The sequence below is a fragment of the Streptomyces sp. NPDC048196 genome (genome assembly GCF_040652715.1).
In the GTDB taxonomy this organism is placed as follows: Bacteria; Actinomycetota; Actinomycetes; order Streptomycetales; family Streptomycetaceae; genus Streptomyces; species Streptomyces siderophoricus.
This window is the reverse complement of record NZ_JBEZMM010000014.1, coordinates 1-56,662: the sequence shown is the minus strand read 5'-3', so window position 1 is coordinate 56,662 and position 56,662 is coordinate 1. Positions and strand designations below refer to the sequence as shown.

Here is a 56,662-nt window from a genome sequence, read left to right as displayed (position 1 = left end):
TGAGCGAGGCACCCAATCACGGGTCGCCACCATGAAGACAGGGCCATGAAGACAGGGCCATGAAGACGGGGCCCGGAAAGCCTGTGGTGGCGGTTCGGGGCCCCGGTGGGGTGGCGGGGGTCAGGCGGCGGCCGGGACGACGGGGTGGTCGGGGGACGGGGTCTCGGCCGGGGTGGTGGGGGTGGGCCTGCGGAGGGTCTTGAGGAGGAGGACCAGGGCGGTGCTGACGCACGTACCTGCGGCGATGGCGAGCAGGTAGAGCAGCGGCTGACCGATCAGCGGGACGACGAAGACGCCGCCGTGCGGGGCCCGCAGGGTGCAGCCGAAGGCCATCGACAGGGCGCCGGTGACCGCGCCGCCCACCATCGCGGAGGGGATGACGCGCAGCGGATCGGCGGCCGCGAAGGGGATCGCGCCTTCGGTGATGAAGGACGCCCCGAGCACCCAGGCCGCCTTGCCGTTCTCCCGCTCGGTCTTGGTGAAGAGCCGCCCGCGGACGGTCGTCGCCAGGGCCATCGCCAGCGGCGGGACCATACCGGCGGCCATCACCGCGGCCATCACCTTCAGGCTGCCCTCGTTGGGGTTGGCCAGGCCGCCGACCGCGAAGGCGTAGGCGACCTTGTTCAGCGGCCCGCCGAGGTCGAAGCACATCATGAGGCCGAGCAGCGCGCCGAGGATGATCGCGTTGGCCCCGGACAGTCCGGACAGCCAGTCGGTCAGCCCCTTCTGCAGTGCGGCGATCGGCTTGCCGACCACCAGGAACATCAGGAAACCGACGAGTGCGGAGGACACCAGCGGGATCACGACGACCGGCATGATGCCGCGCAGCGGCGTCGGGACGTTCAGGCGCTGGATCGTCATCACCACCCCGCCGGCGAGGAGACCGGCGATCAGACCGCCGAGGAAGCCCGCGTTGATGGTGAGCGCGATGGCCCCGCCGACGAACCCGGGGACGAGCCCGGGCCGGTCGGCCATGCCGTACGCGATGAAGCCGGCCAACACGGGGACGAGGAAGCCGAAGGCGACGCTGCCTATCTGGAACAGCAGGGCCGCCCAGCTGGCGGACTCGGTCCAGAGGAAGTGGTCGGCGACGGACGGCGCCTTGTTGATCGTGTAGCCGCCGATCGCGAAGGCGAGCGCGATGAGCAGACCACCGGCGGCGACGAACGGAACCATGTAACTGACGCCGGTCATCAGCCACTTGCGCAGGCGGGTGGCGTAGCCGTCGGCGGCGTCGGCACCCCGGTCCATAGGCACGGCGGGCCGCCCGGCGGTGCCGGTCCCGCCGATCTCACCGGTCTCGCCGCGGGCGGCCTTCTCCCGTACCTCCGCGATGAGTTCGGCGGGGCGGTTGATGCCCGCCTTCACCCCGACGTCGACGATCGGCTTGCCGGCGAACCGCTCCCTGTCCCGCACCTCGACGTCATGGGCGAAGATCACGCCGTCCGCGTCGGCCACGACCTGCGGATCGAGCCGCTTGAACCCGGCCGAGCCCTGCGTCTCGACGAACACCTCGACACCGGCGGCCCGCCCGGCCTTCTCCAGCGACTCGGCGGCCATATAGGTGTGCGCGATGCCGGTGGGGCAGGAGGTGATGGCGATGAGGCGGAAGGGGGCGGGGGCGGGAGTGCGGGTGGGGGTGGGGACGGGGGCGGGAGTGCGGGTGGGGGTGGGGACGGGGGTGGTTTCGGGGGCCGAGGGGGTCTCCGGTTCCGGTTCCCGCTCTGGCTCCGGCTCCGGCTCCGGCTCCGGGGCGGCCTCCGCTTCCGGGGTGGCCACCGGCTCCGGAGCGGCCGTCGGCTCCTCCGCCGCAGGGGCCTCACTCGGCTCCTCCGCCGCAGTGGCCTCCCCCGCCTCCTCCGGCTGCCCCGCCTCCTCCGGCGTCTCGCCCCGTATCAGCGCCGCCGTGCGGCCTGCCTCGGTGGCGGAGCGGAGGGCGCCGGTGAAGGACTCGTCCATCAGGTGGCGGGCGAGGGTGGAGAGGATCGACAGGTGGTCCGCGTCGCCGCCCGACGGGGCCGCGATCAGGAAGATCAGGTCGGCCGGGCCGTCCGGCGCCCCGAAGTCGATCCCGGCCGCACTCCGCCCGAAAGCCAGCGTCGGCTCGGTGACGTGCGCGCTGCGGCAGTGCGGGATCCCGATGCCGCCGTCCAGCCCGGTCGGCATCTGGGCCTCGCGTGCGGCCACGTCCGCGAGGAAACCCTCCAGGTCGGTGACGCGACCGGATGCGACCATCCGCTCGGCCAGCGACCGCGCGGCGGCGTCCTTGGTGTCTGCGGACAGGTCGAGATCGACCAGGTCCGCGGTGATCAGCTCGCTCATCGCGGGCTCCCTTCCATACCGGTCCGAGCGCCTGCCGGGCGACCGACCCTCGCGAACAACTCGTCGGCGGACGGCAGCACGCACACCCGCTCCGCAGCTGCCACCGCCCTGCCCCCGCTCCCCCGGCTCCTATTGACACCCGCCCGTCCGTTCATGACACCGGCTCCCTCAGCGGACGGTCGTACGGCACGTCATCGGTGGTCATGACCGCCGCGGGAACGAGATCCCGCGGGGTCGGCATCTTGCTGCCGGGCAGTTGGACGGCGGCCGCGCCGTGCGCCACCGCGGCGGCCAGCGCGGCCTTCCCCGTACCGCCGGCCGCGAGGAATCCGGCCAGCGACGCATCGCCCGCCCCCACATTGCTGCGGACGGCGGCGACCGGCGCGCTGCCGAAGTGGGTGCCGTCCTCGTCGACCAGCAGCTGGCCGTCCGCGCCCAGGGAGGCGAGCACCGCCCGCGCACCGCGCGCCCGCAGCTCCTCGGCGGCCTTGACCGCCTCGCCCACGGTCGCGAGCGGGCGGCCGACGGCCTGTGCCAGCTCCTCGGCGTTCGGCTTGACCACGTCCGGCCGTTCGCGCAGGGCGGCGGTCAGCGACGGGCCGGACGTGTCCAGGGCGATCCGGGCCCCGGCGCCGTGCGCCCGGGCGACCAGCTCCGCGTACCACTCGGGCGCCAGGCCGCGCGGCAGGCTGCCGCAGCAGGCGATCCAGCCGGCGCCCGCCGACCGCTCGCCGACCGTCGCGAGCAACGCCTCCGACTCGTCGGCGGACAGCTCGGGGCCGGTGGCGTTGATCTTGGTGAGGGTGCCGTCGGGCTCGGCGACGGAGATGTTGGAACGCGTCTGGCCGGCCACCGGTACGCCCACCACCTCGATCCCCTCCCCCCTCAGCAGCGCGGCCAGCGCCGCGCCCGCGGGTCCGCCCAGGGGCAGTACGGCGAGGGTGCGGTGACCGGCGGCGGCGAGCGCCCGGGAGACGTTGACGCCCTTGCCGCCGGGGTCGACCCGGTCCGCGGTGGCCCGGAGCACGGCCCCGCGGTCCAGCGCCGGGATCTCGTACGTACGGTCCAGGCTGGGGTTGGGCGTGACGGTGAGGATCAGGGGGGTGGCCGCGCCGGCGGGGGCCACGGGCCCGGCCGGGTGGGTCACGGGCCTGCCGGAGGGGCCCATGGGCGTCCCGGACGGGGTCGTGGGCGTCTCGGAGCGGGTCGTGGGCGTCTCGGAGGGGGTCATGCGCGTACTACTTCCGTGCCCGCGCGCTCGATGGCGAGGGCGTCGTCGGGGCTCAGCCCGGTGTCGGTGATGAGCAGGTCCACGTCCGAGAGGTCGCCGAAGCGGGCGAAGTGCCGCTGCTCGAACTTGCCGGAGTCCGCGAGCAGGACGACCCGGCGGGCGGCGCGGATCAGCGCCCGCTTGACCGCGGCCTCCGCCAGGTCGGGCGTGGTCAGCCCGCCGTCGAGGGAGAAGCCGTTGGTCGCCAGGAACAGCACGTCGGCGTTGATCTCGCGGTAGGCGCGCAGCGCCCAGTCGTCGACCGCTGCCCGGGTACGGTGCCGGATCCGGCCGCCTACGAGGTGCAGGGTCAGTCCGGGGTGGTCGGCCAGCCGCGCGGCCACCGGGAGGCCGTGGGTGACGACGGTCAGCTCGGCCTCCAGCGGGATCTCGGCGGCGAGCCGGGCGGCCGTGGTGCCGGCGTCCAGGATCACGCTGCCGAAACCGCGGCCGCGGGGGGACCCGCCGCCGTGCTCGCCGTTCTCGCTGCCCGGGAGTTCGGCGAGGGCGGCGCGGGCGATGCGCACCTTCTCGTCGGCGGCGACGGCGTCCCGCTCGGCGACGTCCGGCTCGAAGTCCAGCCGGCCGGCCGGGATGGCACCGCCGTGCACCCTGCGCACCAGACCGGCCCGGTCCAGCGCCTTGAGGTCGCGCCGAACGGTCTCGGCGGTGACCTGGAACTCCTCGGCGAGCGAGAGCACATCGACCCGCCCACTCTCACGGGCCAGTCGCAGGATCTCCTGCTGTCGCTCCGGTGCGTACATGGTTTGTGTCCGTTTCCCTGCCCGAACCTGTGGTTTCTCTGTGATGCTACGCCCACAGGGTGGCGAAGTAAACAGACTCGGGCGTCACTCGGACTCAAACAGACATATGCGGGGGCAGGGGGAGGGGAAGAGGGCGGGAGGGGAGGGGGCCGGGCAGGGAAAGGAGCAGGGAAAAGCGAGCCCCGGCGCCGCGAAGGGCGCCGGGGCTCGTCCTGCTTGCCGGGGGGTTACCGGGTCACCGGGGTTACGCGGCCGCGTCGAACCCCGTGTCGTGCGCCATCCGCTTCAGCTCCAGCAGCGCGTGCTTCTCGATCTGCCGGATCCGCTCGCGGGTGAGGCCGTGCTGCTTGCCGACCTCGGTCAGCGTGCGCTCGCGGCCGTCCTCGATGCCGTAGCGCGCCTTGATGATCGACGCGGTGCGGTGGTCGAGGCGGTCGATGAGGTCCTCCAGCTCCTCGCTGCGCAGCAGCGTGAGGACCGACTGCTCGGGCGAGGCCGCGGAGGTGTCCTCCAGCAGGTCGCCGAACTGGGTGTCGCCGTCGTCGTCCACCGACATGTTGAGGCTGACCGGGTCGCGGGCCCAGTCCAGTACGTCGGTGACACGGGCGGGCGTGGTGCCCAGCTCGCCGGCGACCTCCTCGGGCTCCGGGTCGCGGCCGTTCTCGCGGTTGAACTCGCGCTGCACCCGGCGGATCCGGCCCAGCTCCTCGACGAGGTGCACGGGCAGCCGGATGGTGCGCGACTGGTCGGCGATGGAGCGGGTGATCGCCTGACGGATCCACCACGTGGCATACGTCGAGAACTTGAAGCCCTTGGCGTAGTCGAACTTCTCCACGGCCCGCACCAGGCCGGCGTTGCCCTCCTGGATCAGGTCGAGCAGGGGGAGGCCGGCGCGCGGGTAGCGGCGCGCCACCGCGACGACCAGCCGCAGGTTGGAGCGGATGAAGACGTCCTTGGCCTTGGCGGCCTCCGCGGCCAGCGCTTCCAGCTCCTCACGGCCGGCACCCGCGGCATTGCCGTCGGTCACCTCACCGTCCAGGATCTGCTGGGCGTAGACACCCGCCTCGATGGTCTGGGACAGCTCGACTTCCTTAGCGGCGTCGAGCAGGGGCGTACGCGCGATCTCGTCGAGGTACATGCCGACCAGGTCGCGGTCGGCGATCTCCCCGCCTACGGCGCGAACGCTGTGGGCCCCGTCAGAAGCGCTGGTGCTTTCCTGACGACGGGCGACGGCACGGGTTGCCATGCGTGTGCTCCCTTTGCGATGAGTCGGTCGCGGGACGGTGGGGCGGGCCGGTTGGTGCACCGACGCACTGCGACGCGTGCGGTGCGGCACGTGTGCCGTGCGACATGGCGCGTCGCACCGGCTGACGTGCGCCGATACCGGTAGGGCATCGACTGCGATGCTTGCCGAGTGGCCCGTCCGAAGGAAACAACGGCTGGAATCCGGACAGAATTCCCACACGGCGCGGCTATTTTTCTGATCATGCAGTACCCTGCGCCCGCAGCGAGGGAGGTCGTATGCCGATAGGGCAAGGGGAAGTGCAGGTCAGGGCGGGCGTCGAGGCGGACCTGCCGGCCCTTACGGATCTTTACAACCACTACATCCGTGAGACTCCGATCACCTTCGACCTGGAGCCCTTCACCCCGGAGGAGCGCCGCCCCTGGCTGCTCTCCCACCCTCAAGACGGCCCCCACCGCCTTCTGGTTGCGCAGGTACCCGCAGACCGGGCAAAAAACACCCACACCGGGCCGGGCGCGCCCCCGGCGGCTCCGCTCCTCGGCTACGCGACCAGCAGCGCCTTCCGCCCCAAGGCGGCCTACGCCCCGTCCGTCGAGGTCACCATCTACTGCGCGCCGGAGGCCGCGGGCCGCGGTGTCGGCACGCTCCTCTACGAGGCCCTCTTCGAGGCGCTGGCCAAGGAGGACGTGCACCGCGCCTACGCGGGCATCACCCAGCCGAACGAGGCGTCCAACCGCCTGCACACCCGCTTCGGCTTCCGGCACATCGGTACGTACACGGAGGTGGGCCGCAAATTCGGCCACTACTGGGACGTGGCCTGGTACCAGAAGGACCTCGGCTGACAGATCGCGGCTGAGGACCTCGTGAGGACACCAGGACACCTCCTGAGGACTCCTCGCGAGGCACCTCGTGAGGACTCCCCGTAGGGACCACCTCCTGAGCACTCCTCGTGAGGGCACCTCGTGAGGGCACCTCGTGAGGACACCTCCTGAGCACTCCTCGCGAGGGCACCTCGTGAGGCCGTTTCGGCGCCGGTAGCGGCGGCGCTGCCGCTCCGGCCGTAAGGCCCCTCGCCGCTCCCTCGCTGCTCCGGTTGACGCGGCGGCCGCCCGGGTGTCGCCTGGACAGAAGGCGTGCCCGGCCGGCAGGAAGACGCCTGGGCACGCAGGCATACGGGAGTGGGTCCGGGGAACGCGGGCCCAGGACCAGCGGGGCGATCGAGAGGAGCCCGCCATGGACCAGCACGCACGCCGGCACGGCGCGAGGGCCGCCCGCTCACACGGCACGGTCGAGGGCGAACACGGAGCCACCGCCGGCCCTCGCCCCGGCTCCGCGGGACGGGCCTCCGACCGCTCGGGGACCTCACGCCTGGCGGCCATGGCCGAGCGCGTCCCGGCCACCGTCACCTGGCCGCTCGTCGCGGCGCTCGCCTTCGGCCTGTTCACGATCTTCCGCACCCACACCGCCGGCATCAAGGGCGGACCGGCCCTGCTGTACGGAGTGGCCGCGGCCGTGGTCAGCGGCGTCCTCGGGCTGCTGGTGGCGCGCTACCAGTCGTCCATGCTCACCGAAACCCGGGCGCTCGCCTACGGCGCACTCTTCGGGCTGTCGATGGGCTGGGTGTACAGCCTGGGTGGCGAGTCGATGCTGAAGTCGTGCATCTTCGGGTTCGTCATGGGCGGGATCATGTTCATCTCCGCTCTCTACCTCTTCCGCGCCCACAGCGCCCGCGAACCACACGGCCGGCACCGCCCGCGCCAGGCGCAGGACACCCACCGCCGCCGCCTGCCCGCCGCCACGCACTGACCCCGCCACCTGCACCCGCGCGCGGCCGCACCCCCACGCCCGCACGCCCGCGCGCCCACACACTCAACGTCAGCTGAATATCAGCGTCGCGTCCTGCGATGTCCGCCGTATCGCGCGCAGCGGCCGCCCGGGCGCCCAGGTCTCCATCACCACATACGGGCTCTCGATATACGTACGCACCACCTCGGTCACCTCCGCCCGGAACAGCTGGAACGGCTCGGGCGGACGCACCTCCGCGGCATAGCGTGCGATCAGCTCGGGGTCGGTCACCTCGACCGCCCGCCCGGACACCCGTACGTCCCCCAGCTCCGGCACCTCGGCGTGCCGCCCCGGATTGGCCTGGAGCGAGAAACGGGGGTCGCGCCGCAGGTCCAGGACCTTGCGCGAGCCGTTCATCATCCCCAGCCAGAGCTCGCCGTCCCGGAAGTCCGCCTCCAGGCCGCTGAGTCGCGGAGCGCCGTCCCGCCGAAGCGTGGCCAGCACATGGTGCCGGTACTCCGCGAAGCGGACCCGCACCCGGCCGGCCAACTCGGGCGCCGCCTCCTCGACCACCGACCAGGCGACCCCGGCGGCCCCCGCATGACTCCCACTCGTCATGCCGCTGCCCATGCCGCCGCTCATGCCGTCACCGCTGCCGTCACTGATGCCGTCGCTCATGGCGTCACCCTCCCCCCGATACCCGACACCTCCTGTCGGGATTTCCGTGCCGGATGGACCGGCCCCGGACCGGCCCCTCCCGACGGCCGATCCGCCACTGACATCAGCGTGCCACCCGCCACTGACAATCGCCCCCGACCGCGGTCGCCCACCCCCGCGCCCGTCCACCATCCCCCCGCCCCCACAGCCTTACGACCAGCGCCGTAAGCCGAAAGCCCGTTACGTTCCCGCCCGCGGCCGACCTAGCCTCGCTCCATGGAAACGACGAGCGGGACACTCGACGAGGCGTTACAGCGCCTGCACGCATCCGGCCCCGAATTCAAGGGGTTTCTGAGCAACCACGGCCCGATGGCCATCGAAGCGATGGTCCGCAACGGCCAGGCCGGCACCGTCCACCGCTGGCTCGACACCTACGAGCACAAGCTGGAGGACGTACCGGTCGCCAAGGCGCCCGTCACCGATGCCAACTGGCAGCAGGCACTCGGCGAGACCGACCGGGTCACCGACTGGACCGCGTACTTCACCGAACGGGTCGCGGAACGGCCTTGGCGGGACGTCCTCGCCGAGTGGTGGCCGCGGCTGCTCCCCGGTATCGCGGGCGCCGCCACCCACCCGGTCATCCGCCTGGGCCACGCCGTCCGCAGCCTCCTGACGGAGGGTGAGAACGCCCCGCGGCTGGCGGAGTTCGCGCACGCCCTCGGCTACTGGGCCGCCCGGCACCTGCCGCTCCCCACCGCCGTACGACCCACGGGCCGCGCCACCCCGGCCGAGGCGCTCGCGGCCGTTCCCCGTATTGCCGACCAGCGTGTGGTGCCGGTCCAGGGATACGCTCAACTCCCCGAGACCAAGGGGTGGTTGACGACGACCGAGTCGCTGCACGTCCCCGAGGACCCGGAGGCCGTACGACAGGGCCTGACCGCACTCGTCCGGGCCGCCACCCTCAACTACGGCGACTACGGCCACGGGAACGGCATCATGCTGGTCCACGCGGCCACCGCGCCGAACGCGGTCCTGCGCATCCTGCCCGCGCTCCCCCAGAACCTGTGGGCGCCCTCCTTCACGGTGGCCTGGGCGGCCACCTCGGCGATCACCGCCATCTACGCCGCGGACACTCCGCGCCGGGCCCCGGACGCCGGCTCCCTCACCCCGGAGGAGGTCTTCGCGCGGGCGATCGCCAACGGGAACGAGCATGCGATCAAGTTCGCCGACACCGCGCTGGACGTGGCCGCGGCCTCCGAGGACGGCGACACCCGCGCCCTGTCGGCGGCCCTGAACGCCGTGGCGCTGATCGACGTGGACGACTGACCGGACGCGCCCCGAGCCGGGCCGCCCGGTCGTCAGCCGTACTGCAGCGACCGCTTCGCCAGCCCCATCCAGAACCCGTCGATCACACTCCGCCCGCTGTCCAGCTGCCCCTGGGCGTCCGCGGCCCCCAGGGTCACGAACAGCGGCGCGAAGTGCTCGGTGCGCGGATGCGCCAGCCGCCCGGCCGGTGCCTTGTGGACGAAGTCGAAGAGGGCATCGAGGTCCTGGGCCTCCAGGGCCTGCCGCCCCCAGTCGTCGAACTCCACCGACCAGGCGGGCGGGCCGTCGTGGGACTGCCGCAGCGCCGCCAGGTTGTGGGTGAAGAACCCGCTGCCGACGATCAGTACGCCCTCGTCGCGCAGGGGGGCGAGCCGGCGGCCGGTCTCGTACAGGAGGCGCGGATCGAGCGTGGGCATCGAGACCTGGAGGACCGGAACATCGCCGTCCGGGTACATCTCGACGAGCGGGACGTACGCGCCGTGGTCGAGCCCCCGGTCGGGGATGTCCACCACCGGGGTGCCTGCGGTCCGCAGCGTCTTCCGTATGCGCTCGGCCAGCTCCGGCGCACCGGGCGCGGGGTACCGGACCTCGTAGTAGTGGCGCGGGAATCCCCAGAAGTCGTAGACGAGCGGCACGGTCCCGGTGGCACCGAGGGCGATCGGGGCCGCCTCCCAGTGCGCGGAGATGATCAGCACCGCCTTCGGGCGCGGCAGCTGCGCGGACCAGACGGCCAGTTGGCCGGGCCACAACGGGTCGTCGGCGAGCGGGGGCGCGCCATGGCTGAGGTAGAGAGCCGGCATTACGGACATCACATCTCCACGGCGTCACACTGGCGGTAGTCGGTGATGCAGAGACATCCGGCCACCGCAGGCCAATTACTTGAATCTTCAAGCGTCGGCTTCCAGTCTAACCCCGACGTTGTTAAATCTTAAATAACTCTCCGAGCGGTGAGAGAGTGGATGGTATGAGCAACGAACCCGCAGTCGAGCCGCGTTGGCTCAGTGACGAGGAGCAATTCGCCTGGCAGTGCTACCTCCACGCCACCACGCTCCTGGAGGACCACCTCGACCGTCAGCTGCAGCGGGACGCCGGGATGCCGCATGTCTACTACGGGCTGCTCGTCCAGCTCTCCCGGGCACCGCGGCGCCGGATGCGGATGACCGAGCTGGCCCAGAACGCCAAGATCACCCGCTCCCGGCTCTCACACGCGATCGCCCGCCTGGAGAAGAACGGCTGGGTGCGGCGCGAGAACTGCCCGTCCGACAAGCGCGGCCAGAACGCGCACCTCACGGACGAGGGCATGCGGATGCTGGAGAAGGCCGCCCCCGGACACGTCGCCGCCGTCCGCGCCGCGATCTTCGACCGCCTGTCGCCGGAGCAGGTCGGCCACCTGGCCGAAATCTGCCAGGTGATGACCGAAGGACTGCAACCCCAAGGCGCCGACCTCCCCTGGCTCCGCTGACCGTTCAGCGAAGCCGGGGAAGGCCGGCGCCCTCGGAACCGTCCGCAGGCCGGGCCCGCCCTCATACGGGAGAGCGCGGCCCCCGTACGGGAGAACCGAGCCTCCGTACGGGAGAGCCGAGGCGCCCGTAGGGGTGGGTGAGGCCCCGTAGGGGTGGGTCACCCGTCCGAGCGAGGTAAGCGGCGCGTAGGAGTCCGGTAAGAGTCGAGCGCGGCCGCGACGGTGGAAGCCGACGCGGAGCGCCTCAGTGGGCCAGCACCGGGACCGGGACCTCGTCCGCGTCCTCGGCCGCGTGCTTGCCGTCGGCCGAGGAGGCCGCCGGCGAACCGGCGCCCGGACGCCCCGTGTTGATGAGCGTGAAGGCGATCGCGCCGGCCAGCAGCAGGATGCCGACCGCCCACCAGATGGCGGAGGTGTAGCCGTGCACCATCGCCTGGACCTTGAGCAGATCGCGGGAGCGCGCACCGGCCGCGTGCGAGGTGGCGTACGCCGTGGTGGCGCTCGCCGCGATCGTGTTCAGCAGGGCCGTTCCGATCGCGCCGCCCACCTGCTGCGAGGTGTTGACCATCGCGGAGGCGACACCGGCGTCGCGCGGCTGGACCCCGTAGGTGGCCAGCGACATCGCAGGCATGAACGCCGTACCCATGCCGAGGCCCATCAGCAGGAAGCCGGGCAGGATCAGCGCCGGGTAGGACGTGTCCAGGTCGATCTGGGTCAGCACCAGCATGCCGGTCGCGGCCACCGTGAAGCCGGGGGCCATCAGCAGCCGCGGCCGGATCCGGGTCATCAGCCGGGCGCCGATCTGCGTCGAGCCGGTGATCATGCCCGCGACCATCGGCAGGAAGGCCAGACCGGTCTCGACCGGCGTGTAACCCTTCACGATCTGCAGGTAGTAGGTCAGGAAGAGGAAGAGGCCGAACATCCCGATCACGGCCAGGCCGAGCGACGCGTAGACGCCGGCACGGTTCCGCTCGGCGACCACCCGCAGCGGCAGCAGCGGGGCCTTGACCTTGGACTCGACGACGACGAACGCCAGCAGCAGCACGGCGGCCGCGGCGAACAGTCCGAGCGTCGGGCCGGCCAGCCAGCCGTCGGACTCGGCGCGGGTGAAGCCGTAGACCAGCGAGACCAGACCGAGCGTGGCCAGGAGGACGCCCGGGATGTCCAGCCGGGAGGGGTTGCGGCTGTCCGCGGGCTCCCGGATGACCAGATAGGCACCGGTCGCGGCAACCACGGCGAACGGGATGTTCACGAAGAAGGTCCAGCGCCAGTTCATGTACTGGGTGAGCACACCACCGAGGATCAGACCCACGGCGCCGCCGCCACCGGCAATCGCACCGAAGATGCCGAACGCCTTGGCGCGCTCCCTGGCCTCGGTGAAGGTCACGGCGAGGAGGGAGAGGGCGGAGGGCGCCAGCAGCGCGCCGAAGACGCCCTGCAGTGCCCGCGCGCCGAGCAGCACGCCCTCGTTGGCCGCGGCCCCGCCGAGCGCGGAGGCGAGCGCGAAACCGGCCAGCCCGGTGATGAAGGTCCGCTTCCGGCCCCACAGGTCGGCGATCCGCCCACCGAACAGCAGCAGCCCACCGAAGGCCAGCGCGTAGGCGGTGATCACCCACTGCTTGTTGACGTCGGTGATGCCGAGGTCCTTCTGGGCGGAGGGCAGCGCGATGTTCACGATGGTCGCGTCGAGGACGACCATCAGCTGGGCGAGGGCGATGAATATCAGCGCTTTCCAGCGCCGGGGATCGACGGACGGCACGGTTTCAGGCATGGCGGGATCCACCTAGTGGGGCGTGAGCGAACAGGAGCGAAGAGCGGGACGGGTGAAACGGGAGAGGTGAGAAGAGAAGGGGGAGAGAGGTAATAGGCGGTGCGAGGGCGGGCAGTGCGAGGAGGTGTGGCGCGTCAGGACTTCCGGCGCCTGAGGTCCTCCAACGTGGCGGCACAGCCGGGGAGTTCGGAGCGGGCGGGCGCCTGCAGGCCGTCCAGGAACAGCTGCAGGTGCCGGTGGACGAACTTGTCGAAATCGACGCAGCTGCTGCCCGGCAGCGGCCGGGTGAGCTGGGTGATCGCGACCATCAGATCACCGACGGCGATGTCGGTGCGCAGCTGACCACTGTCACGCGCCGCGCCCATGAGGGCCTCGACGGCCGCCTCCAGGCGGTCGCGCGCGGCGAGCAGATCGGGGTGGTCACGGTCGACGCCGTCGGAGAGCAGGGGGCACAGGGCCCCGATCTTCTCCTCCACCGCGGCGTGGACGAAGCGCCTCAGCGCTTGGAAGGCATCGGACTCCTCGGCAAGGACGGATTCCGCCTGGTCCGCAGTACGGGACATGACGGAGAGCGTGACGTGGTGGATCAACTCCAGGCGATCCGCAAAGTGACGATAAAGCGTCGCATTGCCGACCCCCGCGCGTCGAGCGATTTCATCGAAGGGGACATCGGCCCCGAACTCGACCATCGTCTCGCGGGCGGCCGCGATGATCCGCTCCCGGTTGCGCAGCGCGTCGGCCCGCAGTCGGGGTGCCGACGCACCGCACTTCGCCTTCGTGACGCTCGTGGCGTCGACGCCCACGGCCATCCGACTCACCCCTTCCGACTTCTGACTTAGCACTTCCAGTGGCCCCGGCCAACCGGGGAAAGCCTCCCCGTTTCAGCCGGACGACTGGTTAAACGGGGAACCGCTCCCCGGATATTTCGCGCCAGCATGTGAGCTGAGGCACACCGCTGCCCCGGCTGCTCCTGGGCGCCCCCGGGTGGCCCGGTGCCTCCGATTGATGTAACTCCGCGCGCGAGCGATCACCCGGCGCCCCAAGGTGATCGTTATGAAGCTCAAGGTATCCGCGGTGCTGGCCGCCGGTGCGGCCACCGCGGCGGCGGCCATAGCGCTGGGTTCACCGCCCAACGCCGTGGCCATACCTCCCGGGCCCGGCGCCCCGCCCAGCGGCCCCTGCGCGCTGCACGGCATCGACAACGACGTCGCCGAATCGGCCGACACCCCCGCCGGTTTCGCCCGCTCGTCCGGCGTCGTACGGGCCCTGACGCTCTTCATCGACTTCCCGGACGCCCGCGCCACGATGCCGGCCAGCGCCCGCTTCGCCGAGTTCTTCCCGGCCACCACGGACTTCTTCCGCACCAGCTCGTACGGCAGGCTGACCTACCTGCCGAGGCCGCTGTTCCGGTGGATCCGGATGTCCCGCCCGCTGGCGGCGTACGGCATCCAGCGCGGCACCAACTTCGACCCGGCCTCGGACGGCGGTTACCACGCGCTGGCGCAGGAGGTCGTGCGCACCGTCGACCCGATCGTCAACTTCCGCGACTACGACGTCATCAACATCATCGCGGCGCCCAACGCGGGGCCTCCCGCCACCCGTACGGTCCTGTCCGTCACCTTCAGCGGGGGCGACATGGGGCTGAAGACGGCCGACGGGGTGCCGTTCCGGAACGCGTCCTTCATCTGGAGCCGGCAGTCCGGCCTGAGCGCCTTCCGGGTCCTCAACCACGAGAACGCGCACAGCTTCGGCCTGCCCGACCTGTACTACACGGACGAACGCCAGGAGCCGCCACCGGTGGGCCACTGGGACCCGATGGACGAGGACTGGGGGCCGAACAACGATTTCGTCGGCTGGCACAAGTGGAAGCTCGGCTGGCTGGCCCCCCAACAGGTGCACTGCGCGCCGCCCCATGGGACGCCCGGCGAGCACACCCTCACCCCGGTCTCCACACCGGGCGGCACCAAGATCGTCGTCATCCCGACCTCGCCGCGCAGCGCCCTGGTGGCCGAGGCCCGCAGCCGCGGCCTGCTCGAACCCGCGGTCTGCCGGCCGGGCATCCTGATCTACCGCGTCGCCACCGACGTGCCCTCGGGCCGCGGCCCGCTCCGGATCGTCGACGCCACCCCGCACAGCGGCGGCTGCTACCGGGAGAGCCCCTACGTCGACCCGGAACTGACCGATGCGACGTTCCTCCCCGGCGAGACCTACACCGACCACACCACCGGGGCCGCGGTCACCGTCCTCACGGAAAACCAGGACGGCACCTACCGCATCCGCGTCACCCCCGCCCGCGCCTGACCACGGGGCGCTCTCACGAGAGGTCCCCCTCCTCCTGCCAGTGCTGCCGCCCGATGCTGATCAGCCGTAGCTGGCGGCGCGCCGTACGCACCACCTCGTCGGCGGCCCCGGGCGCCCCGTCCTCGTCGGCGTCGAGCAGCGCGGCGGCCGTCGTGACCAGCCGGTCCACGTACAGCTCGGCCAGCATCCGGACGTCGTCATCGCGCCATCCCTCCGACACCGGCTGGGACTTGAGCGCCGCGGCGACCTCCTCGGCGAACCGGTCGAGTTCGTCCGCGATGGCCTGACGTACGGCCCGTACGCCGCCGTGCCGCTCGCGGGCGATGAACCGGATGTGCAGCGGGTACGCCCGTACGTGCCGCTCGACGACCGCGACCGTCCGGTCTATCCGCTCCTCGGCGCCGTCCTGTTCGGCGAGGATCGCCCGCACCATCACATGCAGGCTGCCGAGCGCCTCCTCGACCAGTGCGACGCCGAGTTCCCCCAGGTCCTTGAAGTGCCGGTAGAACGCGGCCGGGGCGATCCCCACCACCCGCGTCACCTCCCGCAGGCCCAGGCTGCTCAGGCTCTGCTCCGCCAACAGACCGAGCGCCGCGTCGAGCAGCGCTTGGCGGGTCTTCTGCTTCTGGGCCTGGCGGACCCCAAGAGTGTGACTCATGTCATCCAGTAAACAACCGTTCTCTTAACTTCTCCACCCATGAACCGCCGTATGCTGGACTGAGTGAACAAGTGTCCTCCGAGTGGAAAAGGCAGATCATGCTCTTCCTCGTCGCAGCCCTCCTCCTGATGGGGATCATGCTGGGCACCGCGGCACACCTCCCCGTCCCCGTCACCCTCATCGCGGCCGCCGTCATCAGCGGCTGGCTGCTCGTCTTCTTCCTCCGCGAACGCCGCCACAAGACCGAGGTGACCTCCCGATGACCGTGCTCAGCGAAGCCCCGCGGACGACCTCCCCCGCACCGGCCGCCGCCCGCCGCGCCGCCCGCTCGCACGCCGACGGCATGGCCGTGGCCTCCTTCATCCTCGGCCTGCTCGGCACCCTGGTCCTCAACCTCGTCCTCGGCCCCTGTGCCCTGATCCTCGGCGGCCTCGCCCTGGCCCGCGGCACCACCCGCCGCGGCCGCGCCCTCCTGGGCCTCGCCCTCGGCGCCACGGACCTCCTCCTGCTCGCCCTCCTCGTCACCACGGACGGCACGGTGAGCTGGCACATCGCCGGCTGACCCCCAGGCCGGAGGCACCCCCCACACGCCCCGCCGGACCCCTGCCCCACCCCACCCCGGCCCGCGCCGGCCTGCCCGAACATTCGGGAACAACTGGGCCGCCCTCGCAGGTCAGCCCGGCTCGGCGAACCGCCCACAGGCGTAGCGAAGGGCCAACAAGGTGAACCTGGCCAATCCGAAGGCAGGAAAGGCCCCGGACCTCGCAGAGGGGAGGTTCTGATGGTGCGCGATCCCATCTGACGGAGGGTTCGGCGCAGATCTGCCCTGATGCTGCCGCAAGGCCGTCCCGCCTCCGCACCGGCAGAACATCCGAGGAGCAGATCGACGATGGCGCCCGATCCGACAATCGCCCAGGTGACCATGACCCTGGCTGCCTTTGCAGCCACCGGGGCCACCCCGCGTCCGTCCGGGGAAACCCTGGAGCAGCAGACCAAACGCATCATCACCGGCATCGACGCGCAGCTGGGCGACCGCAGCCTTGCGACGCAGGGCAAGTGGGAGCTGGTGTGGCTCGCCCTGAGCGAGGCCAACGCCAATATGGCCTACCTCGCACGGAGCACCAACGACTCGAACGAGTTCGCCGTGGTCGCTCGCGGAACGGACGCCGATCTGACCGACATCCTCGAAGACCTCGACGTCGGCACGGTCGTCCCGTTCCCCGAAAGCGGATCGCCGAAGCCCATCACCGTTTCCAAGGGGGCGATGGATGCGTTCCAACGGGTTGTCAAAGCCCGCTCGATCGCCTCCCCCTCCCCGAATGTCACACTTGAGCAGGCTCTCGCCATCGCACTCAAGGCGGCGCCCTCCTCGCCACAGCCGACCGTCTATCTGACCGGTCACAGCCTGGGCGGTTGCATCGCCACCATGCTCGCGCCGTACCTGCAGGCGCAGACCTTGCCGAAACAGCCGAAGTTCGCGGTGATCACCTATGCCGCTCCCACCGCCGGCACGCAGAGCTTCGTCGACTACTTCAACTCCGTGCCGTGGATCATCGACGAGCGCCAGAACAACGCCTACGACCTGGTACCGCACGCGTGGGCCGATCTCGACACCACCGCCGGCTGGTACCCGAGCCCGGGACCGCAGGCGACCGAAGAAGTGAAGCTGCTCATCGGGACGATCGCCAGGCGCACCAAGGGCAACGTCTATGTCCAGCCCGGCACGCTCTCCCCGATGAACACCGGTTACACGAGCCTCGCCAAGAACCTGGTCAACAAGACCACCCAGGACTTCCTCGGCCAGGTCGCCTTCCAGCACGCCAACTCCACCTACCTGGACCTGGTGGGGGCGCCTGCCGTCCCTTCGCCGCCGGTGGTGACCGCCGTGAGCCCCACCTTCGGCGCCGCAGGCGACACGGTGACCCTCAGCGGCAGGGATTTCAGTCAGGACAGCAAGGTCGACTTCGGCCGCTTCGCCTGCGCCGACCACGACACCGTCATCGACCCCTCCGGCCTCAAGATCACCACCAAGGTCCCCAACGGAACGGGCGTCGTCCACGTCCGCGTCACCAACACCCTCGGCACCTCCCCGGCCGTCGCCATGGGGCAGTTCGCCTATGGCGGGCCCGCACCTGTGGTGGTCAGCTCGGTCAGCCCGACCAGCGGAAAGGTCGGCACCCCGGTCACCATCAACGGCTCGGGCTTCGCCAATGGCGCCACCGTGCACTTCAAGGACAAGGCATCCGACTCGGTCAAGTTCGTCTCCACCGGCCAGCTCACCGCAACCGCGCCCGGCCAGCTCGACGTCCAGCAGACGGTGAACATCACCGTGACGGTGGGCAGGGCCACCTCTCCCACCAGCCCGGACGACGAGTTCACCTACACCGGACGCTAGCGTCCGCACGCCCCGTTCCCGGGGGTGGCCCTTCGAGCAGCCCGGGCCCTGGCCGCCGACCGGCCGAACCGTGCCCGGGCAAGTGATCGCCGCAGGGCCGTTCACCCTGCGACGAGCAGGCCACGGAACTGTGCGGCGGGGCCGCCCCGGGGAGCGGCGGCCTGCTCCAACGCCTCGCGCTCAGGGACCCGAGGCGCCAACCGCGCACCGGCCCCCATCCGCTACCCTGTGTGGGACCGCCGCTCGCGGCGATCACGCAGGGCCCCGCCTCCGTAGCTCAGGGGATAGAGCACCGCTCTCCTAAAGCGGGTGTCGCAGGTTCGAATCCTGCCGGGGGCACCAGGCATCACCGCTCCGACCGGGGGTTCCTCCCCAGGGAGGGGTTCTCCTCGGCCTCGGACTCCTCGTCCGGGGCCGTTTGCGTGGGCGGTGCATGAGCGAACGGGGAGTTGCCCTCCCGGATACCGCCCGGCGGATCATGCCGGGCTCTTCATCCAAGAGACGAGCCGGGCCCACCAGCCCCCCGTCGACCGGCCCCGCGAACCGTCCGGGCTTCGAGGAACGGGCGCCGGCGTCGGCCCCGTTCGGGTCGTCGGCTCGCCCGCGCGTGCAGGCGCGGGCTGTGCAGGCTCACAGGTGCACCGCTGAGGTGTGGGCACGTCGGCGAGCACCTGCTCCACGTGTCTTCCGCAGCCCTCATAGGTGATCTTCCGGCACAACCGGCAGACAGCACGCTGGCACATGATTTCCCTCCCATAACGTCCCCGCTTACGACCAGCGACATCAACAGTTTCGTCACAGTCGAATTCACAATTTCGCCATAACCAACATCGATATGTGCACGGTCTTCACGAACAACTGACTCCCGCCACCAAGAGTGTGAGCCATGAGGCCGCAGCACACTCCAAGCAGTCTCCTTTCCGACCGCAAATATCCGAATATGGGGGTCATAGAGCATAAACACGGCGTGACAATTCTTACTCAGCGATGTCGCGTGGTCACGGTCGGAATCCCCCTCAAGGTTGCTCGGGACAGCGAAACAGTGGTTCCATCACGCCCGGTCGAAGGAGTGGAGGGCACAGTTCCGCATTGTGACAGGCCGTCATCGCGTCGCTTTGAGATCGACCCTGGCGCGGCGAAGGCCCGAGATCGAGAACGGCAACCACCCTCACCGAATGGGTGATACGCGCCGCTCAGAAGGGAGCAACGTGGGTTGCTCGCACGCCGCAGGATGCCCCCTTTTCCCGCTGCTCAGGGCGAGCTTGCAAGGCTGGCGCGACTACTACTGCGACAGCGAAAATCAGTGGCTCGACTGTGCCCGCTACCAGATGTCACTCACCGGTGAGCGCGTGCCGATCAGCCTGCTGCCCAACGGAGCCAGCGCGCGACACCTCGAAGCCGCTGCCCCCGCCGCAGACCGCTCCAGCGTGCCCGACCCGGAGCAGAGACCCCGGCAAGCCCACCCACCACAGCACTATCAGCGGTCACCGGAGAGCGCGTCCTGGTCGCAGCCGGCACCGGCTGCCCGGCCGTCAGAGCCGCCAGAGCTGTCAGAGCTGTCAGAACGCGTGACCGCGGCACCGGAGACCACGGCTCGGTTCGGCGCGGCATCTCCGCCGATACCGGTCATGCATGACCAGCCGTCATCAACTCCAGAGAGTCCCCGGACTCCGGACCGCTCGTCTCGACGCTCTCGGCAGGCGCCCAGCTCGAAGCGCGGCTGGTGGGCCCGATTCACCGAATGGATGGGAGGCCCCGCATGAGTAACTACTGGCCCTGGTGGGCCGGCGCTGCCGGGCTCGCTCTGATCACCATCAACTACGCCCTCACCACGGACCGGTCCTTCGGGGTGTCGTCCGCGTGGGATCGCGTGTTGCACTGGCGCAGGGAACGCCGCCTGGAACGGATGGACGAGGAGTTCACCGACGAGCGCGCTCTCGCTGACGCTCTCGCCGCAGCGACGGCGGAGCACTTCGGCACCGGCCCCGCCGCGCCCGCCGGCCCCGCCGCGCCCGCCGATCCTGCCGCGCCACCCGCTCCGTACGGGACGTCGCACCTGCTCGAAGCGGACGACGAACCGACGGCGAGTGAGGACACCTCGGTCGTGGCCCCGAGCCCGGCCCCGCTGGTCACCCAGGCCGCCCTGCTGGTATCGATCTTCGTCGGCGGACTGATCGCCGCGCTCACCTCCGGGCGGTTCCACGTCCGCTTCGACATGGGCCCGGGATTCCGGAACGTGGTCACCGCACATCCGATCACCATGATCGTCCTGCTGTTCGTCGGAGGCGTGCTGGTCGGCTTCGGCACCCGACTGGCCGGTGGGTGCAGCTCCGGCCACGGACTCAACGGCTGCGGCCGTCTGCGGCCGGTCAGCCTCGTCGCGACCGCCGTGTTCTTCGGCACCGCCGTCGCGGTGTCGTTCCTGCTGTGGAAGGTGATCTGATGCGTACTCGGGGCGCGATCCTGCTGGCCAACATCATTACCGGCCTCACCCTCGGCTACACCGTCGCCAACATCGGCTTCGGCGACTACACCGAGCTGAACCGCATGTTCACCTTCCAGGACCTGCGCATGCTCCTCTCCTTCGCCGGCGCCGTCGTGATCATCGTGTGCGCATTCGCTCTGCTGCGGGTCCGCCGCACCCCAGGGCGCATCCACGCCGGCGTGATCCCCGGAGCGGTGATGTTCGGTACGGGCTGGGCGATCTCAGGCGGGTGCCCGGCGATCCCGATCGTCCAGGTCGCCAGCGGATACCTGCCCGCCCTGGTCACCCTCGTCGGCGTCACCGTCGGCATCCGGCTGTGCCGCTGGGCCAACGCCCGGTACTTCCACCTCGACCGCGGCTCCTGCGGGCTGTAACCAAGGACACCCACCGGCACCCGCCGACGGGGAAGCGGTCCTCCTTCGATGAGCGCAAACCGCCGACTCCCCGAAGCCGGAGCCGGCCGGGGCAGAACGGGTCTCGCAGGTGCGAATCCTGCCGGGGGCACCCCGAGAAGGGCCGGTCACGAGGGTTGATCCTCGTGACCGGCCCTTTTGCGTGTGCGGGGACGGGCGCCGTACCGCACCGGCCAGGGGGGTGCCGGGGAGGCCGGGCCCGGAGTTATCCACAGGGGCCGCGGGAAGGGGCGCGGAGCTCGTAGGCTTTCGGGGTGGCTCTGGCGGACGTGGGAATGGTCGAGGACATGGATGCAACAGACGCTCCGGAGGCGGGCGAGGCGGTGCAGGTGCTGCGCCGCGTCTTCGGATACGACGCGTTCCGGGGCAGCCAACAGGAGATCATCGAGCACGTCATAGGGGGCGGCGACGCCGTCGTCCTGATGCCGACCGGTGGCGGCAAGTCGCTCTGCTATCAGATTCCGTCGCTGGTCAGGCCGGGTGTCGGGGTCGTGATCTCGCCCTTGATCGCGCTGATGCAGGACCAGGTCGACGCCCTGCGGGCGCTCGGGGTGCGGGCCGGGTTCCTCAATTCGACGCAGGACCTGGAGGAGCGGCGGCTCGTCGAGGCGGAGTTCCTGGCCGGTGAGCTGGACCTGCTGTATCTGGCGCCGGAGCGGCTGCGGGTGGAGCAGACGCTGAGCCTGCTGGACCGGGGCAAGATCTCCCTCTTCGCGATCGACGAGGCGCACTGCGTCGCCCAGTGGGGGCACGACTTCCGGCCGGACTATCTGGCGCTGTCGATGCTGCACGAGCGCTGGCCCGACGTACCGCGGATCGCGCTGACCGCCACGGCGACCGACGCCACGCACGCCGAGATCACCTCCCGGCTGAAGATGGCGGAGGCCCGGCACTTCGTGGCGAGCTTCGACCGGCCGAACATCCAGTACCGGATCGTGGCCAAGAGCGAGCCCAAGCGGCAGCTGCTGGAGCTGCTGCGCAGCGAGCACGCCGGGGACGCCGGGATCGTCTACTGCCTCTCGCGGGCCTCCGTGGAGAAGACCGCCCAGTTCCTGGTGGACAACGGCATCGCCGCGGTGCCGTACCACGCCGGACTCGACGCCCGGACCCGCGCGGAGCACCAGGCCCGGTTCCTGCGGGAGGACGGGCTGGTGGTGGTCGCCACCATCGCGTTCGGGATGGGGATCGACAAGCCGGACGTGCGGTTCGTGGCGCATCTGGACCTGCCGAAGTCGGTGGAGGGCTACTACCAGGAGACCGGGCGCGCCGGGCGGGACGGCCAGCCGTCGACGGCCTGGCTGGCGTACGGGCTGCAGGACGTGGTCCAGCAGCGGAAGATGATCGACGGTTCGGAGGGCGACGAGGCGCACCGGCGGCGGCTGTCCGCCCATCTCGACGCGATGCTGGCGCTGTGCGAGACGGTGCAGTGCCGGCGGGCCCGGCTGCTGGCCTACTTCGGGCAGGAGAGCACCGGCACCACCTGCGGCAACTGCGACACGTGCCTGACCCCGCCGCAGACCTGGGACGGCACGGTCGCCGCGCAGAAGCTGCTGTCGACGGTCGTACGGCTGCAGCGCGAGCGCGGGCAGAAGTTCGGCGCGGGCCAGATCATCGACATCCTGCTGGGGAAGAAGACCGCGAAGGTCATCCAGTTCGACCATGATGCGCTGAGTGTCTTCGGGGTGGGCGCGGACCTCCGCGAGGCCGAATGGCGCGGTGTCGTACGGCAGTTGCTGGCGCAGGGCCTGCTCGCCGTGGAGGGTGACTACGGCACGCTGGTGCTCACGGAGACGAGCGGCGAGGTGCTGGGCGGCCGGCGCGAGGTGGCGATGCGGCGGGAGCCGGAGAAGGCCGCGCGGGCCGCGAAGACGAAGACCGCGAAGGGCAAGCGGGCGCCGGTGGATCTGCCCGAGGAGGCGCTGCCGGTCTTCGAGGCGCTGCGCAGCTGGCGGGCCCGTACGGCCAAGGAGCAGGGCGTGCCCGCGTATGTGATTTTCCATGACGCGACGCTGCGGGAGATCGCCCTCCTGGGTCCGGCGACAACGGCCGAACTCGGCACGGTCAACGGTGTCGGCGAGAACAAGCTCGTGAAGTACGGCCAGCCGATCCTGGACGTGCTGGCGGGACGGGAGAGCGACGGGGAGGACGCGGGCGGCGGGCGCGCGGTGGCGGTCGCCGAGCCCAAGCCCGGGCCCGAGCCCGAGCTCGGGGCGGGGCCGGGGCCCACGGACGAGGAGGCGCTGCCGGAGCCACCGGACGACATCGACTGGTGAGCGGACGCCGTCGGCGGTGATCAGGCGGCATTGACCGGTGGGCCCATCAGAGCCGACGGGCCACTCGGGGCCGGCGGGCCTGTCAGAGCCGGTGAGCCGCCTCAGGGCCCGTAAGCCGATCAGGGCCGATGGGCCGCTCAGGGCCGGTGGGCCGATCACGACCGGTAGGGTCGATCAGAGCCGGTGAGCCGCTCAGGGCCGTGGGCCCGCTCAGGGCCGGTCGGCCCATCAGGGCCGGTGGCCGCTCAGAGCCGGTGAGCCGATCAAGGCCGATGGGTCGCCTCAGGGCCGGTGGGCCGCTCAGGGCCGGTAGGCCGATCAGAGCCCGTGAGCCGCCTCAGAGCCGGTGGGCCGATCAGGGCCGATGGGTCGCCTCAGAGCCGGTGAGCCGCTCAGGGCTGACGATCCGCTCAGAGCCGGTAGGCCGCTCAGAGCCCGTGAGCCGTTCAGGGCCCGTGAGCCGTTCAGGGAGGCGCTGGGGCGTCTTCCTGGGGGAGGCGGAGGACGGCGCGGGCGCCGCCGTCGGGGGCGTTGGTGAAGCGGAGGTCGATGCCCAGGACGGCGGCCTGGCCGACGGCGATGGTCAGGCCGAGGCCGTGGCCCCTGCCCCGTCCCGGCGCGTCGGTGCGGAAGCGCTGCGGCCCGTGCTGCAGCAGGTCGACGGGGTAGCCCGGGCCGTGGTCGCGGACCTCGATGGTCGGTGGGCCGCCGGGCGGGGTGTCGACGGTGACCACGACCGGCGGCCGGCCGTGCCGGTGCGCGTTGAGGACGAGGTTGGCGAGGATGCGGTCGAGGCGGCGCCGGTCGGTCTCGACGACGGTGTCCGCGGCGATCCGTACGTCGGTGTCGAGGCCGGTGGCGCGCACGGAGCGGGTGACCAGGGTGCCCAGTTCGTACGCGGCGAGATCGGCGTGTTCGGCGCCGGCGTCCAGCCGGGAGATCTCCAGCAGGTCCTCGGTGAGGCGGTGCAGCGCCCGCAGCCGGTCGTTGATCATCTCCTTGGGCCGGCCCTCGGGAAGCAGTTCGGCCGAGGCGAGGATGCCGGTGAGCGGCGTACGGAGTTCATGGGCCACATCGGCGGTGAACCGCTGTTCGGTCCGCAGCCGGCTCTGCAGGGAGCCGGCCACCGAGTCGAGGGCGGCGGCCACCGCCGCCACCTCGTCCCGCGCCGCCGGACCGCCGCCAGGCTTCCGGCCGCCGCCCCACTTCCGGCCGCCGCCCGCACCGCCACCGCCACCGCCAGTGCCAGTGCCAGTGCCACTGCCTTCACCACCGCCACCGCCAGTGCCACTACCTTCGCCATCGCCATGGCCACCGTCATCGCCACCGCCACCACCGCCGCCGACCCGGGCGTCCAGATCGCCGGCGGTGATGCGGCGGGCGACCGCTGCCGTGGTGGCCAGCCGGCGGCTGATGCGGTGGGCGAGGAACAGCCCGGCGAGCGCGACGACCGCGGCGGCGAGTACGGCCGAGCCGAGGATCGCGGTGTCGAAGTTCTCCAGCGAGCGGCGGGTGTTGCCGTACGGCGACCAGACGGCCATGACCTGGCCGTCGGCGGGCGCCGCGGCCCACATGACCGGGTGGCCGCGATACGTCCCGACCATGCTGCCGCGCTGCCCCGAACGCGCCAACTCCCGCAGTGCTGCGGGCAGTTCGGCCGGGTCGAGGAGGGAGTTGATGCCCTCGCGCGAGGTGCCGTACTCGAAGAGGTCCAGCGCGGTGTCGAGGTTCGCGCGGGTCTCCTTCCGTACCTGGCCCACGGTCTGACGGGCCACCGCGTTGTGGACGAGCACGCCGAGGACGGCGGCGACCGCGCAGCTCACCGCCATCACGGTCAGCGCGATCTTCCAGCGGAGGGAGACCGCCGGGCGCCTCACGGACCGCTCCCGCCGCTCCCGGCACTCCCGTTGCTCCCGCCGCCCCCGGCACTCCCGTTGCTCCCCCCGGCCCCCGCGGTACCCCCGGTCGCCCCGGTCGCCCCGGCCCCCGCGGTCACCCCGGTCCGCCCGCTCCCCCGGCTCGCCCCGCTCCCCCCGCTCCCCCTGCTCGCGCTGCCGCCGCCGGCCTGGCGGGTCTGGTGTCTGCGGACCTCGTCCAGGGTGAGGTCCCACAGAGCCATCGCCCTGCCGTCCCAGACCAGGTCGGTGACGCTCACGAAGCGCGGATCCTTGGTGGGCTCACGCACCGCCAGGTGACCGGCCGCCAACTCGACCCCGGCCAGCACGCCGCGCAGCACCAGCACCCGGGTCACCACCGTCTTCCGCACGCTGTAGACGCGGAGTTCGCTGGTGCGCGGATCGAGGTCGATGACGGTGATCAGGTCGGGCTTGCCGTCGTCGGTGAGGTCGTGCAGCGCGGGGCGGCGAACGGCGTGGGGGGCGGGCGGATGCTGTCCCTCCGCGGAGATGTCCGCGTCGAGGACGGCGAGCGGGTCGGCGTCCGCCATGCTGCCGCTCGGGACGTGCGGCACACCGGCCACGGGCCTGAGGGCGGCCGGGTTGTCCTCCCGGCCGAGCGGGGCGGGGGTGTAGTCCGGCCAGAGCGCGAGCGGCGCCTTGACGTCGCGGGCCGGTCCATCACTCTCCAGGCCCTCCAGACCGGCGCATCCGGCGAGGAGCGGGAGCGTGCAGAGGGCGGTGGCGTGGCAGATGCACCGCCAGGAACCTTTGCCCCGCTGCGAGCTGACTCGCTCCCAGAGGCGAAGGCGTCTTCGCGCGCCGCCGTCCCCGCCGTCCTCGCCGCCTCGCATCCCGTCGTCACCGCCTCCCGTCGGGCCCGTTCCTCAAGCTATCCAACGCGGCGGGCGGGGGAATCTTCAGCGCGGCCATCCGACGGGGGCCCGGCGACTCCGCCGTCGCCCGTCCGAAGCCCCGCCGACGACCCGAGCGCCTTGCCGGGGTTGCGGCCTTTGGCCCGGACTGGCGTGCGCATTGTCACGGGACCGATCCCAGAGATCTTGCTGACTGTTACACAACGTACGGATTGCCGTTAAGGACGCTCCGTAAGGTGCCTCCCGTACCGTGACCCCGGGCGGCCCGAGCCGCCCCCGACGAGGAGTACCCATGCGGGCCCAGCGCCGCTCCATGATCCGTACCGCCACCGTCGCCACCGGTGCGCTCGCCGTCCTGCTGCTGCCCACGGGCGCCGCCTTCGCCGCGGATTCCACCGTGCCCACGGAAAGCCGTACGTCGATCATGCTCCCCGACAACGGGCTGGCCGGCCTGGCCGAGAAGGCCGGGCACCTGCCCAAGGCGGGCCTGATCGGTGGCGCCGGCGCACTGGGTGTGGCGGGCGCGGCCGTAGCCGTCCACCGCCGCCGCCAGGCGGGCCGGGGCCGACAGGTCTGAGCGCCGAGAGCAGGGGGACCTACTCCCCCTGCTCCTCCCCCACCATCCGCTGGACGTCCTCGTACATGAGCGCCGCACCGCCCGGCTCCGGCAGCGGCTGCCCCGTGCGGATCGCGTCCGCCGTCCCGAGGGTGGCCTGCAGGGCCGTACGGAAGAGCAGCGAACCGGTGCTGATCCGGCGCACGCCGAGATCCGCCAGCCGGGCGAGGGTGTGCCGGCCCGGCGTGAAGAGGATGTTCAGCGGGGCCTGGACCTCGCGCACCAGCACCGTGATGTCCTCGTCGGCGACGATCCCCGGGACGAACACCCCGTCCGCGCCCGCCGTCAGATAGCTCTCGGCGCGGGCCAGCGTCTCCGACAGCGGGGGCGGGGTCGTCACCCGCCAATGGGTGTCGATCCGGGCGTTCAGGAACAGCCCGGGCGCCCGCTGCTTCACCGCGGCGAGCACCTCGGCCTGCCGCGCCGTTGCCTGCAGCCCTCCGCCACCGGGCAGCCCGTCCTCCAGATTGAGCCCCGCCGCGCCGGCCTCCGCCAGCGCCCCCGCGAGATCCGCCACCTGCTGTGGCCCGCCACCGAACCCGCCCTCGATGTCGACGGTGTACGGGCAGGTCAGCCGGCCGTTGAGGCGCAGTGCCAGCGCGAGGGTGGCGTCCTTGACCTCGGCGAGCCCGCGGCCGTCCGGATAGCCGTGGGCCGCCGCGACCCCCAGGCTCGTCGTGCCGACCGCCGCGAATCCGGCCGCGGCGAGGGCGACCGCCGACGCGACATCCCAGGCGTTGGGGAGCAGCAGCGGCTGGTCGGCGTGGTGCAACGCGTGGAAGTGGAAGGTGGCGTACTCCGGGGAGGTGCTCATACGGGCACCGTAGGCACGAGTCCCTTCGGTACGCACCGAAGACTCGCGGCGGACAATCGAGTCATGACCACTCCGGCGTACAGCACCGCGACGAACCGGACCGCGGCGCACCAGGCGGTGACGCACCGGACCGCGACGCACCGCACCCCGGCGGACGGCACTCCGCCGTACAGCACCGAGCTCGCCCGGCTGGCCGGGCTGCTCGCGGACCGCACCCGGGCCGCCTTCTGCCTGGCGCTGCTCGACGGGCGGGCCTGGACGGCCGGCGAACTGGCCGCGTACGCGCAGGTCGCGCCCTCGACGGCGAGCGAGCACCTGACCCGGCTGACCGAGGGCGGACTGCTCGTCGAACGGCGCCAGGGCCGCCACCGCTACCTCCAGCTCGCCGGGCCGCACGTCGCCGAGCTGCTGGAATCCCTGACCGCGCACCTCGATCCGCCGCAGGGCGCGCCGCGCGGGCTGCGCGCGGTGTCCGCCTCCGCGGCGCTGGCCCGGGGCCGCACCTGTTACGACCACCTCGCGGGCCGGCTCGGCGTCGCGATCACCGACGCGATGACCGCCCGCGGCCTGGTCGACCAGGACGGCGGCTTCGCGCTCACCGACGCCGGCCGGGACTGGTTCACCGACGCGCTGGGCGTCGAACCGGCCGACCTGTGCACCGGCCGCCGCCCGCAGGCCCGCGGCTGCCTCGACTGGACCGAGCGCCGCAACCACCTCGCGGGCACGGCCGGCGCCCGGCTCTGCGACCGGCTGCTCGACCGCCGCTGGGTCCGCCGGATCGGCAGCGGCAGGGCGGTACGCCTCACCGACGACGGCGCGGCGGCCCTCCAGGAACTGCTGGGGCTCGACGGGGCGGCGGCGGGGCTGCGGTGAGGGGCCCGGGACCTGGGTCGGGCTCGGCCCGCCGTCCGGTGCCCTACCGGGCGGCTCCCGTCCCGCACGCCCCGGACCGCCCGTACACCGTGATGCGGGCGCCGCGGACCTCCGTGGTGCGGCAGACCTCGAAGGCGTCGCGCAGGGTGGCCCGTTTGGCGATCTCCTGGTCGTTGTCGTCGGCGGGCTGGCCGTCCGGGTCACCGGCGACCACGATCCGGCGGCGGGCCAGCATTCGGGCGCGGATGGCGTCGCCGGATCGCTCGGTGCCGTAGAGGGTGTGGGAGGCCAACGGGCTTTTGTCCAGGGCGAGATCGGTCAGGCCGCGGAAGTCGTGCGGCCGGGTCGCCGTCCAGATCCGCCGCCGGGCCGGCATGAAGAGCAGGCCGTCGCCCGGCTCGGCGACCGCGCGGACGGCCCGGGCGATCGCGGTGACGTCGTCGACCCGGCTGTCCGGGCTGCGCAGATGGACGTCGATGGGCAGCAGGGCGGCCAGCACCAGCGCGACGGCCGCGGTCCGGCGCAGCCGGCGGGCCCGGGGCTGCCCCGCTTCGCCGGCCGGGCGCAGCAGCCGGGCCAGCGCGGCGCCGGCGAGCAGGGCGAAGCCGACGACGTAGTAGAGGACGTAGCGGTCGACGTAGGCCGGTTCGACGTGCGAGAGCAGCAGCAGGAGGAGGGTGGGCAGGAGCAGCAGCGGGATGCCCAGGGCGCGCAGGCCGATCGGGCCGCGGGAGCGGATCCGCACGCGGGCGCAGCCCAGGCCGAGGACCGCGAGCACGGCGAAGGTCAGCAGCTGCAGCGGGTCCGGCCACATCAGCCAGCTGATCTGCGCCGACTGCCGGGTGCTGAAGACCGCGAGCGGGGCCAGCCCGGCGAGGACGGTGGCAGTGGACAGTGCCCAGGCGCGCAGTACGCGGCGGGGCAGCCGGGCGAGGATCAGCGCGGCGGCGTGGACGGGCAGCACCAGGCACGCGAACTCGTGCAGCAGGCAGGCGGTCAGCATGAGCGCCGTGTAGCCGAGCCACAGCCGGGGGCGCGGACGCGGTTGCGGAGGCGCGTGCGGGGGGACCGCCGTGGCCGCGGTCAGGACCAGCAGGTACGTGGCCCAGACGACCAGTGCGCAGACGGTCGCGTACGAGCGTCCCTCCTGCGCGTACTGCTGGACGACGGGGATGCACGCGAACGTGAAGCCGGCCAGCAGGCCCGCCCGCCGGCCGACCAGGCGGTGCCCGAGCAGGGCGACGCCGGCGGTCGCGGCGGTCATCGCGGCCACCGACGGCAGCCGGAGCCCCACCACCTCGCCGAACGTCCCGTCGAGGGTGACGTCGTAGACCCGGAACCAGACGTGCATCAGCGCGTAGTACAGGCCGTGGACGACATCGACGTGCAGCAGCGTGTGCCACAGGTCGGGCAGGCTGCGGTGGGCCATGTCGTAGGTGACCGCCTCGTCGCGCCATATGGCGTCCTGGCGGCGGACCCCCCACGCCCCCAGGAGCAGCATCACCCCGGAGGGCATCAGCATCACCGCGCCCTGCGCCGCCCACGCTCGGCGGGTGGCGACGGCGGACGCATAGGCCGGCTTCGGTGCTTGCGCTACGTCGATGACGGGCTCCGGTCACGTACGGGACGGAGGAGGACGGGCGAGCGGGCGAAAGAGGGGGAGCGGGGCGGGAAGGGACCGGCAACGGACCGGGAACGGACTCCGGTGACGGGCCGGGCGGTGTGCCCGTCACCGCCACCGGAGTCCGTGGCCGCTCCCGAGACGGGTCAGCTCACCCGAGACGGACCAGCTTCGCTACGAACGAAGGCTCGACCAGGTCCTCCTTCAGGGCGACCGGCACCTTCTGGATGCTTTCGCCGTTGCCGACGGTCAGCACACCGACCTCGGTACCGGCCTTCGCGGTGTGCGGAACGGTCTTGCCCCCGTCACCGACGCTCAACTTCAGCTTCTGGCCCGGGACGCCGACCGCCTTGAGGTCCTTGGTGGCGACGACCGGCGTGAGGCCGTTCAGGCCGTCGTCGACATAGCCGACGACCTGGCCCTTCTTCACCGCCGGGGCAGAGGTCAGCGCGTTGCGCACGGCCTCGATGACCTTCTGGCTGTTCTGCTTGACCAGGGTGAGGCTGTTGGAGCCGTCGGGGTCCAGGCCCTTGAAGTGCTGGTCCATCATCGTGCCCAGGATCAGCCGGTCCTTGCCGTCGACGGTCTTGTAGGCCGCCCAGGAGAGCGTGCCGCCGGCCGCCGTGCTGGAGCCGGTCTTGATGCCCTTGATGCTGAGGCCGGCCAGCAGCAGGTTGTCGATGTTGCTGTTGATCCGCTGCGACAGGCCCGGGATGTCGGCGTTCGTCATGGCGACGATCGGCCGGAAGGCGTCGAACTTCATCACGGCCTCGGCCAGCTTGAGCTGGTCGACCGCGGTGCTGACGGTCTTGGGGTCCAGGCCGCTGGGGTCCGTGTAGGTGGTGTTCTTCATGCCCAGGTCCTTGGCGGCGGCGTTCATCTTCTTGACGAACGCCGCCTCGTTGTCGGACTTGCTGTCCCAACGGGCCAGCAGCCGGGCGATGTTGTTGCCGGACGGGATCATCAGCATCTTGAGCATGTTCTGCTGGCTGAACTTCTGCCCGGCCTTCAGCCCCTCGATCCGGGACTCGTGCCTGGAACCGCCCTCGGTCACCGCCTTGGCGTCGACCTCGATCTTCGGCCCCCCCTCGTCCTTCTTGAGCGGGTGGTCCCGGAGGATGACGTAGGCCGTCATGATCTTGGCCACGCTCGCGGTCGGCACCGGCTTCTGCGGGCCGAACGTCCCCAGGTCACCGGAGCCCACCACCTTGATTGCCGCCTGGCCCTGCGCGGGCCACGGGATGGTGAGCTTGCCGCCCTCGAAGGTGAACGAGGACGCGGCGTCGCCGACGGTGAGCGTCGGGTTGGGCAGCGGGCGCACGCCCTGGACGATCACGAAGATGATCGCCAGCAGCACCACCAGCGGGGTCCAGATCTTGAACCGGCGGACGACCGTGCGCAGCGGGGTCTCGGGCGGCGGCGGGGTGTTGGTGAGCTTCGCCAGGAGATCGAGCGGCGGCAGCGGCTGCTGCTTGGTCCGCTCGGACTCGGGCAGCGCGTCGGGACGGGCCGGCGTGGTGGCACCCGTCGGGGCGGCGGGCGGCAGGGCACCGGGCGGACCGGCGGGCTTGGGCGGGGCGGAGGGCGTGGCGGATGCGGCGGATGCGGCGGTCGGCCGGCCTCCGGAGGTCTTCTCCTTCGTCCCGGCCTTGTCCGCGGGCTTGTCCGTCGTCTTGTCGGCGGGCTTGCCCGTCGTCTTCTCCCCGGCCTTGTCGGCGGGCTTGCCGGGCGTCCCGAGGGGGGTCCGGGGCGCCGTCTTGCCGAGGGACTTGCCGGCCGCACCGTCGTCCGTCGACTTCAGCGCCACGAACTGGCTGGTCCGCTCCGCGTCACTCTCGGCAGCGGACGCCTTGTTGTCCTTGTTCTCCTTCTTGGCGCCCTTCGCGTCCTCGCTCTTGCCGGAGTCCCTGCCGGAGTCCTTACCGGAGTCCTTTCCGGAGCCCTTCGCCGAGTCCGTCGCCGAGCCCTTCTCAGCGTCCTTCTCGGAATCCTTCTTGGAGTCGGGCCCCTTGGCGGAGTCCTTCGCGGAGTCCTTGTCGGCGGCCTTGGTGGCGGACTTGGTGGGTGCCTTGGCCGGCGGGTTGATCTTGAGGGCGGTGGTCGCCTGGTCGATCGGGGCGGACGCGTCGCTGGAGGCGCCCTTCCCCTTGACCTTCGCAACAGCGAACACCCGGGTCGCGTCATCCACTGCCGACCCGTCGGCCCCGTCCTCCTCATCGGCCGCCTCTACGGGCTTGCTCTTCTGCGGCCCGACGGTCTTGAACACGGCGGTCGGCTGATCAACAACCTCAGCCTTGGCCTTTGCCTTCGACGTGGACCGGGACTTGGCCTCGGCCCCGGACTCGGCCTTCACCTCGGACTTGGCCTCGTCCGCCGAACCCTTGGGCGCAGGCTTGTCGTCACCCTCGGGCTCGTCATCCTCGGACTCGCCCGCACCGGGCTCAGCCTCGGACTCGGCCGCGACATCACCCTCCAGCTTTGCGGAAGCGTCGCCCGCCTTCGCACGCCCCTCGGCGCCCTTCGAGCCCCCGCCATCGGTCTTGGCGCGACCCTCAGCACCACCCTCGGCACCGGCTTCCGCCTCGCCCCCGGCGTCCTCGTCGCCCTTCCCGGCGACCCAGGCGGCCACAGCCGACCGCAGACGCTCATCGCCGGCTTCGGAGTCCTTCTCGTCGCCGGCGGCCTTCTGCGCCCCCTCGGACGCCTCCGGCGCCTCGGCATCCCCGTCCAACTCGGATGCCTCGGATGCCTCGGACGCCTCGGACGCCTCGGACGGCTCGGACGGATTCGAGTCCTCGCCCTCGGCCGTCGCCGCTTCCTCCGCCGGCTCGGCCGGCTCCCTTCGGAGGACGGACAGGCGCGGATCACGTTCGCTCCGCGCCGTCTCCCCCGACGACTGCTTCTTGTCCGACTTGTCGGGGGACTCGCCCGCCACCGATGTCTCCTTCATATGTCGCACTGCCGCATTGGCCCAGTGTTTCCAAGTGTCCTGTGTTCCCGTGGCAACACCTCGCCGCCACGCGAATCGGTACGCGCCGCACCCCACGGATAGATGTCGCCAACGTGCAAGACGAGAACGACATACCTACCGGTTCCCTACCGAACCCCCCACGCACTCTCGACAGATGAATGTGAGAGGGGTCACCCTGTCATTCATCCACGCGGGGAGGCATGGATGGGCAGGAGCCGCAGAACAATTCCGGAGGAGCTTCTGCTGCTCGCTTTGGACCCGGCGACGGGCACCACAGCGCAGCCGCAGTCGCTCGACCTCGGCCTGGCCGGGGCCCAGCTAGTAGAGCTGGCTCTGGCAGGACGGATAGCCCCAGACGGGGATCGTATCGCCGTGGTGATGGCACGGCCGACAGGAGATCCGACTCTGGACTCCGCGCTCGAACTGCTGCGCCGACGCGGCAGTCCGGTGCGCGCGGTCCACTGGATCGGCGGGCCCCGGCTGGGGCTGCGCCAGACCTACCTCACGCATCTCGAACGGTGCGGCATGGTGCATGCCGTGGCGGGCCAGATGTGCGGGGTGCTGCCGACGACGCGCTACCAAGCGACGGAGACGGCCATCAGCCGGGAAATCAGGGCCCGGCTGGACAACGCGATCCGCACCGGCGTACCCCCGGACCCGCGGACCGCGGCGCTCGCCGCGCTGGCCCATGCGGTCGGACTCGGCAAGCACCTCTACCCAGGGAACGAGGGGCGGTCATCGCGCTCCCGTCTCCGGGATCTGATCCGGCACGACCCCATGGGCGGGCTGGTGGCCCACGCCGTCATGGACGTGCAGAACGGCGCCGCGGCGCAACCACGGCGGGCACAGGCCGCCGCCGGTGCTGCCGTACGGCAACCGGCGGCCCGGGCCACGGCGAACGCGTCCGGCACGCCGGGCCAGTCGCGGCACGGTCACGGCAGGATGGCCCGAGTGGGCGCCCGTTGACGCCCTGAAGGCCCGTACGACCGGGCGCCCTGTCAGGACGCCCCACCGTTCCACCAGTGCCCCACCAGCACCACCGGCGCACCACCGTCCCACGATCCCGTTCGGGAGCCGCAGCAAGGAAGCGCGGGGTGGCGGGCCGGCCGTTACGGACGACGGCCGGCCCGCCACCCCGCGCACACGCTCGCTCGCCTTGTGTGCGCATTTCACTGCGCGGCGTCACTCCGGAGTGGCAGTCTGCTGACCAGGAAATGACAGCAGTACGGAGCCGGAGGTGCACATCCCGTGGCGTCCCACGTCAATCCCACCGTCAGGCGACGCCGGCTGGGCCAGGAGCTGCGCAGGCTCCGCGAGCTCAAGGGCATGACGGCGGAAGAGGTGGCCGAGCGGCTGCTGGTCTCGCAATCGAAGATCAGCAGACTCGAGAACGGCCGCCGCAGCATCAGCCAGCGTGATGTCCGCGATCTCTGCGGGGTCTATGAGGTCGAGGACCACCGGATAGTCGATCGCTGATGCAGATGGCGAAGGATTCCCGCCAGCAGGGCTGGTGGCATGCCTTCGGCGACATCCCGTACAGCGTCTACATCGGATTGGAGACCGAGGCCGCCTCGCTGCGGATCTACGAGTCACTGCTCGTCCCCGGGCTGTTGCAGACGCCCGGCTACGCCGAGGCGGTCATTCCCGGCACGGTCCCCGAGCTGGCGCCGGACCATCTGGAGAAGCGCATCCAGGTGCGGATGCGCCGCCAGGAGCGGGTCAACGAGCCCGAGCGCCCGCTGCGGCTGTGGGTGGTGCTGGACGAGAGCGCGCTGCGGCGGGTGGTCGGCAGCCACCTGATCATGCGCGAACAGCTCGACCATCTCGTCGAGGTGAGCCATCTCCCGCATGTGACCGTGCAGGTGCTCCCTTATGACGCCGGTGCGCACGCCGGAATGTCGGGGACGTTCTCCATCCTGGAATTCGACGATGCCGCGGATTCCAGCGTGGTGTACATCGAGGGCGTCACCAGTGACCTCTATCTGGAGAAAACCAATGATGTGCACAAATACACGATCATGTACGAGCATTTGCGGGCCCAGGCCCTGAGCGCGGAAGCGAGCCGGGAGTTCATCGCAGAAGCGGCGAAATCCCATGCGGATGCGATGGGGTGACCCGAGGTGAGGTGACCCGAGGTGAGGTGAGGCCGGAACGGCGGACCGGTGTGGCGGACCGGGCAGGGTGGAAATGGGGCGGAATGCGAGGTTCCGGATAACGGGTTGGCACGGTACACCCGCCCCTACCGCCATGAAAAGAGATCAAGGAATATGCCATTCGGACGGGTGAACGGCCCCTGCGGTTGGTGATGTTGGCGCGTAGCGTCATGACTACCGAATCCGCGGTAACTCAGAGTAAGTTGGAGTGAACATGGCCGTGCAGCCGAATTCCGCATTCTCCTGGACCAAGTCCTCGTACTCCGGTGGTAACGGCGCCTGTGTGGAAATCGCCGTACCGACCACCGCAGCCATCGCGGTGCGCGACTCCAAGGACCCCGAGGGGCCGCGCCTCACGTTCGACAACGCCTCCTGGAGCCGTTTCCTGTCGGACGTCGCCGATGGTGGGTTCGACGTCGCGTGACCTGAGCCGGCACGCTCCACCGTCCGCATCCGCGGATACGAGCCCTCTCGACTGGATCGCCGTCCCGGCCGAGGGGGCTCGGCCTTGCCCGCCCCTCCGCGCATCCCCCTCCCGCCGCCGTCACCGCGTGTCAGCATCCGTCAGCGCAATTCGGCCACGTACCGGTCCGTCCCGGGCACGGTCGGCACGAACGGCGCCACCAACTCCACCCGGCCGAGCCCCGCATCCGCGACCTCCTCCCCGAGGCCCGCGAAGTGCGCCTCCCAGTCGTCGCGGGGATCCCGCTCCAGGAACCACAGCAGCGTCAGCCGGGTGTCGACGCCCTCGACCTGCCGTACGTACGACATCCGGTCACCGGGCAGCGGGGTCGGCCGGAAGACCGTGACCATCGCCGCGGGCGAGCCGGCCAGCCGCCTTGGCAGCCGCCGGTCCCGCAGCCACTCCAGCAGCCCGGCCCGCTCCTCCGGCCCGGCCGCGTCGACCACCTCCAGCACCAGCCCCGCATAGGGGTGGTCCAGCGCATGGAAGTCCCGGGGGCCCGCCGCACCGTCCCGGTAGACCGTCGCCAGGTGGTCCTGGAAGGCCGTGAAGACGTGCGTGCGGTCCTGGTGGACCCGGCCGTCCCGGTTGAGGCGCCGGTTGATCGCCACCGTCCACCGCATGTGCTCGTCGTAGCGGCCTTCGGTGAGCCAGTACGTGGAGAGGTAGCAGCCGGCCGTCACCGGGCGGGCTACGGCGGACTCCTGGGGATAGCGCAGGAGTTGCAGCTCGCGGGTGGCGACCCAGCGGCGGCCCGCGAACATCCAGGGCATCGCCATGGCGCCGGCGATGTAGTGGTCGTCCTCGTACCAGCGGTTGTAGGCGTACTCATGGCCGGGGTGCGGTTCGACCATGGTGATCAGCGCATGCCCGGGGCGGACGCCGTAGGGACCGACGGCGGCGAGTTCGCCGTAGGTGGCGACATGGGTGGCGGTGGCGTCCTCCGGCGTGGTCCTGTTCGTGCTCTCGCGGTCTGCGGTCATGGGGAACAGGTGTAGCTGACGCCGCGTCAGAACGGGAGGGGTCCGTCCGTCATGCTCACCATGTGGGCATCTCTGCGCGCCCGTTCCGCTCCTGCCTAAGCTGCCTGGCACTTACAGCTAACGCGGGTTAACCCGCGGCCCGGAGTGATGGGAGTCGCCATGCCGGATGCGATCCTCGCCGATGCCCGTACGCCCCTCCGTACGCCCGCCCGGGCGCCGCTCCCCGGGCTCGCCGCGCGGGCGGCGCGCACCGGCGGCTCGCCCGTACGCGACATCCTGGCGCTCACCGCCCGGCCCGAGGTCATCTCGTTCGCCGGCGGGCTGCCCGCTCCGGAGCTGTTCGACGCGGCGGGGCTGGCCGCCGCCTTCCGGCATGTGCTCGCCGACGACCCGCGGCGCGCCCTGCAGTACTCCACCAGCGAGGGCGATCCGGCGTTGCGCGCGGCCGTCGCGGCGCGCACCACCGCCCGCGGGCTGCCCACCGATCCCGACGAGCTGCTGGTGACCACCGGCTCGCAGCAGGGACTGTCGCTGCTGGCCACCGTCCTGCTGGAGCCGGGCGACACGGTGCTGGTCGAGGACCCCTGCTATCTGGCGGCGCTGCAGATCTTCTCGCTGGCGGGTGCCCGGGTGGTACCGGTGCCCACCGACGACGAGGGGATCGACCCGGCCGCACTGGACGAACTCGCCGCCCGGGAACGGCCGAAGCTGCTCTACGTCATCCCCACCTTCCAGAACCCGACCGGCCGCACGCTCTCCGCCGAGCGGCGGGCCGCGGTCGCCGGGATCGCCGCCCGGCGCGGACTGTGGATCGCCGAGGACGACCCGTACGGCGAGCTCCGCTTCGAGGGCGCGGCCGTGCCGTGGGTGGCGTCGTTCCCGGGGGCCGAGGACCGTACGGTGCTGCTGGGTTCGTTCTCGAAGGTTATGGCGCCCGGCCTGCGGCTGGGCACGCTGCGGCTGCCGGCCCCGCTGCGGCGCCCGTGCGTCATCGCCAAGCAGGCCGCCGACCTGCACACCTCGACCGTCGATCAGGCCGCCGCGGCACGGTACTTGGCGACCACGGACCTGGACGTCCATCTGGCGCGGGTGCGCGAGGCGTATCGCGAGCGCCGGGACGCGCTGGTCGACGGGCTCGCCACGGCGCTCCCCGAGGGCTCGCGGTGGAACCGGCCGGCGGGCGGCATGTTCGTCTGGGCCACCCTGCCCGCCGGCTACGACGCGACCGCACTGCTGCCCGAGGTCGTGCGGCATGAGGTCGCCTACGTGCCCGGGGCGCCGTTCTACGCCGGGACGCCGGACCCGGCAGCGGTCCGCCTGTCGTTCGTCACGCACACGCCGGGGGAGATCCGCGAGGGCCTGGGGCGGTTGCGCGGAGCGTTGGCGGAGGCGCACGGGGAGGGATGAGGGCGGGGCCCTTCGGGGAGTCGCGGCTTCGGGGCTGGCGCCACGGGGAAGGACAGGGGTGGGACCACCTTTCCGGGAGGACGGATGACCCAAGGCAGCCACGGCACCCAAGGCCCCCACGGCGCGGACGACCCGACGGGCGGCGCGCCGGCCCCCGACTCCTCCGACGACTACCCGACCGAGCCGCCCCCTTCCCGCGCCCGCCGCCTGTGGGCCCGGCTGTGCGGTGCCCGGGTGCGGGTGGCCGCCGTCCTGCGCCGGCTGCGGTCCGTCGCCCGCCTGCGCCGGAGCCACGCGCACTGACCGGGCAGCAGCCGCCCACCCGGGAAATCCGCGGCGGAGGGGCTGTTCCTTCCGGGGCCACCGCTCTAATCTGACTACCCGTCAGAAGGTGTCGGTGGGGCTCGGCGTCCGGAGGCGGAGATGCTGCTGCGGAACAAGACCGTCGTCGTCTCGGGCGTGGGGGCCGGCCTCGGCCATCAGGTCGCGGCGGCCTGCGTACGGGACGGCGCGTCGGTGGTGCTGGGCGCGCGCACGGAGGCGAACCTCGCCAAGTCGGCGGCGCAGATCGACCCTTCGGGGACGCGTACGGCCTGGCGGGTGACCGACATCGGTGACGAGGCGCAGTGCACGGCGCTGGCCGCGCTGGCGGTGGAGCGGTTCGGCGGAATAGACGCGGTGATCCATGTCGCCGCGCTGGACTCGCTGTTCGGCGGACTGCGGGACGCCGACTTCGACTCCTGGGGCACCGTCGTGGACGTCAATCTCTTCGGCACGCTGCGGATGACCCGGGCCTGCCTGCCGTCGCTGACCGCGCGTGGCGGGGGCTCGGTGGTGTTCATCGGCACCCAGTCGTCGGTCGCGGCGCCCTCACAGGTGCAGCAGGCGGCGTACGCGGCGTCGAAGGGCGGGCTGGTCTCCGCGATGTATGCGCTCGCCCGTGAGCTGGGCCCGGACCGGATACGGGTCAACACCGTGCAGCCGGGCTGGATGTGGGGCCCGCCGGTCGAGGCGTACGTACGGTTCCAGGCGCAGGCCGAGGGCGTGCCGGAGTCCGAGGTGCTCGGGCGGCTCACCGGGCGGATGGCGCTGCCGGAGCTGGCCACGGATGCCGATGTGGCCGAGACCGCGGTCTTCCTGGCGTCCGACCGGGCGCGGGCCATCACGGGCCAGTCACTGCTGGTCAACGCGGGTGAGCTGATGCGGTAGCGACCGCACTCCGGCCCCTCGCGGCCGTACGGGCCCCGGACCGTACGGCCGTCACGCCCGCGGATACCGCGTCAGCCACCCCGGGGCCGAGCCGGCCGGGCCGTGCAGGGCGGGGCCCTGGGTCATTTCCATCGCGAAGTCGTCGGCCAGTTGCAGGATCGTGGCCCGGCCCTCCAGTTCGACCAGCCAGTCCGGCGGCAGCGCCGTTTCGCCGTGCAGGGTGCCGAGGAGGTTGCCGCAGATGGCGCCGGTGGAATCGCTGTCGCCGCTGTGGTTGACGGCGAGCAGCAGGCCGTGCCGGATGTCCTCGGCGACCAGTGCGCAGTACACGCCGATGGACAGCGCCTCCTCGGCCGTCCAGCCCTCGCCCAGCGACTCCACCCGGGCCGGCGTCGGCATGCCCTGCCGTACGGCGCCCAGCGCGCGCTTGAGGGCCTCGGTGGTCTCCTCGTGGCCGGGGCGGGTGGCCAGGTGGGCGAGCGCCTTCTGCACCGCGCTGTCGAGGTCCTCACCGCGGGCCAGCGAGTGGCTGATGACGGCGAACGCGCCGGCCGCCAGATAGCCGGTGGGGTGGCCGTGGGTCTGCGCCGCGCACTCCACGGCGAGCTGGAAGACCAGCTGCGGCTCCCAGCCGACCAGCAGCCCGAACGGCGCCGAGCGCATCACCGCGCCGCACCCCTTGGAGTCCGGGTTCTTCGGCGCCTCCACGGTCCCCATCAGCTCGTCGCCGAGGCCGCTGAGGCAGGCCCGGCCGGGCGCGCGGCGGGAGTACAGCCACTCCTCGCGGGCCAGCCAGCCGTCGTGCGTCTTGCGCTCGTCGGGGCCCCAGTCGTGCTGGGTGGCGGCCCAGCGGAGGTAGGCGCGGTGGACGTCGGTGGGCGGATGCCAGGCGCCGGTGTCGCGGCGCACCTGGGCCCGGATCAGCCCGTCGACGGTGAACAGGGTCATCTGGGTGTCGTCGGTGACCGCCCCGCGCCGCCCGAAGGCGGGTACGAAGTCCGTCACGCCCTCCTGGCCGTGCGCCGCACGGATCGCATCGAGCGAGTCGAATTCGATGCCGGCACCGAGCGCATCGCCGATCGCGCCGCCGAGCAGGCAGCCGCGTACCCGGCTGCGGAAGTCCTGCTGTTCCGCGCGCCCCCAGATGGCGGCGCCGCCTCCCGCTGCGCTCACTGTGCCTCCCGAAGCTCACCACGTTCCGGGGCCTTGCGAAGGCCCCATGGCGCAGCACTGTAATCGACCGGGATTGATCGGTTTCCGGCCAGGTGAGTATGCGCATAGTCGCTGGCTAGGCGGCTTTTGGGGGCTACGGTCCGGATGAACGCCGAACTGCACCTCCGGGAGATCTGCCATGACACTGCGCTGTGCCGTACTCGACGACTATCAGGACGTCGCTCTCTCCGTGGCCGACTGGTCAGCGCTGGACGGTACCGTCGAGGTCCGTACGCTGCGCGAGCCGTTCCGCTCCGAGGACGAGGTGGTCGCGGCGATCGGCGACTGCGAGATGGTCGTGGCGATGCGCGAGCGCACGCCGTTCCCCGCCTCGCTGCTCGCCCGGCTGCCCCGGCTCCGGCTGCTGATCACCTCCGGGATGCGGAACGCCGCCATCGATCTGGCGGCCGCCGCGGGGCACGGGATCACCGTGTGCGGCACCGCCAGCAACACCGAGCCGCCCGTCGAACTGACCTGGGCGCTGATCCTGGGCCTCGCCCGCAACGTCGTCGCCGAGAACACCGCGATGCGCGCCGGCGGCCCCTGGCAGTCCACCCTCGGCGCCGATCTGCACGGCCGCACGCTCGGGCTGCTGGGCCTGGGCAAGATCGGCGGCCGGGTCGCCCGGATCGGGCTGGCCTTCGGCATGGACGTGGTGGCGTGGAGCCGGAACCTGACCGCCGAGCGCGCCGCGGAGGTGGGCGTACGCGCCGCCGCCGGCAAGGAGGAGCTCCTGGAGGCGGCCGATTTCGTCTCCGTCCATCTGGTGCTCGGCGACCGCACCCGGGGGCTGCTCGGCGCGGACGAGCTCCGCCGGATGCGGCCCACGAGCTACCTCGTCAACACCTCGCGCGCCGCGATCGTCGACCAGGAGGCGCTGCTGCGGGCGCTGCGCGAGAACTGGATCGCCGGGGCCGGCCTGGACGTCTTCGACCAGGAGCCGCTGCCGGCCGGTCACCCCTTGCGCACCCTCCCGAACGTGCTCGCCCTCCCGCACCTCGGCTATGTCACCCGCCGCAACTACGAGGGCTACTTCCAGCAGGCCGTCGAGGACATCACCGCCTTCCTGGCGGGCACTCCGGTGCGTCAACTCACCTGATGCGCACCAGCGCCGGGGCTCATCCGTTCGATGATGGCGGCGGCGCACGGTGGGCATGCTTTCCCCATGTCCGAGTACGAGTGGGATCGCACCACCATGGCCGTTGTCGCCTCGGCCCTCTCCGGGGACAGCGACGGCGCGGTGGAACTCCTCCGGCCGCTCCCCCAGAGCGACGTCTGCCACATCGCCGTACGGCTCGCCGCGATGGCCGCCGACGCCCTGATCGTCGCCGCCCAGGACAGCGGGGGCGACCGCGAGGAGGCACTGTCCCAGTGGCAGCAGTGCATCCTCCAGCACGAGTCGGAGTACGACGGGGACTGAGCCGGGGCACGGCCGCTGCGGCGGTGCCCCCGAGGGCAGCCGTGACCCCTGCACGGCCACTACGGCCGGCGGCTCAGTCCACCACCGGCAGCAGCTCCGGCAGGTGGCCGTCCGAGGCGAGGGCGGCCGCCCGGCGCTCCTCGGGGACCGGGCCGTAGGTGGTGGTGCGGGGGCGGGCGGGGCGGCCGGCCAGGTCGGCGATGGCGATCAGGTCCTGGATGGAGCGGTAGGACCCGTAACTGGAGCCCGCCATACGGGAGATGGTCTCCTCCATCAAGGTGCCGCCTAGGTCGTTGGCGCCGGAGCGGAGCATTTCGGCGGCCCCTTCCGTGCCCAGTTTGACCCAGCTGGTCTGGATGTTGGTGATGTGCGGGTGCAGCAGGATCCGGGCCATGGCCGTCACGGCGCGGTTGTCGCGGGTCGTCGGGCCGGGGCGGGCGATCCCGGCGAGGTAGACGGGCGCGTTGGTGTGGATGAAGGGGAGCGTGACGAACTCCGTGAAGCCGCCGGTCTCCTGCTGGATCCCGGCCAGCAGCCGGAGGTGGCCGAGCCAGTGGCGCGGCTGGTCGACATGGCCGTACATCATCGTCGAGGACGTGCGGATGCCCAGCTCATGGGCGGTCTTGATGACCTCGACCCAGGTGGCGGTGGGCAGTTTGCCCTTGGTGAGGATCCAGCGGACCTCGTCGTCGAGGATCTCGGCGGCGGTGCCGGGGAGGGTGTCCAGGCCGGCCGCCTTGGCCTCACCGAGCCATTCGCGGATCGACAGTCCGGTGCGGGTCGCGCCGTTGGCCACCTCCATGGGCGAGAAGGCGTGGACGTGCATACCGGGGACGCGTTCCTTGACGGCGCGGGCGATGTCGAAGTACGCCGTGCCGGGCAGGTCGGGGTGAATGCCGCCCTGCATGCACACCTCGACGGCGCCCACGTCCCAGGCCTGCTGGGCGCGGTCGGCGACCTGGGAGAGGGAGAGGGTGTAGGCGTCGGCGTCGGTGCGGCGCTGGGCGAAGGCGCAGAAACGGCAGCCGGTGTAGCAGACGTTGGTGAAGTTGATGTTCCTGGTGACGATGTAGGTGACGTCGTCGCCGACCGTGGCGCGGCGCAGGTCGTCGGCGATGGTGCAGAGGGCGTCGAGGGCCGGCCCGTCGGCGTGCAGCAGGGCCAGCGCCTCGGGGTCGGTGAGCCGGGTGGGGTCGTCGGCGGCCCGGGAGAGCGCCTGCCGTACGTCGGCGTCGATCCGCTCGGGCGCCATACCGGGCGCGGCGGCCTCGCGCAGCGCCTCCCAGTCGCCGTAGACCTCGTCGAAGTCGTCCCGGCGGTCGGCGCTGCGGCCCTCGGTGTCGATGGTGTGGTGCAGGTCCGTACGGCCCGAGGAGGCCATCGTGAAGCCCTCGTCGGGCTCCTGCCAGGGCCGGCCGACGACGGGTGCGTCCTCGACGGCCAGGCCGGTCTCCGGGTCGGCGAGGGCGCGGACGTGCGGCAGCAGGCGGGGGTCGAGCCAGGGTTCGCCGCGCCGGATGAACTCGGGGTAGATGGGGAGGCGTTCGCGCAGGCGGAAGCCGGCGGCGGCGCAGTGCTCGGTCAGCTCCTCGATCTGCGGCCAGGGCCGCTCGGGGTTGACGTGGTCCAGGGTCAGCGGGGAGACCCCGCCCCAGTCGTCGATGCCGGCGCCGATCAGCAGCGCGTATTCGCCGTCGACCAGGTTGGGCGGTGCCTGGATGCGGGTCGAGGGGCCCATGATGTGCCGGGCCACCGCGATCGTCGCGGCCAGCTCCTCCAGTTCGGCGTCCGGCATGCCGCGCATCGCCGTGTCCGGCTTGGCGCGGAAGTTCTGCATGATCAGTTCCTGGATGCCGTGGTAGGCACGCTGGATGCGGCGCAGCGCGAACAGGGACTCGGCGCGCTCCTCGTAGGTCTCGCCGATGCCGATCAGCAGGCCCGTCGTGAAGGGGACGTTGGAGCGGCCGGCGTCCTCCAGGACGCGCAGCCGGACGGCCGGTTCCTTGTCCGGTGAGCCGTGGTGCGGACCGCCGGGCTCGCTCCACAGGCGCTCGGCGGTGGTCTCCAGCATCATCCCGAGGGACGGGGCGACGGGCTTGAGCCGCTGGAAGTCCGTCCAGGACAGCACGCCGGGGTTGAGGTGCGGCAGCAGCCCGGTCTCCTCCAGGACGCGGATGGCCATGGCGCGGACGTAGGAGAGCGTGTCGTCGTAGCCGTGCGCCTCCAGCCACTCGCGGGCCTCGGGCCAGCGGTCCTCGGGCTTGTCGCCGAGGGTGAACAGGGCCTCCTTGCAGCCGAGTTCGGCACCGCGGCGGGCGATGTCCAGCACCTCGTCGGGCGACATGAACATCCCGTGGCCCGCCCGGCGCAGCTTGCCGGGGACGGTGACGAAGGTGCAGTAGTGGCACGTGTCCCGGCACAGCCGCGTCAGGGGGATGAAGACGCCCTTGGAGTACGTGATGACGCCGGGACGGCCGGCGGCCGCCAGGCCGGCGTCGCGCACCCGGGCCGCGGAGGCGCACAGGTCCGTCAGGTCGGCGCCGCGGGCCTGCAGCAGCACCGCGGCCTCGTCGACGTCCAGCGCCACGCCGTCGCGGGCCCGCTTGAGCGCACGGCGCATCGCGTTCGCCGTCGGGCGGCCGTCCGGGGCGGGCCGGGCGCCCGTGCCGCGGTCGGCCGCCGGCCCGGACGCCTGGTCGGATACCTCGTCGGATACCTGGTCAGGTCCCTGCGCGCTGGAAGTCATCCTCCGAGCATACGAGCGCCGACCGACAGCGCCGCGGCGGGCGAACGACGCCCCGGTGTGCCGCTGATCACCGGCCCGGGGGCGGCCCCGCCGGACCCGGCTCCTACAGGTTGGCCAGCAGCTCGTCGGAGTACGTACGGGTCAGGAACTCCATGTTGTGGCCGTCGGGGTCGTCGATGTACACGCCGCGGCCGCCGTCCCTGGTGTTGATCTCCTGCGGCCGGCTGTGCTGCGGGTCGGCCCAGTACGGCAGGTCGCGGTCCGTTATCCGCCCCAGGATCTTGTCGAACTCGTCCTCCGTCACCAGGAACGCGTAGTGCGTGGGCACGAACTCCTTGCCGCCGGCCGCGTGCTCGGCGTAGTCGAGCGTCACTCCGTTGTCGAGCTTGAGGGCGGCGAAGGGGCCGAACGCCTTGGGTTCCGGCGCGTCGAGAAGACCGGCGAGGAAACGGGCCGAGGCGAAGCGGTCGGTGCTGTGCACGATGGTGTGGTCGAGGCTGGGCATGAGATCTCCTTGATCTGCCGAGGCTCTTCGGGGGTCCCGGTCCGGGACCCCGCTTTGTGGATCCAGATCCGTGGATCCCGCTTTGTGGTCCGGATTCGTGGGTCTCGACTCCGGAAGTCCGTTCACCTTCGACGCTACGTCCGCGGGGCCGGCCGCGGATCGGTCTGCGGTCCCAGCCGTTCGGGCGGCCCGTAGGCCGATGGACCTAGGGCAGGGCGGCGCCGTACGGATGCCCGTCCGTCATTCCCCGTGGCATCACAAGTACTGTGCGAAGTCGTCCAGCGTGCGCAGGACCTCGCTCTCCTCCGCCGGTGGCAGTTGCAGCACCACCTCCTCGATGCCCAGGTCGCGGTAGTGGGCCAGCTTCCCCGGGGCCGGCCGGACCGCGTACGGGACCACCACGGGATCGCCGGCGCGTCCGGCCTCCGACCAGGCCCGCCGCAGGACGGGCAGGGCCTCCGTCAGCCCCCGCCCGCCGATCGGCAGCCAGCCGTCCGCACCGGCCGCGATCTCCCCGAAGAGCTTGGGGCCGGCCGCGCCGCCGAGGAGGGTACGCGGTGCGCCGTGGGCCGGTTTGGGGTGAGCCAGGGAAGCCCGTACGGACCCGAACGGGCCCTCGTACGCGGTGGGTTCGTCGGCCCACAGGGCGCGCATCAGGGCCATCCGGTCGCGGGTCAGCGCGCGCCGGGTGGACCACTCCACCCCGTGGTCGGCGGCTTCCTCGACGTTCCAGCCGTAGCCGATGCCGAGGGTGAAGCGGCTGCCGGAGAGGAAGTCCAGGGTCGCGATCTGCTTGGCGAGGTCCACCGGGTCGTGCTGGGCGACGAGGGTGACGCCGGTGCCGAGGGCGAGCCGTTCGGTGACCGCGGCGGCCTGGGCGAGGGCGACGAACGGGTTCAGCGTGCGGCCGTATTCGCGGGGCAGCGGCTCGCCCATGGGGGCGGGGGTTTCGCGGCCGACCGGGATGTGGGTGTGTTCGGGGAGGTAGAGACCGGCGAAGCCGCGCTGTTCGAGCTCACGGGCCAGCCGGACCGGCCGGATCGTCTCGTCGGTCAGGAAGATCGTGGTCGCGATCCGCATGGTGGGGACCTCCGTCAGGCGGGTGGATGACGGCATGTTGCCGCACCGTCCGACGGTTATCCACAGGCCTTTCCCTGCGCGTCACGGCCGCGTACAACAGTTTTCACGGGACGCAACACGGAAGGGGGTGGAGCGGGATGGAGCGACGCGAGGTTCTGCGGCTTTCGGCGCTCGCGGGCGCCGCGGGTGCGCTCACGCTCGGCCGGGTGAGCTTCGCCGACGCGACGCCGGCGGCCGGAGCACCGGGCGGCGGATCGGGAGGCGGGCCGGGAAGCGGGCCGGTTGACGGGATGAGCGGCGGGACGCACGGTGGGGCGGGCGAGCAGACCCGGCGGGTGACCGGTCATCTGCCCATGGGCGCACCGGACTTCGTCTACGTACCGGTGGAAGTGCCCGACGGGGTACGGGAGATCGCCGTCTCCTACCGCTACGACAGACCCACCGTCCCCGAGGGCACCGTCGGCAACGCCTGCGACATCGGCATCTTCGACGAGCGGGGCACGGACCTCGGCGGCGCCGGCTTCCGCGGCTGGTCCGGCGGGGCCCGCTCGGAGTTCTTCCTCCGCGCCGACGACGCCACCCCCGGCTACCTCCCCGGCCCCGTCAACGAAGGCCTCTGGCACATCGCCCTCGGCCCGTACACCGTCGCACCACAGGGGCTCTCGTACGACGTCACGATCACCCTGCGGTACGGCCCCCAGGGGCAGACGCCCCGGTCCGTCCACCCACCGGAGCGCGCCCGGGGCCGCGGCCGCGCCTGGTACCGCGGCGACAACCATCTCCACTCCGTCCACTCCGACGGCAGACGCACGCCCGCCGAGATCGCGGCGCTGGCCCGCGCCGCCGGGCTGGACTTCCTCACCACCACCGAGCACAACACCACCTCCGCGCACCGCGCCTGGGAGGGGCTGTGGGGTGACGACCTGCTGATCCTGACCGGCGAGGAGGTCACCACCCGCAACGGCCATGTGGTCGCGATGGGCACCGACCCGGGCGTCTTCATCGACTGGCGCTACCGCGCCCGGGACAACGCCTTCGGCAGGTACGCGCGCGCCATCCGACGGGCCGGCGGCCTGGTCATCCCGGCGCACCCGCACGCCACCTGCATCGGCTGCAACTGGAAGTTCGGGTTCGGCGAAGCCGATGCCGTGGAGGTCTGGAACGGCCCGTACGGCCCCGATGACGAGGTCACCCTCGCCGAGTGGGACAACACCCTGGTCGCGCACGCCCGCGGCCGCGGGGACTGGTTGCCGGCCGTCGGGCACAGCGACGCCCACCGCGACCCGGACGTCGTCGGCCTGCCGCAGACGGTGGTGCTCGCCGACGACCTCTCCCGCCGCGCCCTGCAGGACGGCATACGGGCGGGCCGGGTGTGGATCGCCGAGTCCTCGAAGATCGACCTGTCGTTCTCGGTCACCGGTGAGCGCGGCGAACACGCCGGTATCGGCGAGCGGTTGGCGCTGTCCGGAGCGTCCGGGGTCACCGCGCGGCTCAAGGTCTCCGGCGCCCCGGGCTGCACGGTCTCCTTCGTCACCGACCAGGGCCGCCTGCACTCGGCCGCCCTGCCGGCGTCCGGCGCGGACACCGTCACCTGGCGGACCACGCCCGATCACGCCGCCTACCTACGCGCCGAGGTCCGGCACCCCGCCACCACACCCGGCCTTCCGGGCCCCATGGCGGCCCTGACCAACCCGGTGTTCCTGGACCGCAGGGGCTGAGGGAAGCGGCCGAGGGGTCGCCAGGGGACGCCTCCTGAGCCTCCCCCACCCCAAGGCTCTCCCCGAGGCTCGCCTCCTGGGCCCGCCTCTTGGAAGACCTACTCCTCCACCACCAGCGCCGGTGTGGCCCGGGTCAGGATCTCGCCGCGGAAGAAGGCCGGGCTGCGGCGCTGCATGACGAACAAAAACCCACCCCTCACCCCGGCCAGACGATCGACTGCAGCTCGCTGTACGCATGGAGCGCGTACGACCCGACGTCGCGGCCCACGCCGCTCCGCTTGAAGCCGCCGAACGGCGCCTCCATGTTGCGGCCGACGGTGTTGATCCCCACGCCCCCCGCCCGCAGCCGCCGGGCCACGCGGAAGGCGCGGGCCACATCGGCCGACCAGACGTAATCGATCAGGCCGTAGTCGCTGTCGTTGGCGAGCGCGACGGCCTCGTCCTCGTCCCCCTCGAAGGGGACGACCGCGACCACCGGCCCGAAGATCTCCTCCCGGACCACGCGCATGTCGTTGGTGCAGTCGGCGAGCAGTGTCGGCGCGACGTAGAACCCCTTGTCGAGATGCGCGGGCCGCTCCCCGCCCGCGACGACCGTGGCGCCCTCCTTGCGCCCCAGCTCCACGTACGACTCGACACGGTCCCGGTGCGCGGCGGAGATGACGGGTCCGACCACGGTCTCCCGCGCCCGCGGATCCCCGACCTGCAGGAACCCGAGGTACGCGGTGAGCTTGGCGACGAACGCGTCGTACACGGAGCGGTGCACGAGCGCCCGCGTCGGCGCCGTGCAGATCTGCCCGCTGTAGAAGGCGTAGGTCGTCCCGATCCCGGCGACGGCGGAGTCCAGATCCGCGTCGCCGAAGACGATCGCGGCGCCCTTGCCGCCCAGCTCCATCAGCTGCCGCTTCATCCCGCGCCCGCACACCTCGGCGATGCGCTGCCCGACGGCCGTGGAGCCGGTGAAGCTGACCATGTCGACGTCGGGCGCGTCGACGGCGGCCTCCCCCACGGCGACCGCGGTCCCGCTGACGACGTTCACCACACCCGGCGGAATCCCGGCCTCCGTCAGCGCCTCCGCCATCCGGTACACCGACAGCGGATCCTGCGGGGCGGGCTTCACCAGGACGGTGTTGCCCATGGCCAGGGCCGGGGCGACCTTGCCGGCCGGGTTGGCCCACGGGTTGTTGTACGAGGTGATGCAGGTGACCACGCCGACCGGCTGCCGGACCGCCAGCGCGCCCAGCACACCGCCCCGGCCCATCGGGCCCGCCTCGTTGATCTGCGGGGGCAGCGGCGTCTCGACCGGCTCCAGCGCACCCTTGGCGTACCGCCGGAACCGGGCCACCGCCACCGCGACCTGCATCCCGCGCGCCGTCGCGGTCGTGGCGCCGCTCTCCGCCTGGGCCAGCTCCGCGTACCGGCCGGCGTTGCGGTGCATGAGGTCCGCGGCCCGGGAGAGGACGGCCGCGCGCTCCTCCGGACCGGTCCGGGACCATGACGTGAAGGCTTCCCGGGCCGCCGCGGCCGCCGCGAGGACCTGGTCACGGCTCGCCTCGGGCGCGAGCCCCACGGTCTCCTCGGTCGCCGGGTCGATCACCTCGTAGTGGCCGCCGTCCGGCGCGACCCACTCGCCACCGATGAAGAGCCGCTGGTCGCCCGCCCTCACCGGAACCTCACCGGCCTCTTCCTCACACCCACGGTCCCCCTCACCGGAACCCACCGCCCACGTCCCCGCACCCACGGCCCGGTCCCCTCACCGCGTGCTCACCGTCCTGGTGTCCCGCCCCGACCGCAGCACCGTGCCGGGCGTCGCGCCCGTAACCCGGTCCGCGCGGATCGCCTCGACGCCGTTGACCCACACCGCCGTGACCCCGAGCGCCTTGGAGTCCAGCCGCGGGCTGTCCCCCGGCAGGTCGTGCACCAGCGTGGCCTTGCCCGCGTCGATCCGCTCCGGGTCGAAGAGGACCAGGTCCGCGTGCCAGCCCTCCTGGATCTGGCCGCGCTCACGCAGTCCGAAGAGCCGCGCCGGGTCGTCGGTCAGCATCTTCACCGCCTGCTCCAGGCCCATCAGTTTCCGGCCGCGCAGGCAGTCGCCGAGGAACCGCGTGGTGTACGGCGCCCCGCACATCCGGTCCAGGTGCGCCCCGGCGTCCGAGCCGCCCAGCAGGACGTCCTCGTGCTGCCAGGTCTCGGCGCGCAGCGCCCAGGAGTCCGGGTCGTTGTCGGTGGGCATCGGCCACAGGACCGTCCGCAGCCGGTCGTTGGCGCAGACCTCCACCAGGCAGGCGAACGGCTCCTGGCCGCGCTCGGCGGCGATGTCCCGGACGACCCGGCCGGTCAGGCCCTCGTTCGCCGCGGAGTAGGTGTCACCGATGACGTACCGGCCGAAGTCGGTGAGCCGGCGGAAGACGCCGGCTTCCTCGCTGCCCGCGCGCCGCAGCAACTCCGCGCGGACCGCGGGGTCGCGGAGCCGGGCGATCCGCTCGTCGACCGGCAGCCCAAGGACCTCGCCCCAGCCGGGGATCAGGTTCAGCGCGCAGAAGGTGCCCAGCGACATGTTCATCGGCGTGAGGATCGGCATGGTCAGCGCCACGATCCGGCCGCCGGCCTTGCGGGCCCGTTCGCTCGCGGTCAGCTGCCGGGGCACCCGGTCCGGCACGGCCGCGTCGATGGTCAGCACGTTCCAGTTCAGCGGGCGTCCGGCCGCCGCGCTCATCTCCACGAACAGATCGATCTCGGCATCGCTGAACCGGTCGAGGCAGCCGGCCACGATCGCCTCGATCTGGGTGCCCTCGTGCTCGGCGACCGCGCGGGACAGCGCGAGCAGTTCGTCGGGCCCGGCGTGCCGGGAGGCGACCGGGCGGCCGTCACCGTCGGAGTGGGTGGACGACTGGGTGGTGGAGAACCCCCACGCGCCCGCGTCCATGGCTTCGTGGAAGAGGACGAGCATCTCGGCCAGTTGCCGGCCGGTCGGCTGCCCGCCCACCGCGTCCGGACCCATCACATACCGGCGCAGCGCGCAATGCCCCACCATGAAGCCGGCGTTGACGGCGATCCGCCCCTCCAGGGCGTCGAGGTACTCCCCGAACGAGTGCCACGTCCACGGTGCGCCCTCCTCCAGCGCCACCAGGGACATGCCCTCCACCTTGGACATCATCCGCCGGGTGTAGTCGGCGTCCTCGGGGCGGTCGGGGTGCAGGGGCGCGAGGGTGAATCCACAGTTGCCGCCCGCCACGGTCGTCACACCGTGGTTGAGCGAGGGCGTCGCGTACGGGTCCCAGAACAGCTGGGCGTCGTAGTGGGTGTGCGGATCGACGAAGCCGGGGGCGAGGACCAGACCGGTCGCGTCCTCCACGGAGGACGACTCCTCGCGCACGCCGCCCGGCCGGGCGAGGACGGCGATCCGGCCGCCCCGGATGCCGACGTCGGCGCGGTACGCGGGCGCGCCCGTACCGTCCACGACGGTCGCGCCCTTGATCAGGTGGTCGAGCATGGCGGCAATTGCCTCCCCTCAGTGGCCGGCTCGCTGCCGGCTCGTGTGCCGGGCGCGGTGCCGGTCCCGTGGCGGCTCGGTCGCCGGCACGGGACGGTCGCGTCGGCGGCTCAGTTGCCGGCCGCCTGGCGGAACCGGGTCGTCCGGTGCACCGGGTCCGTGTCGATCTTCGGGATGACGTGCTCCCCGATCAGCTTGATCGTGTTCATGGTGTCCTCGTACGCGATGCCGATCGGCAGGCCGAAGCTCAGCTGGTCCGCGCCGGCCTGCTCCCAGCGCTTGCACTGCCGGAGCACCTCGTCCGGGTCGCCGCAGATCATCAGCTCCTCGGCGATCAGCAGCTCGATGATCTCGGCGGTGTAGTCCGGCAGCAGCTCGGGCCACTCCGGGATGCCCTCCGGCCGCGGGAAGGTGTCGTGGTAGCGGAACACCAGCGACTGCAGGTAGTTGAGCCCGCCGTTGACGGCGATCTCCACCGCCTTCTCGTGCGTCTCGGCACAGATCGCCGTCGACGTCACCATCACGTTGTCGTTGACGAAGTCGCCGACCGGTTCGGCGTCCCGGACGGCCGTCTTGTACTGCTCCAGCACCCATTCCATGTCGGCGACCTTCTGGACGCTGAAGCCGAGCACGCCCAGCCCCTTGCGGGCCGCCATCGCGTACGAGGACGGCGACCCGGCCGCGTACCACATCGCCGGGTGCGAGGCCCCGTACGGCTTGGGGAAGACCTTGCGGGGCGGCAGCTGCCAGTGCTTGCCCTGGAACCCGGGGTACTCCTCCTGGAGCCACATCTTGGGGAACTCGGCGATGGTCTCTTCCCAGATCTCCTTGGTGTGGTTCATGTCCGTGATGCCCGGCAGGAAGCCGAGGATCTCGTGCGATCCGGCGCCCCGCCCGCTGCCGAACTCGAAGCGCCCCTCGGAGAGGTGGTCCAGCATCGCGACCTTCTCGGCGACCTTCACCGGGTGGTTGACCTGCGCCAGCGGGTTGAAGATCCCGGACCCGAGGTGGATCCGCTCGGTGGCGTGGGCGAGGTAGCCGAGGAAGACGTCACTGGCGGAGAGGTGGGAGTACTCCTCCAGGAAGTGGTGCTCCGACGCCCAGGCGTACTTGAACCCGGAGGCGTCCGCCTGGATGACGTACTCGGTCTCCTCCATCAGCGCCTTGTGCTCCGCGAGCGGGTCGGTCCTGGCCCGCTTGCCCACGTATCCCTGTACGAAGAGGCCGAATTCCACAGTGGATCACCGTCCCTGTATCCGCCGCCCGGCGTGGCCCGACGCGCTGGGTCGAGGTGCCCGCCCCGACGACTATCTGACGTACCGTCAGCTATCGATTGCGCCGACTGTGGCACCGCCACCCGGCACCGTCAAGAGCACCGGGTGGCAGAACTGACATGTCGTCAGAAGATGTTCACCCCGGCCAGCCACCCCCCGTCCACCACGAACGGCTGGCCCGTGATGTACGCCGAGTCCTCCTCGGACGTCAGGAACAGCGCCAGCCGCGCGACCTCCTCCGGCCGCCCCACCCGCCCCAGCGGCACCAGCTTGCGGTACAGCTCGTCCAGCGCCGCCGAGGCCTCGCCGGCGTCGGCCGCCGGGTCGAGCTGGGCCGGATTGCTCATGGCGGTGTCGATCGCGCCCGGGCAGACGGCGTTCACCCGGATCTTCTTCGCCGCCAGCTCCAGGGCCGCGACCCGGGTCAGCCCCACGATCGCGTGCTTGGTCGCGGTGTACGCCCCGACGTACGCCATCCCCGTCACGCCCGTGTAGGACGCCGTGTTCACGATCGTGCCGCCGCCGGCCGCCGCTATCTCCGGCGCGGCCGTCTTGATCCCCAGGAACGCCCCGACCTGGTTGACCCGCACGATCTGCTGGAACTCGGCCAGCGGGGTGGCGGTCAGCTCGTTGAACCGCAAGATCCCGGCGTTGTTGACCAGCCCGTCGACCTTCCCGTACGCCCGCTTGGCGGCCGCCACCGCCGCCACCCACTGCTCCTCCTGGCTCACGTCCAGATGGACATAGCGCGCGGCGTCGCCGATCTCCTTCGCGACGGCCTCACCCGGCTCGTCGAGGACGTCGGCCAGCACGACCCCCGCCCCCTCCGCCGCGAACAGCCGCGCCTCCTGCTCACCCTGCCCACGCGCCGCCCCGGTGATGAGAACGACCCGCCCGTCGAGCTTGCCCATGCCGGTACTCCCTACTGGATGAAGGTGCGGAGCCATGTCACTGCTGAAGCTGAAGATGCGGGCACCCGGGCCCTTCCTGCCGAAGATGCGGAGCCACATCGGCGAGGAAGCCGGACGTCATACGCCGAGGTGCGGGGCGACCTCCGCCCCGAACGCCGCCATCTGCTCCACGAGTTCGGCCCGGCTCCGGCTGCGGAACCGCACCTGGATCTGCCGCACGCCCATCTCCGCGTACGCCCGCAACGACTCGGCGACGGCCTCCGGCTTGCCCCGGACGGTGCCCCGCCCGACGTCCCAGCCCGGCTCGCCCACGTACACCGGCTCGGCGATCGCCCCGATCACCACCGGTTCCGTGACCCCCGCCGCCTCCCGCGCCGCCCGCAGCCGCGCGATCTGCCGGGGCAGCCGCTCGCGCCGGTCCCCCTGCGGCAGCCAGCCGTCCCCGCGCACCGCGGCCCGGCGCACGGCGGCGGGCGAGGAACCGCCCACCCAGATCGGCGGCCGGGGCGTCTGCACGGGCCGCGGCGCCTGCCCCAGCCCCTCGAACGCGAACCGCTCCCCCACGAACGCGGGGAACTCCTCCGGCCCGAGCGCCACCTTCAGCGCATCGATCGTCTCGTCGAGCACCGCACCCCGCCGCGCGAAATCCACCCCCAGCGCCTCGAACTCCTCCGCCACGTGCCCGGCGCCCACGCCCAGGATCAGCCGCCCACCCGACAACCGGTCGAGCGTCGCGTACTGCTTCGCCGTGAGCAGCGGATGCCGGAAGGCGACCACCGCCACATGGCTCAGCAGCCGCACCCGCTCCGTCACCGCGGCCAGATGCGCGAGCGTGGCCACCGGGTCGTACCAGACGGTCCCCATCGCCTCCGCCAGCCGCCGCGGAATCGCCAGATGCTCACAGCAGGCGACATACGCGAACCCGCCCCGGTCCGCGGCCCGCGCGATCTCCACCAGATCCCGCGGCCCCGCCCCGGCCTCCCACCCCTCCGCAAAAACCCCGCTCTGCGCCTGCACCGGCAACTGCATCCCATACGCCAGCCGCCCGTCCCCTCCAGGCCGCCACACGCCTCCGTCATCCATTGCCGCCTCCGCCCGCCCACACCGCTTAACTGACGCTCCGTCAGCTCAATCTCGCGCGGACATCGTCGTGCCTGGCGCCTCAGCAGACAAGGGGGTGAGGGCAGCAGGCCGTTGAGCCGCGCCCGCTCGGGCACACAGAACGCACCGGACGAGCGCGGCAAACCCCGGAAGGGGTTTGATCACTCGCCCAGGGTCTCGCCGCGACCGGCCAACCGCTCTCCCCGGCCAACGGCCACACGGTGCACATCGACCAATGTGGCCCGCAGCCGGCAGCACAGGAACCGCAGCTCGCCCTCCGTCGCCTCGCTGTCCGCGAGCAGATCGGCGGCGTGCTCGATCAGCCCCAGTGCCATCTCCAGCTGCACGGCTTCGAAGCGGTCCGCGAGCAACGAGAAGCCGCCCTGGGGCCCACCGTCACTCACGAGGATGCACGCCTTCCCCTCGGGTGTCGTTAACGGCAACAGCCTCGTGATCACCGGCGGGATACGGGGGATACATTCCGGCATATCGACCTGCTTTCCTCAGGTTGGCCACCCCCCCGGGCCGCGCTGCACGCAGCCGCGGGGGACCTCATCAGTCGTGCGAGGAACGACCGTAGGGCCCCGAAGGAGAGCGAAGGGGCACAGTTTGTACCCCTGTGTTCATGCCGCCAATACCCCCAGTTTCACGGCCAATTCGCTGGCCCGACGGCGCTGGGCCGGGCTCTTCGACTCCGTCTCCTCCAGCACGATGCGCCGCGCATAGCCGTTGTAGCGGACGGTTTCCGGTGCCGCCTCGTACGCCTTGCCGAGGGCCGCGAGCGCAGCCTCCGCCTGGCCGTCGAGCTGATAGCCACGAGCTTCCTCGATGCGGTGTCTCGCCCGGCGCGGACGGGACGGAATCGTCGCCGCGTCCGCCGCAGATGCCTGCCGTACGCTCTCCGCTCCCGCATGCAGCTCGACCGCGACGGTGACCGCATGGGCTCCCATGACGGCCCGGGAGAACGAGGTCATGGGGTGGTAGTAGTCGACGGGAAGCCGCTCCGCCATGGCCCGGGCGGTGTCCCAGTACCGCCAGGCCGTTCCGGTTTCGCCCCGGCGGGCCGCTGTGTATCCCGCTTCGAATTGCAGTGCTCCGGCGATGGCGAGCACCTCATCGCTCGCCTCGGGCAAGAAGGCCTCGAGATAGCGGAGGGCCTCCAGATTCACCGCATCCGCTGCCTCGAAGTGCCCATGCCCGCTGTCACGATGCGCCTGCGTCGCCAGCCAGGCAGCCATGCCGATGACGTGCGGGTCCTCCGACTCCTGGGCGGCGATCATGCCACGCTCCACCACTCGCCAGAGCAGAGAGGCGTCCGGCTGGTAGGCGAGGAAGAACTGACTGAGGCTGTACGCCTCCGAGAGCAACCCTTGCGCCACCCGTCGCTCCGCCGCGGAGTCGGCTTGCAGCACGGCGAGTTGTGCGTCGCGGAGGAGAGGCGGAAGAAGTGCACCGATGACGTCCCGGTGGTTCGGAGCGGAGTGCCGGGCGCGCCAGGCCCGGGTAAGGCGTTCTCGAAGATGAGCAGGTGCCGGCGCCTCCTGTCGGACGGTCAGCGGAAAGGCGTCGAGGGCAGCGCGCACCTGCGGCAGCCGGGCATGCCCGGGCCCCGCGAACAGGCCGACCGCCATCGACTGGTCGCCGGTCAGGTCGGCCAGGTCCCCCACTCGGAGAGCCTCCGCGATACGCAGGACCATGGGCAGCTTGGGCATCTGCAGCCGCCCGCCCTCGACCTGCTTGACCCAACTCGGCGACTTCCCCAGGAGTCCGGCCAGGACAGTGCGGCTCATTCCTCTCCGGGTCCGCAGGATCTGCATACGCTGCCCGAAGACCACCGACTCGGCGTACGGGTCCGGCGTGGCATCTGACGTCACGGCCTGCCCCTCTCTGTCCGTCTCGTGACTCTCAGCGTACGGGCGGGTCGCCGGGCGTGGTGATCCCTGTGGAAAACCCACCGACCTCGCCTGGACCCGCGCCAACACGGATCTCAGCGAACCTCCAACACCCGCATAAGCCCTGCCGCCCGCGCGTGCAGATATGGGTGGCGGGGGTGGGTGGCGGGGGTGGGTGGGTGGCGGGGGCCATGCCCTAAGGGGGCGATGGCACCCCTAGGGGGTGTCTTCAAATGATCTCGGGTGGTGGACCATGGTCGGGTGATACGTCGCCATGAACTATCCGATGCTGAGTGGGAGTTCGTCCG

Annotated in this window: 47 protein-coding genes, 1 tRNA gene and 1 pseudogene; 23 read left to right on the top strand and 26 right to left on the bottom strand. The window is 71.8% G+C overall.

The window, feature by feature from the left end:
* Positions 1-120: 120 nt before the first annotated feature.
* The 4 genes from AB0E02_RS16855 to AB0E02_RS16840 form a co-directional block, all read right to left on the bottom strand.
* The gene (locus AB0E02_RS16855) at positions 121-2,322 is read right to left on the bottom strand and encodes a fructose-specific PTS transporter subunit EIIC (protein ID WP_362139823.1); all 2,202 of its coding nucleotides are present in this window, start codon (positions 2,320-2,322) and stop codon (positions 121-123) included.
* Between the two features lie 151 nt (positions 2,323-2,473).
* A complete protein-coding gene (pfkB, locus tag AB0E02_RS16850) occupies positions 2,474-3,421 on the bottom strand; it encodes a 1-phosphofructokinase (protein WP_362140057.1) in 948 nt (315 codons plus the stop codon).
* A 128-nt stretch (positions 3,422-3,549) separates the two neighbouring features.
* Positions 3,550-4,356: a DeoR/GlpR family DNA-binding transcription regulator gene (locus AB0E02_RS16845; RefSeq protein WP_362139821.1), complete on the bottom strand. Its 807-nt coding sequence runs from the start codon at positions 4,354-4,356 to the stop codon at positions 3,550-3,552.
* A gap of 244 nt (positions 4,357-4,600) precedes the next feature.
* Positions 4,601-5,602 carry a sigma-70 family RNA polymerase sigma factor gene (locus tag AB0E02_RS16840; RefSeq protein WP_362139818.1) on the bottom strand — a complete coding sequence of 334 codons (1,002 nt, stop codon included), beginning with the start codon at positions 5,600-5,602 and terminating at the stop codon, positions 4,601-4,603.
* Between the two features lie 275 nt (positions 5,603-5,877).
* Between AB0E02_RS16840 and AB0E02_RS16835 the strand changes: the two genes are divergently transcribed.
* Complete coding sequence (locus tag AB0E02_RS16835) at positions 5,878-6,441, top strand: N-acetyltransferase family protein (protein ID WP_362139815.1); 564 nt, start codon at positions 5,878-5,880, stop codon at positions 6,439-6,441.
* Between the two features lie 391 nt (positions 6,442-6,832).
* Entirely contained in the window at positions 6,833-7,405 is a 573-nt protein-coding gene (locus AB0E02_RS16830) for a hypothetical protein (RefSeq protein WP_362139812.1), read from the top strand.
* Positions 7,406-7,474: 69 nt separating this feature from the next.
* Here AB0E02_RS16830 and AB0E02_RS16825 read toward each other — a convergent pair whose 3' ends face one another.
* Positions 7,475-8,002 carry a pyridoxamine 5'-phosphate oxidase family protein gene (locus AB0E02_RS16825; RefSeq protein ID WP_362140054.1) on the bottom strand — a complete coding sequence of 176 codons (528 nt, stop codon included), beginning with the start codon at positions 8,000-8,002 and terminating at the stop codon, positions 7,475-7,477.
* Between the two features lie 315 nt (positions 8,003-8,317).
* Here AB0E02_RS16825 and AB0E02_RS16820 point away from each other — a divergent pair, with 315 nt between their 5' ends.
* Positions 8,318-9,367: a questin oxidase family protein gene (locus tag AB0E02_RS16820; protein WP_362139809.1), complete on the top strand. Its 1,050-nt coding sequence runs from the start codon at positions 8,318-8,320 to the stop codon at positions 9,365-9,367.
* Between the two features lie 32 nt (positions 9,368-9,399).
* On the opposite strand, the gene AB0E02_RS16815 is transcribed toward AB0E02_RS16820, so the two are convergent.
* Positions 9,400-10,176, bottom strand: coding sequence for a class III extradiol ring-cleavage dioxygenase (locus AB0E02_RS16815; protein WP_362139806.1), 777 nt, complete (start codon positions 10,174-10,176; stop codon positions 9,400-9,402).
* 155 nt (positions 10,177-10,331) lie between these two features.
* Here AB0E02_RS16815 and AB0E02_RS16810 point away from each other — a divergent pair, with 155 nt between their 5' ends.
* Entirely contained in the window at positions 10,332-10,829 is a 498-nt protein-coding gene (locus AB0E02_RS16810; protein ID WP_362139804.1) for a MarR family transcriptional regulator, read from the top strand.
* 244 nt (positions 10,830-11,073) lie between these two features.
* Here the strand turns inward: AB0E02_RS16810 and AB0E02_RS16805 are convergent, their stop codons facing one another.
* Together AB0E02_RS16805 and AB0E02_RS16800 are read right to left on the bottom strand one after the other, a co-directional pair.
* Positions 11,074-12,600, bottom strand: coding sequence for an MFS transporter (locus AB0E02_RS16805; protein WP_362139801.1), 1,527 nt, complete (start codon positions 12,598-12,600; stop codon positions 11,074-11,076).
* 134 nt (positions 12,601-12,734) lie between these two features.
* Entirely contained in the window at positions 12,735-13,409 is a 675-nt protein-coding gene (locus tag AB0E02_RS16800; RefSeq protein ID WP_030416733.1) for a TetR/AcrR family transcriptional regulator, read from the bottom strand.
* Between the two features lie 244 nt (positions 13,410-13,653).
* On the opposite strand from AB0E02_RS16800, the gene AB0E02_RS16795 reads away from it, so the two are divergent.
* Positions 13,654-14,901 (top strand): M6 family metalloprotease domain-containing protein, encoded by a 1,248-nt coding sequence (locus tag AB0E02_RS16795; protein ID WP_362139798.1) that lies wholly within the window; start codon positions 13,654-13,656, stop codon positions 14,899-14,901.
* A 13-nt stretch (positions 14,902-14,914) separates the two neighbouring features.
* Here AB0E02_RS16795 and AB0E02_RS16790 read toward each other — a convergent pair whose 3' ends face one another.
* Positions 14,915-15,559 carry a TetR family transcriptional regulator gene (locus AB0E02_RS16790; protein WP_362139795.1) on the bottom strand — a complete coding sequence of 215 codons (645 nt, stop codon included), beginning with the start codon at positions 15,557-15,559 and terminating at the stop codon, positions 14,915-14,917.
* A gap of 98 nt (positions 15,560-15,657) precedes the next feature.
* Here AB0E02_RS16790 and AB0E02_RS16785 point away from each other — a divergent pair, with 98 nt between their 5' ends.
* The 7 genes from AB0E02_RS16785 to recQ all read left to right on the top strand — a co-directional run bounded on the left by AB0E02_RS16785 (position 15,658) and on the right by recQ (position 23,125).
* A complete protein-coding gene (locus AB0E02_RS16785; RefSeq protein WP_030416736.1) occupies positions 15,658-15,822 on the top strand; it encodes a hypothetical protein in 165 nt (54 codons plus the stop codon).
* Positions 15,819-16,121 carry a hypothetical protein gene (locus AB0E02_RS16780; RefSeq protein ID WP_362139792.1) on the top strand — a complete coding sequence of 101 codons (303 nt, stop codon included), beginning with the start codon at positions 15,819-15,821 and terminating at the stop codon, positions 16,119-16,121. Before AB0E02_RS16785 ends, AB0E02_RS16780 begins: the two co-directional genes overlap by 4 nt.
* A 360-nt stretch (positions 16,122-16,481) precedes the next feature.
* A complete protein-coding gene (locus AB0E02_RS16775) occupies positions 16,482-17,954 on the top strand; it encodes an IPT/TIG domain-containing protein (protein WP_362140051.1) in 1,473 nt (490 codons plus the stop codon).
* Positions 17,955-18,220: 266 nt separating this feature from the next.
* Positions 18,221-18,296, top strand: a tRNA-Arg gene (locus AB0E02_RS16770).
* A gap of 1,417 nt (positions 18,297-19,713) precedes the next feature.
* Entirely contained in the window at positions 19,714-20,397 is a 684-nt protein-coding gene (locus AB0E02_RS16765; protein WP_362139790.1) for a YeeE/YedE thiosulfate transporter family protein, read from the top strand.
* On the top strand, positions 20,397-20,813 hold the full coding sequence (locus AB0E02_RS16760) for a YeeE/YedE thiosulfate transporter family protein (protein ID WP_362139788.1): 417 nt from the start codon (positions 20,397-20,399) through the stop codon (positions 20,811-20,813). The genes AB0E02_RS16765 and AB0E02_RS16760 overlap by 1 nt, the downstream gene beginning before the upstream one ends.
* A gap of 326 nt (positions 20,814-21,139) precedes the next feature.
* On the top strand, positions 21,140-23,125 hold the full coding sequence (gene recQ, locus AB0E02_RS16755) for a DNA helicase RecQ (protein WP_362139786.1): 1,986 nt from the start codon (positions 21,140-21,142) through the stop codon (positions 23,123-23,125).
* Between the two features lie 464 nt (positions 23,126-23,589).
* Here the strand turns inward: recQ and AB0E02_RS16750 are convergent, their stop codons facing one another.
* Both AB0E02_RS16750 and AB0E02_RS16745 read right to left on the bottom strand, forming a co-directional pair.
* Positions 23,590-25,002, bottom strand: a complete 1,413-nt coding sequence (locus tag AB0E02_RS16750; protein WP_362139784.1) for a HAMP domain-containing sensor histidine kinase — start codon at positions 25,000-25,002, stop codon at positions 23,590-23,592.
* Positions 24,999-25,874, bottom strand: coding sequence for a hypothetical protein (locus tag AB0E02_RS16745; RefSeq protein ID WP_362139781.1), 876 nt, complete (start codon positions 25,872-25,874; stop codon positions 24,999-25,001). The genes AB0E02_RS16750 and AB0E02_RS16745 overlap by 4 nt, the downstream gene beginning before the upstream one ends.
* A 313-nt stretch (positions 25,875-26,187) precedes the next feature.
* On the opposite strand from AB0E02_RS16745, the gene AB0E02_RS16740 reads away from it, so the two are divergent.
* Positions 26,188-26,472 (top strand): hypothetical protein, encoded by a 285-nt coding sequence (locus AB0E02_RS16740; protein ID WP_362139778.1) that lies wholly within the window; start codon positions 26,188-26,190, stop codon positions 26,470-26,472.
* Positions 26,473-26,491: 19 nt separating this feature from the next.
* Here AB0E02_RS16740 and AB0E02_RS16735 read toward each other — a convergent pair whose 3' ends face one another.
* Entirely contained in the window at positions 26,492-27,325 is an 834-nt protein-coding gene (locus AB0E02_RS16735) for an isocitrate lyase/phosphoenolpyruvate mutase family protein (protein ID WP_362139776.1), read from the bottom strand.
* A 63-nt stretch (positions 27,326-27,388) separates the two neighbouring features.
* On the opposite strand from AB0E02_RS16735, the gene AB0E02_RS16730 reads away from it, so the two are divergent.
* The gene (locus AB0E02_RS16730) at positions 27,389-28,198 is read left to right on the top strand and encodes a winged helix-turn-helix domain-containing protein (RefSeq protein WP_362139774.1); all 810 of its coding nucleotides are present in this window, start codon (positions 27,389-27,391) and stop codon (positions 28,196-28,198) included.
* Positions 28,199-28,241: 43 nt separating this feature from the next.
* Here AB0E02_RS16730 and AB0E02_RS16725 read toward each other — a convergent pair whose 3' ends face one another.
* A complete protein-coding gene (locus AB0E02_RS16725; protein WP_362139772.1) occupies positions 28,242-29,720 on the bottom strand; it encodes a glycosyltransferase family 39 protein in 1,479 nt (492 codons plus the stop codon).
* 250 nt (positions 29,721-29,970) lie between these two features.
* Positions 29,971-32,754, bottom strand: coding sequence for a D-alanyl-D-alanine carboxypeptidase (locus AB0E02_RS16720; RefSeq protein ID WP_362139769.1), 2,784 nt, complete (start codon positions 32,752-32,754; stop codon positions 29,971-29,973).
* Positions 32,755-32,994: 240 nt separating this feature from the next.
* Here AB0E02_RS16720 and AB0E02_RS16715 point away from each other — a divergent pair, with 240 nt between their 5' ends.
* The 3 genes and pseudogenes from AB0E02_RS16715 to AB0E02_RS16705 all read left to right on the top strand — a co-directional run bounded on the left by AB0E02_RS16715 (position 32,995) and on the right by AB0E02_RS16705 (position 35,367).
* Positions 32,995-33,756 carry a GPP34 family phosphoprotein gene (locus tag AB0E02_RS16715; protein WP_362139767.1) on the top strand — a complete coding sequence of 254 codons (762 nt, stop codon included), beginning with the start codon at positions 32,995-32,997 and terminating at the stop codon, positions 33,754-33,756.
* A 282-nt stretch (positions 33,757-34,038) separates the two neighbouring features.
* Positions 34,039-34,904: pseudogene (locus tag AB0E02_RS16710) on the top strand (helix-turn-helix transcriptional regulator).
* A gap of 253 nt (positions 34,905-35,157) precedes the next feature.
* Positions 35,158-35,367 (top strand): DUF397 domain-containing protein, encoded by a 210-nt coding sequence (locus AB0E02_RS16705; protein WP_030415568.1) that lies wholly within the window; start codon positions 35,158-35,160, stop codon positions 35,365-35,367.
* A 140-nt stretch (positions 35,368-35,507) separates the two neighbouring features.
* Here AB0E02_RS16705 and AB0E02_RS16700 read toward each other — a convergent pair whose 3' ends face one another.
* The gene (locus tag AB0E02_RS16700) at positions 35,508-36,389 is read right to left on the bottom strand and encodes a hypothetical protein (protein WP_362139764.1); all 882 of its coding nucleotides are present in this window, start codon (positions 36,387-36,389) and stop codon (positions 35,508-35,510) included.
* A gap of 159 nt (positions 36,390-36,548) precedes the next feature.
* Between AB0E02_RS16700 and AB0E02_RS16695 the strand changes: the two genes are divergently transcribed.
* The 3 genes from AB0E02_RS16695 (at position 36,549) to AB0E02_RS16685 (ending at position 39,005) form a co-directional block, all read left to right on the top strand.
* Positions 36,549-37,796: a PLP-dependent aminotransferase family protein gene (locus AB0E02_RS16695; RefSeq protein WP_362139761.1), complete on the top strand. Its 1,248-nt coding sequence runs from the start codon at positions 36,549-36,551 to the stop codon at positions 37,794-37,796.
* Between the two features lie 84 nt (positions 37,797-37,880).
* The gene (locus tag AB0E02_RS16690) at positions 37,881-38,099 is read left to right on the top strand and encodes a hypothetical protein (RefSeq protein WP_362139758.1); all 219 of its coding nucleotides are present in this window, start codon (positions 37,881-37,883) and stop codon (positions 38,097-38,099) included.
* A gap of 120 nt (positions 38,100-38,219) precedes the next feature.
* A complete protein-coding gene (locus AB0E02_RS16685; RefSeq protein ID WP_362139755.1) occupies positions 38,220-39,005 on the top strand; it encodes an SDR family oxidoreductase in 786 nt (261 codons plus the stop codon).
* Positions 39,006-39,056: 51 nt separating this feature from the next.
* Here AB0E02_RS16685 and AB0E02_RS16680 read toward each other — a convergent pair whose 3' ends face one another.
* Positions 39,057-40,178 (bottom strand): ADP-ribosylglycohydrolase family protein, encoded by a 1,122-nt coding sequence (locus AB0E02_RS16680; protein ID WP_362139753.1) that lies wholly within the window; start codon positions 40,176-40,178, stop codon positions 39,057-39,059.
* Positions 40,179-40,356: 178 nt separating this feature from the next.
* Between AB0E02_RS16680 and AB0E02_RS16675 the strand changes: the two genes are divergently transcribed.
* Entirely contained in the window at positions 40,357-41,316 is a 960-nt protein-coding gene (locus AB0E02_RS16675) for a D-2-hydroxyacid dehydrogenase family protein (protein WP_362139751.1), read from the top strand.
* Positions 41,317-41,382: 66 nt separating this feature from the next.
* Complete coding sequence (locus AB0E02_RS16670; RefSeq protein WP_030415575.1) at positions 41,383-41,637, top strand: hypothetical protein; 255 nt, start codon at positions 41,383-41,385, stop codon at positions 41,635-41,637.
* 73 nt (positions 41,638-41,710) lie between these two features.
* Here the strand turns inward: AB0E02_RS16670 and AB0E02_RS16665 are convergent, their stop codons facing one another.
* From AB0E02_RS16665 to AB0E02_RS16655, 3 genes are all read right to left on the bottom strand, one after another.
* Complete coding sequence (locus AB0E02_RS16665; protein WP_362139748.1) at positions 41,711-44,383, bottom strand: bifunctional FO biosynthesis protein CofGH; 2,673 nt, start codon at positions 44,381-44,383, stop codon at positions 41,711-41,713.
* Between the two features lie 103 nt (positions 44,384-44,486).
* Entirely contained in the window at positions 44,487-44,888 is a 402-nt protein-coding gene (locus AB0E02_RS16660; protein WP_362139745.1) for a VOC family protein, read from the bottom strand.
* A gap of 255 nt (positions 44,889-45,143) precedes the next feature.
* Positions 45,144-45,968, bottom strand: a complete 825-nt coding sequence (locus AB0E02_RS16655; protein ID WP_362140048.1) for a TIGR03619 family F420-dependent LLM class oxidoreductase — start codon at positions 45,966-45,968, stop codon at positions 45,144-45,146.
* Positions 45,969-46,105: 137 nt separating this feature from the next.
* On the opposite strand from AB0E02_RS16655, the gene AB0E02_RS16650 reads away from it, so the two are divergent.
* Positions 46,106-47,686 carry a CehA/McbA family metallohydrolase gene (locus tag AB0E02_RS16650; protein WP_362139743.1) on the top strand — a complete coding sequence of 527 codons (1,581 nt, stop codon included), beginning with the start codon at positions 46,106-46,108 and terminating at the stop codon, positions 47,684-47,686.
* A gap of 196 nt (positions 47,687-47,882) precedes the next feature.
* Here AB0E02_RS16650 and AB0E02_RS16645 read toward each other — a convergent pair whose 3' ends face one another.
* The 7 genes from AB0E02_RS16645 to AB0E02_RS16615 form a co-directional block, all read right to left on the bottom strand.
* The gene (locus AB0E02_RS16645) at positions 47,883-49,349 is read right to left on the bottom strand and encodes an aldehyde dehydrogenase family protein (RefSeq protein WP_362139742.1); all 1,467 of its coding nucleotides are present in this window, start codon (positions 49,347-49,349) and stop codon (positions 47,883-47,885) included.
* 87 nt (positions 49,350-49,436) lie between these two features.
* A complete protein-coding gene (locus AB0E02_RS16640; RefSeq protein ID WP_362139739.1) occupies positions 49,437-51,176 on the bottom strand; it encodes a D-aminoacylase in 1,740 nt (579 codons plus the stop codon).
* A gap of 110 nt (positions 51,177-51,286) precedes the next feature.
* Positions 51,287-52,411, bottom strand: coding sequence for an LLM class flavin-dependent oxidoreductase (locus tag AB0E02_RS16635; RefSeq protein ID WP_362139737.1), 1,125 nt, complete (start codon positions 52,409-52,411; stop codon positions 51,287-51,289).
* 164 nt (positions 52,412-52,575) lie between these two features.
* On the bottom strand, positions 52,576-53,361 hold the full coding sequence (locus AB0E02_RS16630; RefSeq protein WP_362139735.1) for a glucose 1-dehydrogenase: 786 nt from the start codon (positions 53,359-53,361) through the stop codon (positions 52,576-52,578).
* Positions 53,362-53,478: 117 nt separating this feature from the next.
* Positions 53,479-54,444: a TIGR03619 family F420-dependent LLM class oxidoreductase gene (locus tag AB0E02_RS16625; protein WP_362139733.1), complete on the bottom strand. Its 966-nt coding sequence runs from the start codon at positions 54,442-54,444 to the stop codon at positions 53,479-53,481.
* A gap of 179 nt (positions 54,445-54,623) precedes the next feature.
* A complete protein-coding gene (locus tag AB0E02_RS16620) occupies positions 54,624-54,866 on the bottom strand; it encodes a hypothetical protein (protein WP_362139731.1) in 243 nt (80 codons plus the stop codon).
* 219 nt (positions 54,867-55,085) lie between these two features.
* Complete coding sequence (locus AB0E02_RS16615) at positions 55,086-56,336, bottom strand: helix-turn-helix transcriptional regulator (protein ID WP_362139729.1); 1,251 nt, start codon at positions 56,334-56,336, stop codon at positions 55,086-55,088.
* Between the last annotated feature and the right edge of the window lie 326 nt (positions 56,337-56,662).

Excerpts from the sequence above, each read along its gene's own strand:
- AB0E02_RS16815 (WP_362139806.1), bottom strand. The coding sequence starts at position 10,176 with ATGTCCGTAATGCCGGCTCTCTACCTCAGCCATGGCGCGCCCCCGCTC.
- AB0E02_RS16765 (WP_362139790.1), top strand. The coding sequence starts at position 19,714 with ATGAGTAACTACTGGCCCTGGTGGGCCGGCGCTGCCGGGCTCGCTCTG.
- AB0E02_RS16805 (WP_362139801.1), bottom strand. The coding sequence starts at position 12,600 with ATGCCTGAAACCGTGCCGTCCGTCGATCCCCGGCGCTGGAAAGCGCTG.
- AB0E02_RS16700 (WP_362139764.1), bottom strand. The coding sequence starts at position 36,389 with ATGACCGCAGACCGCGAGAGCACGAACAGGACCACGCCGGAGGACGCC.
- AB0E02_RS16715 (WP_362139767.1), top strand. The coding sequence starts at position 32,995 with ATGGGCAGGAGCCGCAGAACAATTCCGGAGGAGCTTCTGCTGCTCGCT.
- AB0E02_RS16725 (WP_362139772.1), bottom strand. The coding sequence starts at position 29,720 with ATGCTGATGCCCTCCGGGGTGATGCTGCTCCTGGGGGCGTGGGGGGTC.
- AB0E02_RS16820 (WP_362139809.1), top strand. The coding sequence starts at position 8,318 with ATGGAAACGACGAGCGGGACACTCGACGAGGCGTTACAGCGCCTGCAC.
- AB0E02_RS16840 (WP_362139818.1), bottom strand. The coding sequence starts at position 5,602 with ATGGCAACCCGTGCCGTCGCCCGTCGTCAGGAAAGCACCAGCGCTTCT.
- AB0E02_RS16775 (WP_362140051.1), top strand. The coding sequence starts at position 16,482 with ATGACCCTGGCTGCCTTTGCAGCCACCGGGGCCACCCCGCGTCCGTCC.
- AB0E02_RS16640 (WP_362139739.1), bottom strand. The coding sequence starts at position 51,176 with ATGCTCGACCACCTGATCAAGGGCGCGACCGTCGTGGACGGTACGGGC.
- AB0E02_RS16650 (WP_362139743.1), top strand. The coding sequence starts at position 46,106 with ATGGAGCGACGCGAGGTTCTGCGGCTTTCGGCGCTCGCGGGCGCCGCG.
- AB0E02_RS16785 (WP_030416736.1), top strand. The coding sequence starts at position 15,658 with ATGCTCTTCCTCGTCGCAGCCCTCCTCCTGATGGGGATCATGCTGGGC.
- AB0E02_RS16855 (WP_362139823.1), bottom strand. The coding sequence starts at position 2,322 with ATGAGCGAGCTGATCACCGCGGACCTGGTCGATCTCGACCTGTCCGCA.
- AB0E02_RS16670 (WP_030415575.1), top strand. The coding sequence starts at position 41,383 with ATGTCCGAGTACGAGTGGGATCGCACCACCATGGCCGTTGTCGCCTCG.
- AB0E02_RS16665 (WP_362139748.1), bottom strand. The coding sequence starts at position 44,383 with ATGACTTCCAGCGCGCAGGGACCTGACCAGGTATCCGACGAGGTATCC.
- AB0E02_RS16830 (WP_362139812.1), top strand. The coding sequence starts at position 6,833 with ATGGACCAGCACGCACGCCGGCACGGCGCGAGGGCCGCCCGCTCACAC.
- AB0E02_RS16825 (WP_362140054.1), bottom strand. The coding sequence starts at position 8,002 with ATGACGAGTGGGAGTCATGCGGGGGCCGCCGGGGTCGCCTGGTCGGTG.
- AB0E02_RS16660 (WP_362139745.1), bottom strand. The coding sequence starts at position 44,888 with ATGCCCAGCCTCGACCACACCATCGTGCACAGCACCGACCGCTTCGCC.
- AB0E02_RS16675 (WP_362139751.1), top strand. The coding sequence starts at position 40,357 with ATGACACTGCGCTGTGCCGTACTCGACGACTATCAGGACGTCGCTCTC.
- AB0E02_RS16625 (WP_362139733.1), bottom strand. The coding sequence starts at position 54,444 with ATGGATGACGGAGGCGTGTGGCGGCCTGGAGGGGACGGGCGGCTGGCG.
- AB0E02_RS16690 (WP_362139758.1), top strand. The coding sequence starts at position 37,881 with ATGACCCAAGGCAGCCACGGCACCCAAGGCCCCCACGGCGCGGACGAC.
- AB0E02_RS16790 (WP_362139795.1), bottom strand. The coding sequence starts at position 15,559 with ATGAGTCACACTCTTGGGGTCCGCCAGGCCCAGAAGCAGAAGACCCGC.
- AB0E02_RS16800 (WP_030416733.1), bottom strand. The coding sequence starts at position 13,409 with ATGGCCGTGGGCGTCGACGCCACGAGCGTCACGAAGGCGAAGTGCGGT.
- AB0E02_RS16845 (WP_362139821.1), bottom strand. The coding sequence starts at position 4,356 with ATGTACGCACCGGAGCGACAGCAGGAGATCCTGCGACTGGCCCGTGAG.
- AB0E02_RS16780 (WP_362139792.1), top strand. The coding sequence starts at position 15,819 with ATGACCGTGCTCAGCGAAGCCCCGCGGACGACCTCCCCCGCACCGGCC.
- AB0E02_RS16630 (WP_362139735.1), bottom strand. The coding sequence starts at position 53,361 with ATGGGCAAGCTCGACGGGCGGGTCGTTCTCATCACCGGGGCGGCGCGT.
- AB0E02_RS16685 (WP_362139755.1), top strand. The coding sequence starts at position 38,220 with ATGCTGCTGCGGAACAAGACCGTCGTCGTCTCGGGCGTGGGGGCCGGC.
- AB0E02_RS16760 (WP_362139788.1), top strand. The coding sequence starts at position 20,397 with ATGCGTACTCGGGGCGCGATCCTGCTGGCCAACATCATTACCGGCCTC.
- AB0E02_RS16745 (WP_362139781.1), bottom strand. The coding sequence starts at position 25,874 with ATGCGAGGCGGCGAGGACGGCGGGGACGGCGGCGCGCGAAGACGCCTT.
- AB0E02_RS16705 (WP_030415568.1), top strand. The coding sequence starts at position 35,158 with ATGGCCGTGCAGCCGAATTCCGCATTCTCCTGGACCAAGTCCTCGTAC.
- AB0E02_RS16695 (WP_362139761.1), top strand. The coding sequence starts at position 36,549 with ATGCCGGATGCGATCCTCGCCGATGCCCGTACGCCCCTCCGTACGCCC.
- recQ (WP_362139786.1), top strand. The coding sequence starts at position 21,140 with ATGGATGCAACAGACGCTCCGGAGGCGGGCGAGGCGGTGCAGGTGCTG.
- AB0E02_RS16730 (WP_362139774.1), top strand. The coding sequence starts at position 27,389 with ATGACCACTCCGGCGTACAGCACCGCGACGAACCGGACCGCGGCGCAC.
- AB0E02_RS16740 (WP_362139778.1), top strand. The coding sequence starts at position 26,188 with ATGCGGGCCCAGCGCCGCTCCATGATCCGTACCGCCACCGTCGCCACC.
- AB0E02_RS16655 (WP_362140048.1), bottom strand. The coding sequence starts at position 45,968 with ATGCGGATCGCGACCACGATCTTCCTGACCGACGAGACGATCCGGCCG.
- AB0E02_RS16835 (WP_362139815.1), top strand. The coding sequence starts at position 5,878 with ATGCCGATAGGGCAAGGGGAAGTGCAGGTCAGGGCGGGCGTCGAGGCG.
- AB0E02_RS16795 (WP_362139798.1), top strand. The coding sequence starts at position 13,654 with ATGAAGCTCAAGGTATCCGCGGTGCTGGCCGCCGGTGCGGCCACCGCG.
- AB0E02_RS16810 (WP_362139804.1), top strand. The coding sequence starts at position 10,332 with ATGAGCAACGAACCCGCAGTCGAGCCGCGTTGGCTCAGTGACGAGGAG.
- AB0E02_RS16735 (WP_362139776.1), bottom strand. The coding sequence starts at position 27,325 with ATGAGCACCTCCCCGGAGTACGCCACCTTCCACTTCCACGCGTTGCAC.